General features: G+C 64.9%; 58 protein-coding genes and 2 pseudogenes (1 of these 60 cut by a window edge). 34 read left to right on the forward strand and 26 right to left on the reverse strand.

Features of this window, described 5'->3' with window-relative positions; genetic code table 11:
- Positions 1-221: 221 nt before the first annotated feature.
- The 4 genes from AWC08_RS21125 (at position 222) to AWC08_RS21140 (ending at position 2668) form a co-directional block, all read left to right on the forward strand.
- The gene (locus AWC08_RS21125) at positions 222-1103 is read left to right on the forward strand and encodes a universal stress protein (protein WP_069432690.1); all 882 of its coding nucleotides are present in this window, start codon (positions 222-224) and stop codon (positions 1101-1103) included.
- An 80-nt stretch (positions 1104-1183) separates the two neighbouring features.
- Positions 1184-1528 carry a ferredoxin gene (gene fdxA / locus AWC08_RS21130; RefSeq protein WP_065133552.1) on the forward strand — a complete coding sequence of 115 codons (345 nt, stop codon included), beginning with the start codon at positions 1184-1186 and terminating at the stop codon, positions 1526-1528.
- Positions 1529-1544: 16 nt separating this feature from the next.
- Positions 1545-2441: a universal stress protein gene (locus tag AWC08_RS21135; RefSeq protein WP_069432689.1), complete on the forward strand. Its 897-nt coding sequence runs from the start codon at positions 1545-1547 to the stop codon at positions 2439-2441.
- A gap of 38 nt (positions 2442-2479) precedes the next feature.
- Positions 2480-2668 carry a hypothetical protein gene (locus tag AWC08_RS21140; RefSeq protein ID WP_069432688.1) on the forward strand — a complete coding sequence of 63 codons (189 nt, stop codon included), beginning with the start codon at positions 2480-2482 and terminating at the stop codon, positions 2666-2668.
- 103 nt (positions 2669-2771) lie between these two features.
- Here AWC08_RS21140 and AWC08_RS21145 read toward each other — a convergent pair whose 3' ends face one another.
- A complete protein-coding gene (locus tag AWC08_RS21145; RefSeq protein ID WP_065133549.1) occupies positions 2772-3191 on the reverse strand; it encodes an Hsp20/alpha crystallin family protein in 420 nt (139 codons plus the stop codon).
- A 141-nt stretch (positions 3192-3332) separates the two neighbouring features.
- On the opposite strand from AWC08_RS21145, the gene AWC08_RS21150 reads away from it, so the two are divergent.
- Complete coding sequence (locus AWC08_RS21150; RefSeq protein WP_083270987.1) at positions 3333-3728, forward strand: MerR family transcriptional regulator; 396 nt, start codon at positions 3333-3335, stop codon at positions 3726-3728.
- On the opposite strand, the gene AWC08_RS21155 is transcribed toward AWC08_RS21150, so the two are convergent.
- On the reverse strand, positions 3725-5185 hold the full coding sequence (locus AWC08_RS21155) for an aminotransferase class I/II-fold pyridoxal phosphate-dependent enzyme (RefSeq protein ID WP_069432687.1): 1461 nt from the start codon (positions 5183-5185) through the stop codon (positions 3725-3727). The two genes, AWC08_RS21150 and AWC08_RS21155, sit on opposite strands and share 4 nt — an antisense overlap.
- Positions 5186-5235: 50 nt before the next feature.
- On the opposite strand from AWC08_RS21155, the gene AWC08_RS21160 reads away from it, so the two are divergent.
- From AWC08_RS21160 to AWC08_RS21185, 6 genes are read left to right on the forward strand one after another with little or no spacing between them, the layout of a single operon-like run.
- On the forward strand, positions 5236-5856 hold the full coding sequence (locus AWC08_RS21160) for a flavodoxin family protein (protein WP_069432686.1): 621 nt from the start codon (positions 5236-5238) through the stop codon (positions 5854-5856).
- Positions 5857-5887: 31 nt separating this feature from the next.
- A complete protein-coding gene (locus AWC08_RS21165; protein ID WP_069432685.1) occupies positions 5888-6433 on the forward strand; it encodes a DUF1360 domain-containing protein in 546 nt (181 codons plus the stop codon).
- Between the two features lie 25 nt (positions 6434-6458).
- Complete coding sequence (locus tag AWC08_RS21170) at positions 6459-6872, forward strand: ChaB family protein (RefSeq protein WP_065133545.1); 414 nt, start codon at positions 6459-6461, stop codon at positions 6870-6872.
- Positions 6856-7533, forward strand: coding sequence for a UdgX family uracil-DNA binding protein (locus AWC08_RS21175; protein ID WP_065133544.1), 678 nt, complete (start codon positions 6856-6858; stop codon positions 7531-7533). Before AWC08_RS21170 ends, AWC08_RS21175 begins: the two co-directional genes overlap by 17 nt.
- Before the next feature lie 39 nt (positions 7534-7572).
- A complete protein-coding gene (locus tag AWC08_RS21180) occupies positions 7573-7914 on the forward strand; it encodes a hypothetical protein (protein ID WP_082986284.1) in 342 nt (113 codons plus the stop codon).
- Complete coding sequence (locus tag AWC08_RS21185; RefSeq protein WP_069432716.1) at positions 7911-8603, forward strand: HAD family hydrolase; 693 nt, start codon at positions 7911-7913, stop codon at positions 8601-8603. Before AWC08_RS21180 ends, AWC08_RS21185 begins: the two co-directional genes overlap by 4 nt.
- A 54-nt stretch (positions 8604-8657) precedes the next feature.
- Here the strand turns inward: AWC08_RS21185 and mbp1 are convergent, their stop codons facing one another.
- Positions 8658-8891 (reverse strand): microaggregate-binding protein 1, encoded by a 234-nt coding sequence (mbp1, locus tag AWC08_RS21190; RefSeq protein ID WP_065133557.1) that lies wholly within the window; start codon positions 8889-8891, stop codon positions 8658-8660.
- 255 nt (positions 8892-9146) lie between these two features.
- Between mbp1 and AWC08_RS38445 the strand changes: the two are divergent.
- A pseudogene (locus AWC08_RS38445) lies at positions 9147-9215 on the forward strand (hypothetical protein); the annotation flags it as partial.
- Position 9216: 1 nt separating this feature from the next.
- On the opposite strand, the gene mhpA reads toward AWC08_RS38445, so the two are convergent.
- The 3 genes from mhpA to AWC08_RS21210 are packed head-to-tail and all read right to left on the reverse strand — an operon-like array spanning position 9217 to position 12826.
- Positions 9217-10752, reverse strand: coding sequence for a bifunctional 3-(3-hydroxy-phenyl)propionate/3-hydroxycinnamic acid hydroxylase MhpA (gene mhpA / locus AWC08_RS21200; protein ID WP_069432684.1), 1536 nt, complete (start codon positions 10750-10752; stop codon positions 9217-9219).
- Positions 10749-11696 (reverse strand): fumarylacetoacetate hydrolase family protein, encoded by a 948-nt coding sequence (locus tag AWC08_RS21205; protein WP_065137307.1) that lies wholly within the window; start codon positions 11694-11696, stop codon positions 10749-10751. Before AWC08_RS21205 ends, mhpA begins: the two co-directional genes overlap by 4 nt.
- Positions 11693-12826, reverse strand: a complete 1134-nt coding sequence (locus AWC08_RS21210) for a VOC family protein (RefSeq protein WP_232007727.1) — start codon at positions 12824-12826, stop codon at positions 11693-11695. Before AWC08_RS21210 ends, AWC08_RS21205 begins: the two co-directional genes overlap by 4 nt.
- A gap of 105 nt (positions 12827-12931) precedes the next feature.
- On the opposite strand from AWC08_RS21210, the gene AWC08_RS21215 reads away from it, so the two are divergent.
- On the forward strand, positions 12932-13570 hold the full coding sequence (locus AWC08_RS21215) for a TetR/AcrR family transcriptional regulator (protein WP_069432682.1): 639 nt from the start codon (positions 12932-12934) through the stop codon (positions 13568-13570).
- Here AWC08_RS21215 and AWC08_RS21220 read toward each other — a convergent pair.
- On the reverse strand, positions 13567-14421 hold the full coding sequence (locus AWC08_RS21220; protein ID WP_069432681.1) for a universal stress protein: 855 nt from the start codon (positions 14419-14421) through the stop codon (positions 13567-13569). The two genes, AWC08_RS21215 and AWC08_RS21220, sit on opposite strands and share 4 nt — an antisense overlap.
- Positions 14422-14487: 66 nt before the next feature.
- On the reverse strand, positions 14488-15789 hold the full coding sequence (locus tag AWC08_RS21225) for an acyltransferase family protein (RefSeq protein ID WP_069432680.1): 1302 nt from the start codon (positions 15787-15789) through the stop codon (positions 14488-14490).
- A 36-nt stretch (positions 15790-15825) separates the two neighbouring features.
- On the opposite strand from AWC08_RS21225, the gene AWC08_RS21230 reads away from it, so the two are divergent.
- A complete protein-coding gene (locus AWC08_RS21230) occupies positions 15826-16800 on the forward strand; it encodes an aldo/keto reductase (protein ID WP_069432679.1) in 975 nt (324 codons plus the stop codon).
- Here the strand turns inward: AWC08_RS21230 and AWC08_RS21235 are convergent.
- Positions 16797-17552, reverse strand: coding sequence for an acyl-[acyl-carrier-protein] thioesterase (locus tag AWC08_RS21235; RefSeq protein WP_069432678.1), 756 nt, complete (start codon positions 17550-17552; stop codon positions 16797-16799). The genes AWC08_RS21230 and AWC08_RS21235 overlap by 4 nt on opposite strands.
- A gap of 12 nt (positions 17553-17564) precedes the next feature.
- A complete protein-coding gene (locus AWC08_RS21240) occupies positions 17565-18956 on the reverse strand; it encodes an NAD(P)-binding protein (RefSeq protein WP_069432677.1) in 1392 nt (463 codons plus the stop codon).
- 73 nt (positions 18957-19029) lie between these two features.
- On the opposite strand from AWC08_RS21240, the gene AWC08_RS21245 reads away from it, so the two are divergent.
- From AWC08_RS21245 to AWC08_RS21280, 8 genes are read left to right on the forward strand one after another with little or no spacing between them, the layout of a single operon-like run.
- Positions 19030-19857, forward strand: a complete 828-nt coding sequence (locus AWC08_RS21245; RefSeq protein WP_065137299.1) for an enoyl-CoA hydratase/isomerase family protein — start codon at positions 19030-19032, stop codon at positions 19855-19857.
- 20 nt (positions 19858-19877) lie between these two features.
- Positions 19878-20753, forward strand: a complete 876-nt coding sequence (locus AWC08_RS21250) for an alpha/beta hydrolase fold domain-containing protein (protein WP_232007726.1) — start codon at positions 19878-19880, stop codon at positions 20751-20753.
- 6 nt (positions 20754-20759) lie between these two features.
- Positions 20760-21779, forward strand: a complete 1020-nt coding sequence (locus AWC08_RS21255) for a zinc-dependent alcohol dehydrogenase family protein (protein WP_083270985.1) — start codon at positions 20760-20762, stop codon at positions 21777-21779.
- Positions 21776-23416, forward strand: a complete 1641-nt coding sequence (locus AWC08_RS21260; protein ID WP_069432675.1) for a tetratricopeptide repeat protein — start codon at positions 21776-21778, stop codon at positions 23414-23416. The genes AWC08_RS21255 and AWC08_RS21260 overlap by 4 nt, the downstream gene beginning before the upstream one ends.
- A gap of 3 nt (positions 23417-23419) precedes the next feature.
- Positions 23420-24292 (forward strand): glyoxalase III HchA, encoded by an 873-nt coding sequence (gene hchA / locus AWC08_RS21265; RefSeq protein ID WP_069432674.1) that lies wholly within the window; start codon positions 23420-23422, stop codon positions 24290-24292.
- A gap of 24 nt (positions 24293-24316) precedes the next feature.
- Positions 24317-24835 carry a cupin domain-containing protein gene (locus AWC08_RS21270; RefSeq protein WP_232007725.1) on the forward strand — a complete coding sequence of 173 codons (519 nt, stop codon included), beginning with the start codon at positions 24317-24319 and terminating at the stop codon, positions 24833-24835.
- A gap of 28 nt (positions 24836-24863) precedes the next feature.
- Positions 24864-25253: a DUF1801 domain-containing protein gene (locus tag AWC08_RS21275; RefSeq protein WP_069432673.1), complete on the forward strand. Its 390-nt coding sequence runs from the start codon at positions 24864-24866 to the stop codon at positions 25251-25253.
- On the forward strand, positions 25250-26116 hold the full coding sequence (locus AWC08_RS21280; protein ID WP_069432672.1) for a hypothetical protein: 867 nt from the start codon (positions 25250-25252) through the stop codon (positions 26114-26116). Before AWC08_RS21275 ends, AWC08_RS21280 begins: the two co-directional genes overlap by 4 nt.
- An 82-nt stretch (positions 26117-26198) precedes the next feature.
- Here AWC08_RS21280 and AWC08_RS21285 read toward each other — a convergent pair whose 3' ends face one another.
- The 7 genes from AWC08_RS21285 to AWC08_RS21315 all read right to left on the reverse strand — a co-directional run bounded on the left by AWC08_RS21285 (position 26199) and on the right by AWC08_RS21315 (position 36559).
- Positions 26199-29114, reverse strand: coding sequence for an MMPL/RND family transporter (locus AWC08_RS21285; protein WP_069432671.1), 2916 nt, complete (start codon positions 29112-29114; stop codon positions 26199-26201).
- The gene (locus tag AWC08_RS21290; protein ID WP_065137292.1) at positions 29111-29539 is read right to left on the reverse strand and encodes an MmpS family transport accessory protein; all 429 of its coding nucleotides are present in this window, start codon (positions 29537-29539) and stop codon (positions 29111-29113) included. Before AWC08_RS21290 ends, AWC08_RS21285 begins: the two co-directional genes overlap by 4 nt.
- Positions 29540-29782: 243 nt before the next feature.
- Positions 29783-30391, reverse strand: coding sequence for a TetR family transcriptional regulator (locus AWC08_RS21295; protein WP_069432670.1), 609 nt, complete (start codon positions 30389-30391; stop codon positions 29783-29785).
- A gap of 61 nt (positions 30392-30452) precedes the next feature.
- On the reverse strand, positions 30453-31601 hold the full coding sequence (locus AWC08_RS21300) for an AAA family ATPase (protein ID WP_069432669.1): 1149 nt from the start codon (positions 31599-31601) through the stop codon (positions 30453-30455).
- A 68-nt stretch (positions 31602-31669) separates the two neighbouring features.
- On the reverse strand, positions 31670-33322 hold the full coding sequence (locus AWC08_RS21305) for a PecA family PE domain-processing aspartic protease (RefSeq protein WP_069432668.1): 1653 nt from the start codon (positions 33320-33322) through the stop codon (positions 31670-31672).
- Positions 33323-33573: 251 nt separating this feature from the next.
- Entirely contained in the window at positions 33574-34995 is a 1422-nt protein-coding gene (gene pntB, locus AWC08_RS21310) for a Re/Si-specific NAD(P)(+) transhydrogenase subunit beta (protein WP_065137469.1), read from the reverse strand.
- A gap of 28 nt (positions 34996-35023) precedes the next feature.
- Entirely contained in the window at positions 35024-36559 is a 1536-nt protein-coding gene (locus AWC08_RS21315; protein WP_069432667.1) for a Re/Si-specific NAD(P)(+) transhydrogenase subunit alpha, read from the reverse strand.
- A gap of 173 nt (positions 36560-36732) precedes the next feature.
- Here AWC08_RS21315 and AWC08_RS21320 point away from each other — a divergent pair, with 173 nt between their 5' ends.
- Both AWC08_RS21320 and AWC08_RS21325 read left to right on the forward strand, forming a co-directional pair.
- A complete protein-coding gene (locus AWC08_RS21320) occupies positions 36733-37743 on the forward strand; it encodes a CobW family GTP-binding protein (protein WP_069432714.1) in 1011 nt (336 codons plus the stop codon).
- 36 nt (positions 37744-37779) lie between these two features.
- Entirely contained in the window at positions 37780-38607 is an 828-nt protein-coding gene (locus AWC08_RS21325) for an acyl-CoA thioesterase (RefSeq protein WP_069432666.1), read from the forward strand.
- Here AWC08_RS21325 and AWC08_RS21330 read toward each other — a convergent pair.
- Together AWC08_RS21330 and AWC08_RS21335 are read right to left on the reverse strand one after the other, a co-directional pair.
- Positions 38604-39515, reverse strand: a complete 912-nt coding sequence (locus AWC08_RS21330) for a sensor histidine kinase (RefSeq protein WP_069432665.1) — start codon at positions 39513-39515, stop codon at positions 38604-38606. The genes AWC08_RS21325 and AWC08_RS21330 overlap by 4 nt on opposite strands.
- Complete coding sequence (locus tag AWC08_RS21335) at positions 39516-40421, reverse strand: hypothetical protein (protein WP_065137465.1); 906 nt, start codon at positions 40419-40421, stop codon at positions 39516-39518. It abuts the gene before it with no gap.
- Positions 40422-40492: 71 nt separating this feature from the next.
- Between AWC08_RS21335 and AWC08_RS21340 the strand changes: the two genes are divergently transcribed.
- A complete protein-coding gene (locus AWC08_RS21340) occupies positions 40493-40858 on the forward strand; it encodes a hypothetical protein (RefSeq protein ID WP_142283713.1) in 366 nt (121 codons plus the stop codon).
- Between the two features lie 77 nt (positions 40859-40935).
- Here the strand turns inward: AWC08_RS21340 and AWC08_RS21345 are convergent, their stop codons facing one another.
- The 3 genes from AWC08_RS21345 to AWC08_RS21355 form a co-directional block, all read right to left on the reverse strand.
- A complete protein-coding gene (locus AWC08_RS21345; protein ID WP_142283714.1) occupies positions 40936-43701 on the reverse strand; it encodes a cation-transporting P-type ATPase in 2766 nt (921 codons plus the stop codon).
- A 204-nt stretch (positions 43702-43905) separates the two neighbouring features.
- Positions 43906-45459: a SulP family inorganic anion transporter gene (locus AWC08_RS21350; protein WP_083270983.1), complete on the reverse strand. Its 1554-nt coding sequence runs from the start codon at positions 45457-45459 to the stop codon at positions 43906-43908.
- Positions 45460-45727: 268 nt separating this feature from the next.
- The gene (locus tag AWC08_RS21355; protein WP_372513502.1) at positions 45728-46240 is read right to left on the reverse strand and encodes a nuclear transport factor 2 family protein; all 513 of its coding nucleotides are present in this window, start codon (positions 46238-46240) and stop codon (positions 45728-45730) included.
- Between the two features lie 202 nt (positions 46241-46442).
- On the opposite strand from AWC08_RS21355, the gene AWC08_RS21360 reads away from it, so the two are divergent.
- From AWC08_RS21360 to AWC08_RS21370, 3 genes are all read left to right on the forward strand, one after another.
- Positions 46443-46688, forward strand: a complete 246-nt coding sequence (locus tag AWC08_RS21360; RefSeq protein WP_065137461.1) for a hypothetical protein — start codon at positions 46443-46445, stop codon at positions 46686-46688.
- Positions 46675-47079 carry a type II toxin-antitoxin system VapC family toxin gene (locus AWC08_RS21365; RefSeq protein ID WP_083270982.1) on the forward strand — a complete coding sequence of 135 codons (405 nt, stop codon included), beginning with the start codon at positions 46675-46677 and terminating at the stop codon, positions 47077-47079. The genes AWC08_RS21360 and AWC08_RS21365 overlap by 14 nt, the downstream gene beginning before the upstream one ends.
- A 518-nt stretch (positions 47080-47597) precedes the next feature.
- Positions 47598-48353 (forward strand): hypothetical protein, encoded by a 756-nt coding sequence (locus tag AWC08_RS21370; protein WP_083270981.1) that lies wholly within the window; start codon positions 47598-47600, stop codon positions 48351-48353.
- Between the two features lie 147 nt (positions 48354-48500).
- Here AWC08_RS21370 and AWC08_RS21375 read toward each other — a convergent pair whose 3' ends face one another.
- The gene (locus AWC08_RS21375; protein WP_069432662.1) at positions 48501-49760 is read right to left on the reverse strand and encodes an MFS transporter; all 1260 of its coding nucleotides are present in this window, start codon (positions 49758-49760) and stop codon (positions 48501-48503) included.
- 456 nt (positions 49761-50216) lie between these two features.
- Here AWC08_RS21375 and AWC08_RS21380 point away from each other — a divergent pair, with 456 nt between their 5' ends.
- Entirely contained in the window at positions 50217-51671 is a 1455-nt protein-coding gene (locus AWC08_RS21380; RefSeq protein WP_083270980.1) for an ATP-binding protein, read from the forward strand.
- Here the strand turns inward: AWC08_RS21380 and AWC08_RS21385 are convergent.
- Positions 51665-52336 (reverse strand): response regulator transcription factor, encoded by a 672-nt coding sequence (locus AWC08_RS21385; RefSeq protein WP_069432661.1) that lies wholly within the window; start codon positions 52334-52336, stop codon positions 51665-51667. The two genes, AWC08_RS21380 and AWC08_RS21385, sit on opposite strands and share 7 nt — an antisense overlap.
- Before the next feature lie 104 nt (positions 52337-52440).
- Here AWC08_RS21385 and AWC08_RS21390 point away from each other — a divergent pair, with 104 nt between their 5' ends.
- The 4 genes and pseudogenes from AWC08_RS21390 (at position 52441) to AWC08_RS21405 (ending at position 54506) form a co-directional block, all read left to right on the forward strand.
- On the forward strand, positions 52441-52692 hold the full coding sequence (locus AWC08_RS21390) for a hypothetical protein (protein WP_069432660.1): 252 nt from the start codon (positions 52441-52443) through the stop codon (positions 52690-52692).
- Entirely contained in the window at positions 52689-53342 is a 654-nt protein-coding gene (locus AWC08_RS21395) for a DedA family protein (RefSeq protein ID WP_069432659.1), read from the forward strand. Before AWC08_RS21390 ends, AWC08_RS21395 begins: the two co-directional genes overlap by 4 nt.
- A gap of 476 nt (positions 53343-53818) precedes the next feature.
- Positions 53819-54244, forward strand: a pseudogene (locus AWC08_RS39150) (PE family protein); the annotation flags it as partial.
- Positions 54245-54296: 52 nt separating this feature from the next.
- Positions 54297-54506, forward strand: a complete 210-nt coding sequence (locus AWC08_RS21405; protein ID WP_069432657.1) for a hypothetical protein — start codon at positions 54297-54299, stop codon at positions 54504-54506.
- A gap of 110 nt (positions 54507-54616) precedes the next feature.
- Here the strand turns inward: AWC08_RS21405 and AWC08_RS21410 are convergent, their stop codons facing one another.
- Positions 54617-54862: a hypothetical protein gene (locus AWC08_RS21410; protein ID WP_069432656.1), complete on the reverse strand. Its 246-nt coding sequence runs from the start codon at positions 54860-54862 to the stop codon at positions 54617-54619.
- 213 nt (positions 54863-55075) lie between these two features.
- Here AWC08_RS21410 and AWC08_RS21415 point away from each other — a divergent pair, with 213 nt between their 5' ends.
- Complete coding sequence (locus AWC08_RS21415) at positions 55076-56167, forward strand: DUF2804 family protein (protein WP_232007724.1); 1092 nt, start codon at positions 55076-55078, stop codon at positions 56165-56167.
- Between the two features lie 77 nt (positions 56168-56244).
- On the opposite strand, the gene AWC08_RS21420 is transcribed toward AWC08_RS21415, so the two are convergent.
- A protein-coding gene (locus AWC08_RS21420; RefSeq protein WP_159460010.1) for an NAD(P)H-binding protein crosses the window boundary here: on the reverse strand, positions 56245-56758 show its 3' portion. It continues 350 nt past the right edge of the window; the window shows 514 of its 864 coding nt (coding positions 351-864); its start codon lies beyond the right edge, outside the window; it ends in the stop codon at positions 56245-56247.

The raw sequence follows: 56758 nt of genomic DNA on the forward strand, positions 1-56758 counted from the left end.
CCGCCCGCCCCACCGCCGCTACACCCGCCCGATTCCGGCGAACCTCCACCCTTTTAGCACAACTCTCGAATATGGCTGTGCGGCAACAAGAATCCGTTCGCCCGCGGGCAAAGCCTGTCCTGGTGCACGGCCCGACCATCCCGAAACGTAAGGTCTTTAGACCTCTACACCGACGACACACAGCCTCGTAGGATGAGGGCTGCAACGGCAAGGAGCATGAGATGTCTGCGGAAGCAACGAAATACGGAATCCTGGTGGCGGTTGACGGGTCGGAGGAGTCTGACGCGGCCGTAAAGTGGGCGACCGGCGAGGCCACCCTGCACCGGGCGCCGCTCACCCTGCTGCACGTGGTCGCCCCCATCGTCGTCGGCTGGCCGGTTGGGCAACTCTACAAAGACATGCCCGATTGGCAGCAGGACATCGCGGACAGCGTCGTTGCGCACGCTCGCAAGACAGCGTTGGACAGCTCCGAGGGGTCCGAACGACCTGAGGTGCGAACCGAGATCGCTTATGCCAATGCGGTATCCACCCTCATCGAAGCTTCGAAGCAGGCCCAGCTCGTGGTAGTCGGAAGCCAGGGGATAGGCGCTTTGGGCCGCCTGCTGTTGGGCTCGGTCAGCTCGGCGCTCGTTCAGCACGCCCACTGTCCGGTGGCCGTTATTCGTTCCGGAGAAGACGCCGAGCCCGACGCCGGCAAAGCGGTGGTCGTAGGCATCGACGGGTCACCGGCCTCGGAAGCCGCGACGGCCCTGGCGTTCGACGAGGCTTCTCGCCGCGGCGCTGACCTGATTGCTTTGCACGCCTGGAGTGACGTCGGGGTTTTTCCGTTGCTCGGAATGGATCCGCAGGACCGGGAGAACCTGGGACAAGAGGTGCTCGCTGAACGCCTGGCCGGTTGGCAGGAGCAGTACCCGGATGTCCACGTGGAGCGGTCTCTGGTGTGTGACACGCCGGCAAAATGGCTGCTCGAAGCGTCCGAGCGGGCGCAGCTGGTGGTCGTCGGAAGTCGGGGCCGCGGTGGCTTTCCCGGCATGTTGCTGGGCTCCGTGAGCTCCGCGGTGGTCCATTCTGCCAAGGTGCCGGTGATCGTGGTTCGTTCATAGCCGATAAGGGCCTTTGGTCCCTGCCGACAAGTGGCTTTTGACCGACGCCATTGGCGCCGACCGCTTTATAGCGTGAACGTATGACCTATGTGATCGGCAAGGAATGCCTGGACGTGGCTGAAAAGTCGTGCGTGCAGGAATGCCCCGTTGACTGCATTTATGAAGGCGCGCGGACGATGTACATCAACCCGGAAGAGTGCGTTGACTGTGGCGCGTGCAAGCCGGCGTGTCGCGTTGACGCCATTCACTGGGAAGGCGATCTCCCGGACGACGAGCTGCAATTCCTCGCCGACAACGCCGCCTTCTTCCAGCAGGTTCTCCCGGGACGTGATGCTCCGCTGGGCACGCCCGGCAGCGCAAGCGCCCTGGGCCGCATCGGTGTTGACACGCCGATGATCGCGGCGATGCCGGCCAACTGCTCCTGACCGGAGGTAGAACGAAATGACCGCAGCCGCAACAGGAACCGACAAGAGCCTAGGCGTTCTCGTCGGTGTGGACGGCTCGCCCGCGTCCAACGCTGCCGTAGTCTGGGCGGCCCGGGACGCCGAAATCAAGAATCTCCCGCTGACCGTTGTCCACGTCGTGAACACCGACGTGGCGACGTGGCCGCCGATGCCATACCCGGAGACCTGGGGTGTATGGCAACAGGACGAAGGGCGCAAGGTCCTGGCCGAGGCGGTCAAAATCGCCGAAGAAGCGGTGTTGACCGACCGCAAACTGACGGTCAAAACCGATCTTGTGCACTCCACGCCGGTGTCGGCGATGATTGAGATGTCCACGGACGCAGCCATTGTGGTGCTCGGCTCGGCCGGTCGGGGAGCGGTGGCGCGGTTGCTGCTCGGTTCGGTCAGTGCCAGCCTGGTACGTCATGCACGCTGCCCGGTTGCGATCATCCATGACGAGGATCCGTTGATGCCGCACCCCCAGCGCGCCCCGGTGTTGCTGGGCATCGACGGATCCCCGGCCTCCGAGGCGGCCACGGCAGTGGCTTTCGACGAAGCCTCGCGCCGCGGTGTCGAGTTGATCGCGCTGCACGCATGGAATGACGTCGAAGTGGTGGAGCTACCCGGCCTGGACTGGGACAAGGTAAAGGCGGAAGCCGAAATCACCCTCGCCGAGCGCCTGGCGGGTTGGCAGGAGACCTATCCCGACGTCAAAGTCTGCCGCGTGGTGGTGTGTGATCGACCGGCGCGCCAGCTCGTTGCGCGCTCCGAATCGGCGCAGCTGGTCGTGGTGGGCAGTCATGGTCGGGGTGCCCTGTCCGGCATGCTGCTCGGTTCGGTGAGCAACGCGGTCGTGCACTCGGCCCGGATGCCGGTCATCGTCGCACGCGCCTGACGCGGTTGAAAATCGGCCGCCGGGGAAACCCAGGACACATGGCTGAATACAGAGTTATCGACCCACGGGGTGAAGTCGTTGCCACCAAAGAGATTGAAAGTGCCGATGACGCACACGCATGGTTTGTGGACTCCCGTGCCGACAACTCCGAGCTGGGTTGGCGCATGGAAGTGAACGCCGACGGCGAGTGGGCGTTTTTCGACGACACCGAAGGCGCGTCCAGCTAAGATCCGGTAGCCCAACCGCTGGGGAGGCCCACCGGCGAGGGCTTCTTCGACTGCGGCCGCGACGGCAGTGAACACCGCCGCGGCCGCCGCCGCTCACCGCCGCTCAGGCATTTATCGCCTCGCGGCTTTCGCTACGGCCAACGCTAATCTTGCGCGGCTTCGCCTTCTCGGCCACAGGAACCCGCAATCGCAAGACGCCTTCGTCATACGAGGCGGCGATGCGGTCGGTGTCGAGATTCTCGCCGAGCACCAACTGGCGGCTGAACACACCGCGAGGCCTCTCCGAGGCCAGCATCTCCCGGTTGGGGTCAACCCCCGGTCGTTCCGCGCGAACCGTGACCACGTTGCGCTCGATGTCGATGTCCAGCGAATCGGCTTCGATACCGGGCAGGTCGAATTCGACGACGAATTCTTCACCTTCGCGCCACGCGTCCATTGGCATGACGGCTGGACGTGCGGCTGTCCCGAGCACTTGCTGGGCGAAACGGTCCAGTTCACGGAACGGGTCGGTACGCATCAGCATGGCAGTCACCTTCTTACTCCAATCTAGCGGTCGAAGTCATGGTTTCCTATGTCAAGAGACATAGATTTCTTATAACACGGTCGACAACTGTGCGCAAGTATGGTAGATAGATTTTCTGGTGACAGATGAGGAGATGCCCCGATGGCCGTTCGTTCCGGCGACGTAGACCCACCAGCGTCTGACCAGGGCGTGTACGGGATCTCGGTCGCCGCTGAACTCTCTGGCGTGGCCGTTCAGTCACTTCGGCTCTACGAACGGTACGGCCTCCTCACACCCGCTCGCAGTGACGGCGGGACCCGGCGCTACAGCGCCGACGACCTGGCCCGATTGCGGCGCATCAGCACCCTGGTCGATGCCGGCGTCAACCTCGCCGGCATCGCCCGCATCCTCAGCCTCGAGGATGACAACGCTGAATTGCTGGCCGCCAACAGCGACCTCCGATCGGCCAACCGAACATTACGCGGTGCAGTCAAAGGTGTTGCTGCAGAGGAGAATTCGGCAGATCCGGCGCGAAAGTCACCTTCCCGCAAGGGTTAGGCGACCACCCGGAACTGCTGCGCGGTCGGATCGGCCGGATCGGGCAGCGTCATGCCCGCTTGCGCTCCCGACCGCAGATACTCGATCACGGCCTCGTTGAGGCGTTCACCGGGAACGACCGCCGGAATCCCGGGCGGGTAGGGGGTGATCTGTTCGGCGGCGACGCGACCCGCGGCCCTGTCCGCAGGCACCATTTCGGTCGGCCCGAAGAAGGCGTCCCGCGGTAGCTGCACGGTCTCCAGCTGCAGTTCGTCCGGCGAGGGTAGCCGAATGGGCGGCGGAGGGTCGAAGTCGTCGGCGGCCTTGCGCCACTGGGTCAGAGAACTCACGAGCCGGTCGGCGGTCCCCTTGTCGTCGGCGAACGACATCGTCGCCAGTATCCGGCGGTGATCGCTCATGCCGAGGTCGAGTTGGCAGTTTTCCCGAAGCCAGTCCGCCGCTTGATAACCCGAGGTGCCCGTCGCGGAGATGTCCATCAACACCTGGGTGGTGTCCAGGTCGCACGACGCTTCCTCGCCCAGCAGTTCGTCTTCTAGCACCTGCACGTCCGGGATCTCGGCAAGCCGGCCGCGCAGATAGCTGGCCAGGTCGAGTTCGGCGGCCAACAGGTCGTGGCCCCGCTCGACCATCTGCCGCCGCCAGCCGTCGAGGGCCGCATAGACCATAACGTTGGGACTGGTGGTCATGAGCAGATCGGCGCACGACGACAGACGGTCGGGATCCACGAGATCTCCCTGCAGGTGAAATACCGACCCCTGCTCGAATCCCGCGCCCATCTTGTGCACGCTGACCACGCACACGTCTGCCCCAGCGTCCATGGCCCACGTCGGCAGGTCTTCGTGGAAGGGCAGGTGCGCACCCCACGCCTCGTCGACGATCAGGGGCTTGCCGTGAGCGTGGCAGACATCGGCGATGGCGGCGATGTCGGCACACGTGCCATAGGGGCTTGGACTGACGATCAACGCGCCGGCGGCGTCGGGATACCGCTCCCACGCATCCTGGACTTGTTTCGGTGATGGTGGGTGCGAGAAGTGGCGTTCGTGGTCCCAGCGCGGGGTAATCCAGCGGGGCTGCACCCCGGAGAAGATCAGGCCGGCAACGATCGATTTGTGGCTGTCACGAGAAACGAGCAGTCCGCCCTCCGCACCGCCGGCCACGGCCATCATCGCCGCCTTCACCGACAATGAGCTGCCGCAGGTGGAGAAGAACGCCGCATCCGCGCCTACCGCGTCGGCCATCAGTTCCTCGGCCCGCGCCAGGAACTTCCCACGGGACTGCCGGTCGTCGAGGCCGCTACTGGCCAGGATGTCGTCCAGGAAAGGCTCTCTGCCCAGCACTTCGAGGACGCGAGGGTCCGCACCCCGGCCCTGGCGGTGGCCGGGTGGTGTGAATCCGTAGCGATCGCGCTGGTGGTAGTCGCGCAGCGCGTCCAGCAATGGGGCCTGGGACTGATCCATCAGAGCCGGGTACCCGGTTTACCGGCCCCTATGCCGGGTATGAATTCGCCATGAGCGATCAGCCCCTGCGCGCCGTCGGCTTGGTGTGCAGCCTCAAACCCAGTCCGGCACCGTCGAGCAGTGCGCTGATCGCCGAACAGGTTGTCGGCGAACTCAAAAGCGCCGGCGTCGAGACCGAGCTCGTCCGCTGCGTCGACCACAACATCGCGCCGGGCGTCGAGGACGACATGGGCGCCGGCGACGAGTGGCCGGACATCCGGCGCAAGGTACTCGACGCCGACATCCTGCTCATCAGCACGCCGGTGTGGCTGGGGCACCCGTCGAGCGTGACTCAGCGCGTGCTGGAACGTCTGGACGCCGAGTTGTCCAACACCGATGACGACGGGACGCCCGCGATGGTCGGCAAGGTCGCCATCGTGAGCGTGGTCGGCAACGAAGACGGGGCACACAAAGTGGTCGCGGATGTTTTCCAGGCGCTCAACGACATCGGGTTCAGCGTGCCGGCGCAAGGTTGCACTTACTGGAATGGTCCGGCAATGCAAGGTACCGACTACAACGACCTCGATGAGGTGCCCGACCAAACCGCCTCGGCCACCGCGGCCGCGGCCCGCAACGCGGCCCACCTGGCACGCACGCTGAAGGCACAGACTTACCCGCCGTACGAGACGTAAACGCCTCGTCCCAACGCCCACAAGGAGTTTCATGACTGAGCTGACCACCGAAAAGAACGGCGCCGGCGTGGCGGAGCGTGCTCGCCAGGAAGCCGAGGAGTACCGCGGCGACAATCCCCGCCCGTTGGGCGGCTACCTCGCCGTGATGGCCATTTACATCACGCTGGTGGGGGCGACAACGCTGGTGGCGATACTGACGGGCCGCCGCTTACCCGCGCGGTGGAGCGTGCAGGATCTGATCACCGTAACGCTCGGCACCCACAAGCTGTCCCGCACCCTGACCAAGGACGCCGTGACCAGCCCGTTGCGCGCTCCCTTCACGCGGTATGCCGGTACCGGGGGGCCCGCCGAGGTGCACGAGGAGACGCGAAACGACAGCCAGTTTCGGCACAGCATCGGTGAATTGATGACCTGCCCCTTCTGCTTGGACATGTGGGTCGCCACCGGCTTTGTGATCGGCCTGGTCTTCGCGCCCCGGTTCACCCGCCTGGTCGCCGGAACGTTCACGGCGCTGACGGGGGCTGACTTCCTCCAGCTGGGCTACGCGATAGCCCAGCAGTGGGCCGAGAATTCCTGAAGTTCCTGAATCCCGAGGTGATGTCATGCCGAAGACGACCAAGAGCGGTGCCGCAAAAAAGGACGAATTGCCCAGCACCCTAAGGCGTTCCAGCTCCAAGGCGCAACGAACCTTCGCCAAGGCTCACGACGCGGCCGCCGAGCAGTACGGCAGTGAAGAGCGTGCTCACCGTGTGGCCTATGCCGCGGTCAAGCACAGTTTCGAAAAGGTCGGCGATCACTGGGAAGCCAAGGACGAGAAGGGTCCGTCCGATGCGCGCGCCGAACGCGGCGGCCTGAACAACCCGCTGCCCTCGCAAGAAGGCGTCGACGCCAATGCCAGCAAGAAGCACCTACTCGAGATCGCGCGCCGGCTGGAGGTACGCGGCCGGTCGACGATGACGAAAGCCGAATTGGTAGAAGCGATCAAGAAATCCAATCGCCGTGCCCAGAGGCGTTGACGAGCCCGGCGCGCAGCGCTTCCTGCCGGCCGATCGGCGGCTGAGTTCACTCAAGCGGGCCGCGAGCGACTGCCAGGGGTGCGGATTGTTCGAAGACGCCACTCAGACGGTCTTCGGCAACGGCAAACCCGAAGCGCCGCTCATGCTGGTCGGTGAGCAACCGGGGGATTACGAAGACCAGCAAGGGCTGCCGTTTGTCGGGCCGGCAGGCAGATTGCTGACCCAGGCACTGCACGATGCCGAGATCGACCCGGCCCTGACGTACCAGACCAACGCCGTCAAGCATTTCAAGTTCAAGCGGGTGGGCAAGCGGCGGATACACGACAAGCCTGGCCGTCTCGAAGTCGTCGCGTGCCAGCCGTGGTTGATCGCGGAAATTGAGTCGTTGCAGCCGCAGGTCGTGCTGTGTCTCGGTGCCACCGCGGCACAATCGTTGCTGGGCAGCTCCTTTCGGGTGACGGCCCACCGCGGCGAGTGGCTCCGGTTGCCCGCGCCGCTGGAGGTGGCGTCGGACCCGATGGTGATGGCGACGATTCACCCGTCGGCGCTGCTGCGGGATCGCAGTGAGCGGCGCAAAGAGAATTACGACTCGTTTGTGGCGGATCTTCGTGCCGCAAGCGCCGGGCTGGCGGCCATGTTTCGGGAAAATCAGCCTGGGTAGTCGAAATTGATGAGTGTAGGCAGCGAGGAAAGAACCCAAGTGGACGGGACAACTGCGGTCCCGGAGGCTGACACCGGCCGGGGCCGGCGTGGCGTCGTCAATTGGATATTGGCGGCGCTGACGGTGCCGGTGGCCGCGCTGATCATGATTTTCGCGGTCGGCGCGGCGATGAGCATGGCCGCGTGCAGCACCGCGCAATGCCCGAGCCTCGGGCCGGGCGGCGTGCTCTACGGCGTGCTCTTCTACGGTGCTCCGGTAGTCGCCGGCTTGACGATCATCGCCTCGTTCTTCACGGCGCTGCGGCGCCGGGGCTGGATCGTCCCAGTGGTCGCGCTCGCCCTGCTGGCGGCCGACTTCGCAGCCATCGCGATTCTGTTCTGACATTGGCCGCCAACAGACGTTCGCCCGCGGTGCTGTTCGACATCGACGGCACGCTGGTCGACTCCAACTATCTGCACATCGACGCCTGGCAGCGTGCGTTCGGCGAGGTGGGCATCGACGTCGAAACCTGGCGCATCCATCGGTCGATCGGCATGGATGGCTCGACTTTGGTGAAATCGCTGTCCGGCGACGCGCCCGAGGAGGCGCAGAAGCAGTTGAAAGAGCTGCATTCCCGCTATTACCGGGAAGTCGCGTCGTTGCTGCGCCCGTTGCCGGGGGCTCGCGCGCTACTACGCCGGGTGGCCGATCTGGGACTGCAGGTGGTACTCGCCACCTCGGCGCCGGAGGACGAATTGGAGCTGCTTCGTAAGGTGCTCGACTGCGACGAACTCGTCGCCGCGGTCACCTCGTCAGCCGACGTGGACACCGCAAAGCCGAAGCCCGACATCATCGAGATCGCGCTGGACCGTGCGGAAGTCACCGCAGAGCGTGCCGTATTCCTCGGCGACGCCATTTGGGATGCCGAAGCATGCTCGCGCGCGAAGGTGACCTGCATCGGAGTGCTCAGCGGTGGCGTCTCCGCGTCGGAGCTGCGCGATGCCGGTGCCGCACAGGTTTTCGAGAATGCCGACAAGCTGCTGGCCAACATTGAGCAGACCCGAATCGCGGAGCTGGCCGCGGACGGGTGACAGCAAGCAGAATGGGCCCAGTCCATCCCGGACTGGGCCCATTCTCGCGTCAAGCTACTGGTTGGCTTTCTGCCGCTCCTCGGCTGCCTCGGCGCCGCCGCGGGCGGACTCCGCCTCGGCTTCCTTCTTGGCAGCATCACGCTGAGCGTCGGCCTTGTCCTGCTGGGCCTGACCCTCGCGCTTCACGTCGTCACGACCGGTCACTGCGCCGATGACTTCCTTCGCCTTGCCCTTAACGCCCTCGACGACGCCTTCGACGCCCTCTTGGGGGCCACTCTTGTCCGACATGAGTTCCTCCTGCATTACTTGCTTTCTGTGGCGACCTCGCGCCGAAATTGCGCTCAGCCACAGGGGGTTAGGGTCAACTTTCGCGTTGCTCCCGGCATTCCCCCGCAGCAAGAGGGTTTCCGAACGCGCGCAGCCTCAAACCTGTGGGCTGGGTCACCGGAGTTCTCAACTTCGTTTGGTGTCTTCGTTTTTCGCTCATGTTTGAGCCCGCAGATCGGGGGCATTCAGTGACGCTTAGAGCGCGAGGAGAGACAGATGCTGGCACGCCACGCTATTGCGAGAATCGTGAATTTCGCCCGGGCCGGTTACCCCAAGGGCGTGCCGGCTACCGACACCTTTCCGGTGCTGGCAGTGTTGCCGCGGACGCTGCCACCAGCGCTGCGTCACGACCGGCACGTATAACGGTGCGATCCGGACGTATCAGCGCTACTGTCGCCCGCCCGTGACGCAGCCAGGCGTCCAGCCGGCTCCCGTGCTCTGCTTGGATGATGGGAACATTGCGCCCGTGCAGCAGGGCTTCAACGGCCGTCGCCAACCGAACCCGGGTAATCAGCGCGAATCCGGGGCCCGCAGCGTCGTCCAGGCGGATACCGTTGAGCAACAATGCGTTCGGACATAAGGTGCCGGCGAGTTGACCGGGCCGGCCGGGCTTGTGGACCAGGGCTGAGCGGCGCAGGGCCGGCGTCGTGGAATCGACGATCTTCTTGCGCAGACCCGGAATGAGGTCTGCACGCGGCAACAGGGCACGTCGGGTCAGGTCACCGAGCCGGCCACCGCCGGTCATCGACCAGCCCACCGTGAGCGCCAGGCGAATCAGGGCTCTGCAGTGCGGTTTACGTTCTTGCTCATACGTGTTCAGGATGTCGGGGGACAGCGTCCCGTTGCACACCGCGGCGATCTTCCAGCTGAGGTTGAACGCATCGCGCAAACCGGCGCCCATGCCCTGGCCGATGAACGGGGGAGTGAGGTGCGCGGCATCACCGAGGATGAAGATGTTGCCGCGCCGCCATCGATCGGCGATTTGGGCCCGGAAGGTGTACTCCGCGACGCGTAACAAAGTCAGTTCGTCGTCGGCGAGGTGGCGGGTCCACGGAGCGATCAGCGGACGGAGCGTGCCCACTGTGTCGAAGTCGTCCGCACTTTCGCCGTCCAGCAGGCGAAACTCCCAGCGGTAGCGGGATTCTCCGATGCGCATGTAGGTTCCGGCGCGAGCCGGGTCGCAGATCTGATAGACCCCGTCCCACTGCCGCAGGTCTGCCTCGGTGGCGACGTCGACGACCAGCCATCGCTGCTCGAAGTTCAAATCCCGCATAGTGGCACCGATATGACTTCGCACCACGCTGTTAGCGCCGTCGCAGCCCAACAGGTAGTCGGCATCGACCTGGTGAACCGTGCCGTCGGTCCGGTCGGTGAAAGTGACGCGGGCACCGTCGCCATGGGTGGTGATCGCGGTGACGTCGGAATTGCCGCGCAGTTCGACGTTCGGGTAGCGCTTGAGGTTGGTCCGTAACAGCGCCTCCAGCTCCGGTTGGTCGAACATGTTCGCTTGCGGGTAGCCGTGCGTGCTTCGCGACGGGTCTCGGTGGAATTCGGCCAGCACGTTGAAGCGGTTGTCCAGCAGTCGCAGTCCGAGCGTGGGCCGCGAGATCGCTGCGAACTCCGCAGCTACGCCCAAGCGGGCGAGGATGCGGTAGATCTCGTCATCGAGGTGCACCGCCCGCGGCTGCGGATAAACCCCGGGCCAGCGTTCGAGAACCAGACTGTTGACTCCGTACTGCGCCAGCAGGGTGGCGGCGGTGATGCCGGTCGGACCGGCGCCCACGATGACGACCGGGACGCGTCGATTCGCCTGCACGTTCATGCGTATCGCACGGTATTGCGCTGGACGCCAAGGTCGATCGCGCCGTCGTCGGTGGCCACCGACGCCTCGACGACGTCACCGTGCTGCAAATACTTGGGATTGCCGGATTGACGCTTGAAGAAGGCCTTCCATTTGACGGCCGGCGGCAACAGGTTCCCGATGATCTCCATCGGTTTTGGTGGAGCGCTCAGTGCGGTACCGACGGGTGTCCCGGTGAGTATCAGGTCACCCGGTGCCAGTTCCTGAAATTGGGTGAGCGACTGCAGTGCCTGCAGCGGGCGGTAGAGCATGTCGCCTTCGACCAGCGCGTTCTGGCGCTCTGCACCGTTGACCCGCAGCCGCAGCCGCAGGTCGCCGAAGCGCTTCAGCTCGTCGGCGCTGAGCAGCACCAATCTGGGGCCGACGGGGGTGAACGTCGGATAGGACTTGGCTTCGTAGAATTGCGTCTGCGGCAGCTGGATGTCGCGGGCCGACACGTCATTGGTGACGACCAGACCGGCGATGAAGTCGGCGAGGTTGGCGTCGGAGATGCTGGTGCCGACGGGAATTGGGCGCCCGATCACCAGACCGATTTCGACTTCGTAGTCGAGCAGCTGAACATGCGCGGGCTTGACGATGTCGGCGGACGGACCGCAGATCGAGGCGGATGCCTTGCGGAAGAAGGTCAGCGGAGTCGATGCCGGGTCCATGCCGGCATCCTTGACGTGCGACTCGAAGTTCGTCATCTGCGCGACCACCCGACACGGCCTGGTCACCGGAGAGATGAGATCCAGCGTCTCGACGGGCTCGGTGTCGGTGGCGGCGGCTGCCGCCTCGATCGCGGCGCGATCGGAGAGCAGCTGGGCCGTGCTGGTCGCCGTGGTGGCGATCCTGGTTGCGCCGTCGGCTTTTTCGACCCACCAGGCGGGGTCTTTGAAGCCGGTGTGGAGAATGGAGATGGTCATGCGGTCGCAACTTTCAGTAGGCCGAGCAGGCGGTTGAAATCGAACTCATTGTTTTCACGCAGCGCACCGATCATCGAAACCACTTCGTGTCTCGCCGATTTGGCGTCAGCGCCGAGAAAATCGCGGGTCGCCGGAGGTCCCCACTGGGCCAGACCCGAAGCCGTCAGCGGCGCCCAGCCCGGCTCCAGCGTGTTGTCGAACATATCGCCGTCAGTGAAGTGCTCGACCAGGAAGCCGTCGGGATCGCGCCAGTAGTCGAAGATCTGGCTGCCCTGGATGTGTCTGCCAATTCCCCACGAGCGCACATACCCTCGCTCCCGGAGGTACTCGCCGCCGGCGGCCAGCGCGTCGAGATCGCTGACCTGATAGGCCGAATGAAGGTATCGGTTGGCCGGACCCAGCGCCAGTGCCAGCGTGTGGTGATCGGCCGGCATCGACCCCCGATCGCATCGGATGAAGCTCATGGTCGGTCCGCGCTCACGCTGCCCGGGGAAGTACTGGAAATCACTGACGATCATTCCGAGGTTGTCGAGGTACCAGTTCAGCGATTGCAGGTATTTCGTCGACTGCAAAACCAGATGTCCGAGCCGCTGGACCCGTGCCGGCGCCCGACGTGGCCGCTGAGTGGCGTTGATTCGCACCAGTCGTGAGCCGAAGTTGAATTCCGGCGGCTGCTGACCGGGTAACTCCGGCAGTTCATGCATGCCGGCAACTACCCGCACCGGTGTGCCCGTGGGGTCCCGTAGGTCGACCGAAATGCCGCCGACGGCTTCCGGCAGCGGCCGGGCGGTGGCGCCGGACTTGTCGGCCAGGCGCAACACATCCACCTCGTCGCAGGCGCGGAATGCCACCGCGGCGAAACGCGACCGCTGGCCGCGTCGCACGATCACGCACGGCGCGCCCGCGTCGGTGCCGCGCAGCGCGATCTCGTCGGGTCCGCGCCGCGCGGATTGGAACCCGAACGCACGCGCGAACGCCTCACACCGGGTGAGGTCGGGCTTCTCGAACTCCAGCCACGCCAGGTCGGCGACTTTGATCACCGGATTCCGGGACCGGCCGGGATGGTCGTCGGGTCGGGCACCCTGCTCGCTGTGTAAGCCGTGGTGCGCATCCGTGGGGGATCCGATCACATTCATCACCGTCTCTCATCAGTAGCTGACGAAATCGTCACATACTGCACCTCCACTCGTCAACAGTTTCTGACGAATTCCTCACTTTTGCGGCATACTGCTGTAGTGACCATTTCAACCGACGGCCCTAGCCGCCTCGAGCGGCGCAAGCAGCGCACCCGCTCGGCACTCGTCAAGGCCGCACAGCGATTGATCGCCGAGGGCAAGGTCAACGTGGCCGTGCTGGAGATCACCCAGGCCGCGGGCGTCGGAATGGGGTCGTTCTACAACCATTTCGAGAGCAAGGAGCAGCTGTTCGCGGCCGCGGTGGCCGATGTGCTGGATGCGCACGGAGCGCTGCTCGACCGGCTCACCGAAGCGATCGAAGATCCTGCCGAGACGTTCGCCACCAGCTTCCGGCTCACTGGCCGGCTCTTCCGTCAGCGGCCGCAGGAGAGCGAGATCCTGTTGGCCAACGGCGTCGCATTCTTGTCGTCGGACCGGGGCCTGGCGCCTCGGGCGCTACGGGACATCAAGGCGGCCGCGCAGGCCGGACGGTTTCAGACCGACGACCCCGAACTCGCGTTGGCCATGGCCGGCGGTGCGCTGCTGGGCCTCGGTGCGTTGTTGCGCAACGAACCGGACCGGGACGGGGCGCTGGCGGCCGACAAAGCGACCGAAAACGTGCTGCGGCTATTGGGACTTTCCGCCGAGGAGGCACACGCCATCTGTCAGCGGTCGTTGCCGGACTTCGCCGCGGATTAGCCTGGGTGCGAGGACTGCCCCTGGGGAGGTGTTGAGGAGACACTGTGCGGCCTGCGCGGGCGGCCGGGTCCTCCCGATGTCCTGGCTACGATGATCGGCACCTGGCTCATCGTCACCGTCCCGGCGCTGCCCGGGCTGAATAACGTCGCCGCGAAGCCGCCGCTACCCTGACCGCCCAAGACCACAAGCTGAGCTTTCTTGGCATGATCCACCAGTCGCGGCGCCGGATCGGCAAGCGCGGGCAATCTTTGCACGGTGACTTCCGGATACCGATCGATCCATCCGGCGAAGGCGGCCATGTTCTCGTCGAGACCGTTGGAGGCTTGGCAGGTAGGGACGGCCACCAGCCCCACTCCACGTGTTGAGGCTTCGAAGAACGCGATCTCCATCGCCAACTCTGCGTCTGGCGATTCGTCGATGCCTAACAAAACCGGCGCCGCGAGGCTTTCCGGGCTGAGTCGGACGTCATCGTGGATGACGACGACCGGGCAATGCGCGTGATGGATGAGTGTCGAGCTGACCGAACACGACTGACATTGCGGCATTGCGCCGCTGCCGGGGCAGCCAACCACTACCAGATCGGCGTGCTTTGACAGGTCGGCCAGCGCAAAAACAGGTGTAGCACAGGGCATTTCGCATCGCACCCGAACCGGGTCGGCTACGGTCCGCAGGGCCTCGTCGAGCACCTGTTGTCCGCGCTCGCGCTGGCTGCGCGTCCGGGCAGCATGGGCGAGGGTGAGTGGCGCGTCGCGCAGCGCCGCGTCATGGGCGGCCCACTGAACGGCGATCGCGGAGCTCGACGAACCGTTGACGCCCACGACGATCCCGAGGTCCGCACCGCGGTTCGCCATCCGACGGCTCCTTCCGCTTCGACTCGCAGGTTAGGGAGCCGACGACGTCCGCGAATGAGCCATAAGTCACCGATTTGAAGGTCTTCTGGCCCTAACGGAGACCAGCACCGCTCCCGCGGCGAACAGCAGTGCTCGAAACCAGGGGAACCGCCCGTCGGGTGCGAAGCCGTCCGCGGCGAAACACGCCAGCGCATAGGTCGTCATCGCCGCTCCGGCCAGCAGCAACGGTGTGCTCCAGCGCTGCGGCATCGGCACGGTCAAGGTGGGCAGCGCAGCAGCGAAAAACCTTCGCCCCCAGAACAAAAGCCCGATCTCAACGGCCGTGACAACAACCAGAATGGCAATCCACTCGAGTCGGAAGAGCCACCAGTCCGCGGTCCCTTCGGGCGGCTGCGGAAACAGCCCCGTCGGGTAGCCGACGACGGCCACCAGCACGACAGGCACCATGTGCCACAGATACAGAGCCATCACGTTGTCGTTGACGATCGACACCACACGCTGCAGTCGCTGGGGCCGGAGCGCTCGGTTGAGTGCTGGAACCAGCGCGGTGGCGATGCCTATCTGCGTGCATCCGAACGCCAGCAGCGCCACCGTCGGCGGCGTAGTGTTCTGCACCTGCTGGCCGGGAACGCCGATCATGCTCACCGGGTAATGCCCCCAGCCGACCAACAACGCCAGCACAGTTCCCGCACTCGCCGCCAGCGCGACAGGCTTGGGGCCGGCCAGCTGACCGGACTGCCAGGCGATCCCGAGTTGATAGAACGCACCCCAGCACAGCAGGTAGTTCACGAGACCGACGTGCGGCACGTGATAGACCACCGCGGCGATGTCGACGAGCACTGCCCCGACGGCCAGCGCTGCGGGCGCCCAGAGGCCCCAACGGCGTTGCGCGGCAAGCGCGATGGGCGTCGACGACACCACCACGACGTAGACCGCGAGAAACCACAACTGCATGGCCACCGCCCAGCCCGCGTACTGCACCACGGAACCGGCCATGCCGGTGATGCGCAGGACAGCCACCACCGCCAGAATCGCCGCGACGTACACCGCCGTCGGACCCAGGACTCGGGCCAGCCGGTGCCGCAGCCAGCTTTCGCGCGAGAAGCCGTCGTGGCCGCTTCGATGTCCCCACGACACCGCGGTGGCATACCCGGCCACCATGAAGAACGTCGGGACGGCTTGGAAACCCCACGTCAACCATTGCGTCCAGGGCTGGTCGACAAGCGGGTTCTGGCGGCCGAACCGGCCGTCGTGGTAGGTCACCGATGACGCCAGCCAATGCCCCAGCACGATCAGGATCACCCCTGATGCCCGCAAGAAGTCGACTGCGACATTGCGTGCCGGTCGAGCGGTGTCCCGGTGGTCCATCAGCGCGAGGGTACCCGGCCCTAGCACAATGACCCTATGAGACAAGCCAGACTGGCCAACCTGCCCGTCGGACGACTCGGACTGGGCGCGATGGGGATGTCCGCGGCGTACGCCGGCGCCGGCAGCGACGACGCCGAGTCGATCCGCACTGTTCACCGCGCCCTCGATCTCGGTGTGACCTTGATCGACACCGCCGAGGTGTATGGCCCCTACCTGAACGAGGAGCTGCTGGCCCGCGCGTTACGCGGCCGCCGCGACAGGGTAGTGCTGGCGAGCAAGTTCGGCATGATCTCGCACACCGGCCGTAACGGCCTCGACAGTAGTCCCGCCAATGTCGTTACCGCGCTTGAGGGTTCACTGCAACGGCTGCAAACCGATTACATCGACCTGTATTACCAGCATCGCCTGGACCGCGACACCCCGATCGAAGACACGGTCGGGGCTCTCTCAGAGTTGGTGCAGGCCGGCAAAATCCGGCACATCGGTCTCTCGGAGGTCGGTCCGCAGACCATCCGACGCGCTCACGCCGTGCATCCCGTCACCGCTGTGCAATCCGAATACTCCCTATGGACCCGGGATCCCGAACAGAGTGTGCTGCCGGCACTTCGCGAACTGGGCATCGGGTTCGTGGCCTACTCGCCGCTGGGGCGCGGCTTCCTCACCGGTGCGATACGTTCCACCGACGGGATCCCCGACACCGACTTCCGCAGGACGAACCCTCGATTCGTCGCCGAGAATTTCGAGCACAACCTGCGCAGTGCCGACGAACTGCGCGACATCGCCGCTGACGTGGGCGCCACGCCGGCGCAGGTTGCGTTGGCCTGGCTGTTGGCGAAAGGGCCAGACATCGTTCCCATCCCCGGGACCAAGCGCGTTGCGCGCCTTGAGGAGAACGCCGGAGCCGATACGGTCGAGTTGTCCGCCGAGCAAATGGTCAGGCTCGACGGTCTGACGCCGGCGGCCGGTGACCACCACAGCGCGGCGCAGTTGCAATGGATTGACCGCGACTAAATCTTGCGCACCAGGGCAGCGGCGCGCACGTCCTCGCCGACGGTGAAATCCAGGCGCACCGCGTCGCCGTTGCGTTCGGACCGGATGGTCAGCGGTTCGCCGTATTTGATCGGGCTGCGGTATTCCAGTACAGCCCGATACGGGTTGTGCTCCAATTCAGGGAATTGAGCCAGTATTTCGTGCACGCCATGCCAGTAGATGGTGTTGTTGACGTGCTCGAAGAGATCGATGTCGGTGCGCCGCAGGGGAAAAGGGGTGTCGGTACCGGTCTGGACGTGCTCGGTGACCCATGGTCGCCACTTGAGCCGGTGATTGTCGGTGGTACTGCCGAAGCGTTCGACGCAGTAGTCGGTGAGCCGCGACGGGGTCAAGGTGTCCTTGTTCATGCAGATCCAGAAGCCCTGGGTCTCGATGCGACCGCCCCGGTCACCCCTGAGCTGCACCCGCATGTCGCACCACCTGCTGGACAACCCGGCACACCAGCGGCGGAAGGTGATCTCGCTGGGAATCTCGATCGGTTCCAACACGTCGATCACCGTGCGCAACACGATCCAATGCGGATGTACCTCGGCGAGCCCGGCGTCGGCGAGGTGCTCAGCTCCCACTTCCTGGATATACCGCGCGACGCCGTCCAGACGCAGTCTGCGGTGTTCGTCGATATCGGATGTGGCCAGCCGCCAACCGGTTTGGTAGACATAGCCCTGATCGGGAACATCGACAAGCGGTGCATCGACCTCAGGATTGTGAGGCACGGGTTCTCCTTCTCATGCTTCACTGAGCAGCTTTTCCAGCTGCTCGCTGGCCGCGTCCAGCTTCTTCTGGAACATCGACACGACCCGATCGCGTACCCGCGGCTTGTGCGACAACGGCGGCAGCAGCTCGGCCAGCAGATTCAACCGCGCTGAACTCAGCCAATCTGTCAGGTCTGGGTCATCGAGCCACCGCGCGAAATTGCGGAGGTCCGAGTGGGTCAGGCGCAGCCAGTCGATATCGCGGTCGGGGTGCGGAATCGGTTGACAGAGCTCGTTTTTCAGTGTGTCTCCGTCGTAGGCGAACTCCACGTGGGCGATGAACGCGGCGCTGAACACCTGCTGGCAGCCGCGCACGGCCTGCAGGGTGAGTTGGCCGCCGTCGAAGACCGGCGTAGCGGGGCGTTCGGGTGCACCGTCGGCGGTGCAGTCGATGTAGAGGGCCGACGGCTCGGACGCGACGGACCCTTCGTCCAGCACGATCGTGGTGGGCTCGAGGCGTTGGACGTGACCCAGCCTGACCACATCCTCGATGCGGCGCAGCTGCTCGAACTCGGGCTGTGACACCGTCGCGCAGCGATACATCCGGGGCCGGACCGAAGGGTCCAGGCGAAGCAACGCGCCACCCGCTTCCAAGCGGTCGAACAGGTCGTCGATCGACGTGGCGGCCTCGATCGCTTCGAGGGTCGCGCCATAGTTGTCGCGGAACCGTTTGATGAAACTGGGGCCGGGTTGCAGCGTCACCCGGTCCATCAGCCAGGAGTCCCGCGGTTTGATCCAGGTGAGGCGGCCGGCATCGACGCCTTGTCGCAATAGCCACAAGCACACATCCATGCCGGTCTTGCCTGCGCCGACGATCACGTACCGGTCCCGCGCGCCGAACTTGGGCAGGTCGTTCGGGGGAATGCAGTCGATGCCAGGGGCGACGGCATAGGGTGCCGGCCGCATCGACGGCACGATGGCGCGCAGATAGGTGGCGTCGACGACTCGTCGCCGGACGTTGACGTCGTACTCAGCGCCGGCCAGGGTGCGAAAGCGCCCGTCCCCGAGATACTCCGACATCGGGAAGTACTCGACGCGGCCCGTGGGCAGGAACTGTTGCTGCATCACGGCGTCGAAATAGGCGCACACCTCGCCGACCGGGGCCAGTTCGTTCAAACCCTGATTCCAGCCCACCACATCGATGGTGTTGTTGCCGAGAGCCCTCGAATTCACGCCGTAGTACGCCGAAGGCTGGTGCAGGCGGACGAACGGGTATGCGGTGGTCCAGTGTCCACCCGGTTGGTGCGCCCGGTCGACGATGACGACCCGGGCCTGAGATTCGGTGATGACGGTGTCGGTGAACGCCATGCCCATGGCGCCTGCACCGATGACGAGGTAGTCGGTGTCCAAAGTGTGGACACTCATTGCGGCTGCTCTCTCATGCGCCCACGATAGTGCCTGCGAAATGGTCGCTGATCAACCCGGTAAGTTCGCTGGGATGGGAGCCGATCTCACCGTCGCTATCGCCGATGGTGTCGCACTGCTCACCCTCAACCGGCCGGCGCGGCGCAACGCCTACACCGCGCAGCTCGGCGCGTTACTCAACCAGGCCTACCGCGCCTGCGACGACGATGACGACGTGCGGGCGATCGTGCTCACCGGTGCCGGGGAAGCGTTCTGTGTGGGGGCCGACTTCTCCGCGCCGGCAAGTCCTTTCGACTCACCGTCGGGTGATGCCTTCACCGCCTCGCCGACCGATCCCGCGGCATTCGAACTCCGCACCCCGGTGATCGCGGCCGTTAATGGGCACGCCATCGGAATCGGACTGACCATCGCGCTGCAGACCGACATCCGGATCGTGGCCGAAGACGCCAAATACGCTGTGGCACAAGTGCGGAGGGGTGTTATCGGAGACTGCATGTCGCATTGGACGTTGCCGCATCTGGTGGGCGGAGCCGTTGCGGCGGAGTTGCTGCTGACCGGCCGCACTTTCGACGGGCACGAGGCGGTCGCTCTCGGGGTGGCCTCCCGTGCGTTACCCGGACCGCAGGTGCTGGACCACGCGATGACGATCGCGCGTGACATCGCCCGCAACGTGGCACCCATGTCGGCAGCCCTGAGCAAGCGACTGCTCTGGGATGCCATGGGCAGGGGCTATACCCCGCGCCAGGTCGCCGACTTGGAGACGCAGCTGCATCACCGGGTGATGGGCGGGGCGGATGCCCGCGAGGGCGTCGAGGCTTTTCTGCAACGCCGACCGCCGCACTGGACCGCGTCGGTGGCGCGCGAGTGGGAACCGCTGCCCCAGCTGGGGGTTGACCAATGACCAGCTGGAGAAGCCGGGCCATGCCCGCACTGCTTCGCCTGACCGGACGGCATCGGCCGTACGCCAGCGCGGACGCTGCCCGCGCGCATATGCAACAGCGCGCCGCTCACCCACAGCCATTCGGTCCGCCGCCGCGGTTGCGGCCCAAGGTGACGATCACCTTGCAGCATGGATCGAGTTGGCCGATCTACACCTTGACACCGCCCGCGTCGAGGCCCGAGCTCACCGTGATTTATCTGCATGGCGGTGGCTGGGTGAACGAGATCACCAGTCGGCACTGGCAATTGGCGGCGCAGATCGCTCACCAGGCACGCGCTACGGTGATCGTTCCGATTTACCCGCTGCTGCCGTCCGCCACCGCCGCCGACGTCGTACCGGCTGTGGTCGAGATGGCGACTCAGCATGCCGATGTCTATCTGGCAGGCGACTCGGCCGGCGGGCAGATCGCTCTGTCGGCCACGCTGTTGCTGCGCGACGAGCATGGCGTGGTCCTGCCCGGCACGGTGCTGATCTCACCCGCGCTGGACCTGTCGCTGAGCAATCCGGCCATCGCCTCGGTCGAGCCGACTGACCCGTGGTTAGGGCGCGACGCGGTGCAATTCTTCGCCGACCGCTGGCGCGGTGACCTGCCGGTCGATGATCCGCGGGTCAGCCCGCTTGCGGCCGACCTGACCGGACTGGGCCCGTTGACCGTATTCAGCGGCACCCGAGACATTTTGAACCCCGACGCGCGACTGCTGGCCGAAAAGGCCGCAGCCGCGGGCGTCGCCATCGAGTATTACGAGGAGCCGGGACTGCTGCATGTGTTCCCCCTGACTCCCACGCCGGAGGGCCGTGCCGCGCGGCGGATAATCATCGAGCGGATCGGTGGTGGAACCGAATCCACGAGGAGGTAGTCGGCCATGAGCATTCCTGATCGTCAGCAGGCGATGGTGATGAACGGACCCGGCATCGCGCCGGTGGCCGTGGAACGGCCCGTTCCCGAACCCGGCCCGGGACAAGTGCTGGTCAAGGTGAACGCTTCGAGCCTGAACTTCCACGACAACGTCAACCTGATGGGTCTGCTGCCCGGGCCCTGGCCACGGGTGCCGATGAGCGACGGAGCGGGCGAGGTGGTCGCCCTCGGCGCCGGCGTCGAAGATCTGCGCCTCGGACAGCGGGTGATGGGCGCCTTCAACCCGGACTGGCAGGACGGCCCGCCTACCCCGGAGAACAAGCGCGACTTACCGGGCGACAGCTGCGACGGGTGGTTGCAGCAATACCGCGTCGCCAATGCCACCGGGGTGGTGCCGACGCCCGAGCACCTCAGCGACATCGAAGCCGCAACGATTCCGTGCGCCGCGGTGACGGCATGGGCCGCCCTCAAAGAGGCCAACATCGGTGCGGGTGACGTGGTGGTGACGCAGGGCACCGGTGGCGTGTCGCTGTTCGCGGTGCAACTGGCTCACGCATTGGGTGCCACCACCATCCTGACGTCATCGTCCGACGACAAGCTCAAGATCGGATCTGAGTTGGGCGCAACCCATCTCATCAACTACCGCACCACCCCGGGGTGGGATGCGGAGGTGAAAAAGCTCACCGACGGGCGCGGCGCCCACCTGGTCGTCGAGCTCGGTGGACCCGCCACGTTGGCGCAGTCGCTGCATTCGACGCGGATGGCCGGCACCGTCGCGGTGATCGGGGTGCTCAGCGGATTCGACCTGACGCCCATCGCTGTCGCCGAGGTGATGCTGAACAACCTGCGCATCATCGGGATCACCGTCGGCAATGTGCGCACGCACCGGGAAGTGTGCGACGTGATCGCAGGGAATGGGATCAAACCGCACATCAGTCATGTCTTCGGGTGGGAGAAGTTGGACGACGCGCTGCGGGTGATGCGGGCCGGTGAACACGTCGGCAAGATCGCCCTCACCATTCCGTGACCGCCGAGCCGCCGTACTTCGACCTGGGCAGCTACCACCGCCGGGTGGAGACCGTTGCCCCGCAAGCCCAAATCTGGTTCGACCGCGGCATGGTGTGGGCCTATGCGTTCAACCACGAAGAAGCGGTGCGTTGCTTCGAGCGCGCGTTGGAGCACGATCCCGATCTGGCCATGGCGCGGTGGGGCATCGCCTATTCGGTTGGGCCCAACTACAACAAGGCTTGGGAGGCGTTCGATCCGGTTGAGCTGGAGTCGTCGTTGTCCCGTGCCCGCGAGGAACTGGCGATCGCCACTCAGGGCCGGGCCGGCGCCGTCGAACGCGGGCTGATCACCGCTCTACAGGCCCGCTTCCCGTCCGAGGACCTGGATGCCGGGCGCCTTGCCTACGCTGACGCGATGACGGTGCTGGCCGCCGCCCATCCCGACGACATCGACGTACAGGCACTGGCCGCCGACGCGCTCGTCAACGTCACGGCCTGGGCGCTGTGGGATACCGCCACCGGCGCCCCAGCCGAGGGCTCGCGGGTCCTGGAAGCCCGGCGGATTCTCGAGAATGCACTGGCCAAGACGCAGGGCCGTACGCACCCGGGCATCTTGCATCTCTACCTACACACCATGGAGATGTCGTCGACTCCCGAAGTCGCCCTGCCGGCTGCCGATCTGCTGCGTGGTCTGGTCCCCGACGCGGGACACCTGCAACACATGCCGAGCCACATCGACGTGCTGTGCGGTGACTACCGCAGCTCAGTGGATGCCAATACTGCTGCCGTGCAAGCAGATCGACGTTTCGTCGAGCGTGAAGGCCCGCTGAACTTCTATTCGCTGTATCGCGCGCACGATCTGCACTTCATCGTGAATTCGGCGATGTTTCAGGGTCAGTCGCAGATCGCGTTGCGCGCCGCCGACGAGTTGGCCGGCCAGTTGACACCTGAGTTGCTGAGTATCCAGTCCCCGCCGATGGCCGACTGGCTGGAGGCGTTCGCACCGTTGCGAACCCACGTGCTGGTCCGATTCGGCCGGTGGGAGGACCTGATCGCACAATCACATCCAGGTGATCCCCACTTGTATTGCACCACGGCTACAACCATCCACTACGGACGCGGCGTCGCCTTCGCGGCCACCGGGCAACTCTCCCGAGCCCATGCCGAGCGTGCCGCGTTCGCCGAGGCTTACGCGCGGATCCCCGAATCCCGGTATTTGTTCAACAACACCAGCCGCGACATCCTCAGGGTTGCCGAAGCCATGCTCGACGGCGAAATCGCTTATCGTGAAGGTCGTTTCGACGAAGCCTTCGAGCACCTGCGGAGTGCGGTGCGGCTGGACGACGGGTTGCCGTATGACGAGCCGTGGGGCTGGATGCAACCGACCCGGCACGCGTACGGTGCGCTGCTGCTCGAGCAGGGCCACGTCGAGGAGGCCGCCGCGGTGTACGCGGCCGATCTGGGGCTGGATCCCACGTTGGCGCGGTGTTGCCAGCATCCGGGCAACGTGTGGAGTTTGCACGGCTATCACGAGTGTCTGCAACGGCTCGGCCGTACCGCTGAGGCGATGATCGTCGGCCAGCAACTGGGTTTGGCGGCCGCGCGGGCTGACGTGCCGATCCGGGCGTCCTGTGCGTGCCGGCTCGAGGTGTCCTGATCTATGCCCACCGACGCGGAACACCTCAGTAAAGACCCCACGCCCGACGAAGCCGAGGACAACGCGTTCTTCCCCTCGCCGTATTCGCTGAGTCAGTACACCCAGTCCAAGACCGACTTCAACGGTGTAGCGCACCCGGGCGCGTACACCGAGGGCAGGTGGAAGGTGCTGATGATCGCGGCCGAAGAGCGTTATCTCCTGCTGGAGAACCACAAGATGTTCTCCACCGGCAACCACCCCGTCGAGACATTGCTTCCGCTGCACCACCTGATGGAGACGGGTTTCGAGGTCGACGTGGCAACGGTCACCGGTTATCCGGTGAAGTTGGAGTGGTGGGCGATGCCGCGCGAGGACGAGGCCGTGCTGGCCACTTACGAGGCGCTCAAGCCAAAGCTCAAGCAGCCCAGAAAGCTTGCCGACGTCGTTGACAACGACCTCGGGTCCGACTCGGACTATCTCGCCGTGTTCATCCCGGGTGGCCACGGCGCGATGGTCGGCCTGCCCGACAGCCCAGCCGTGGGGGAGGCGCTGGAGTGGGCGCTGAGCAACGACAGGTTCATCGTCACGTTGTGTCACGGCCCGGCGGCGCTGCTGGCGGCTGCGCGGGACAAGCAGGAATCGCCCTTCAAGGGTTACTCGGTGTGCGTCTTCCCTGATGCCCTGGATTCCGGTGCGAACATCGAAATGGGTTACCTGCCAGGCCGATTGACGTGGCTCGTCGCTGAAGAGTTGAGCAGGCAGGGGCTGACCATCCGCAACGACGACATGACCGGCAAGACCCACCAGGACCGCAGGCTGATCACTGGCGACAGCCCGCTGGCCGCGAACGAACTCGGCCGCATCGCCGCTGATGCTCTGCTGCAAGCGGCCCGCTGACAGCGCTGCTCTAATGTTCTGCGCATGACAGAGGAGTCAGCGCGCAACTTCGTATCGCTGCCGGACGGGTCACACGGTCCGTTGTCCGCACCCGCTGGGCGGCTGCTGATCACCGGAGTCGACGCCGTCGGTCGGTCGTGCGCGGCGCAGGACGGTCCGGTGACGCTGAACGGGTTCCCGGGTTTCGAGGGGATCCTGTTCTCGGTGCTCTATGCGACCGAGTCGGCTCCCGCGCTATCCGCTGGGGGCCGCAGCGCCGACATCCTGGACCTGGGGGTCCCGCCGGGCACCGTCAACTGGAAGATCATCGATTACGGTCCCGGAGTAGCCTTTTCGATGCACCACACCGACACCGTCGACCTCGATCTCGTGCTGTCGGGCTCAGTCGACCTGATCCTTGATGACGGGCCGCATCCGTTGCAAGCCGGCGACACCGCTGTCGTGACCGGGGTCGATCACGCGTGGCGCACCGGGCCGGAGGGGTGCCGGCTGTCGGTCATGTCGGTCGGCGTCTCAGCGGAGACCCGCTCAACCGCCATATAGCTGGAACTCGTCGCGGGCGTTTGGCGCTATCGCCGTTACAATCTGGCCTGAAACTGTATCGCATGCTGAGGGGGATGGCGTGGCCGATGACTGGCGTGGCGAGACGCTGGCCCATATCCGGACGCTGATCAAGCAGGCCGACCCGGACGTCGTCGAAGACTGGAAATGGCGCGGTGTACCGGTCTGGTACCACGACGGAATGATCTGCACCGGTGGGACCTACAAGAACGCGGTCAAGGTGACCTTCGCCAAAGGCGCGGCGCTGCACGACCCGACGGGTATGTTCAACGCCAGCCTGGACGGAAACGCGCGTCCCGCCATCGATTTTCACGAAGACGACACCATCGACGATGACGCGTTCCTGGCGCTGGTCCGAGATGCCGTGGCGCACAACCAGTCGAAGAAGGTCGGCAAGTGAGTGGTCAACCGCGAGACATCCGGGAGCTGACCGGCGACGCCGACGCCTACCGCGACGAGTTGTACCGGCGCTGGACGGGCCTGCTCAGTTACCGCTACATCGGACGCAACCATTCGGCAATGAACCTCGGCGAGGTCGACAACACGGTGACCATCCGCCGCGACATGCGCAACGAGGCCGGCGGCATCATGGTTGCCCCGCTCGCCATCGCATCGCCGGAGGGCTGTCAGACCGACATGGTGGCGGTGCCCAACCCGGTGATCGCCTCGGTGCAGATCGTCGACCCCGGCAACGACGTCGCCCGGATCGAGATCGTGGATTCGGGCATTGTCCACCAGGGTCGGACCATGGGTTACGGGCGCTGCAAGATCGTCGATGCCGACAACCCGGAACGGGTGATCGCCTTCAACGAGGGGCAGGGCGCGATCATCGGCATCCCGCCGGAAGGCCTTGACCGGATGGATGTTTCGGGTACCGAGCTGGTCATCGAGGATTCGGCCGACCTACCACCGTTGTGGGCGGCATTCGGGGCTGCCAAGCGAAACGACGGGCACTGGGTGTTGCCCGCGTTGAGTGCCGAGTACGCCTCACCGGATGCCGCGCTGCACATCGGCCCGCAACACGTCGTCCTGGAAACCGCCGCAACCGACCTGGTGGCGGACCTAGTCGGCACCCGCAGGGTGCAGGTGGTCAGCTGGCATGTGATGTTCATGTCACGCGGCAAGGTTGGCCCGTTCCGCGTCGAGGGCACCGCGCACCTTGGCGGCTCCGGACGGGTCGGGGTGCGGATGCTGCTGCACGACGAGGGCAATGCGGATAAGGCGGTGACTTCCGCAGCGGCGGTATTCGACGTGGTCGACTGACCTGTCGACGCGACGCGATCCCGTCGAGTGTGAATCTCACGACGCGACACGCCGGTGAAGTGTCGCCACATCCCACTCGGCGTCAGACCGTGGTCAACGCGTCGTTCTTGGCCTGATCCGCGCTCGGTTTCGGCCAGGGAGACGGTTTCGGGCGCTGCCGGACGCGCTGCGGCCACCAGAACCACTTACCCAGCAGCGCGGCAATCGACGGCGTCATCAGTGATCGGACGATCAGGGTGTCGAACAGCAGACCCAAACCGATGGTCGTGCCGACCTGCCCGATCACGATGAGTTCGCTGACCGCCATCGTCATCATCGTGAAGGCGAAGACCAAGCCCGCCGAGGTGACGACCGACCCGGTGCCGCCCATGGCCCGGATGATGCCGGTGTTCAGGCCGGCATGGATCTCCTCCTTGAACCGGGACACCAGCAGCAGGTTGTAGTCCGCGCCCACCGCGAGCAGGATGATCACCGACATCGCCAGCACCATCCAGTGCAGTTCAATGCCGATCAGGTGTTGCCAGATCAGCACGGAAAGCCCGAAAGATGCCCCCAGCGAGAGCAATACGGTGCCCACGATCACCGCTGAGGCCACCACGCTCCGCGTGAGGATCAGCATGATGATGAAAATCAAACACATGGAGGCGATTCCGGCGATCAGCAGGTCGTAGTTGCTGCCTTCCTGCATGTCCTTGAAGGTGGCGGCGGTCCCACCGAGGAGGATCTTGGAGCCTTCCATCGGCGTGCCTTTGAGCGCCTCGTAGGTGGCCTTCTTGATCGCGTCGATGTGCGAAATGCCTTCTGCGGACATCGGGTCGCCGTCATGGCTGATGATGAACCGCACGGCGTGACCGTCGGGGGAGATGAAGTTCTTCATACCCTTCTTGAACTCTGGGTTGTCGAACGTCTCCGGCGGCAGGTAGAACGAGTCGTCGTTGCGGGATGCGTCGAAAGCCCGGCCCATGGCCGAGGAGTCGCGCTGTGCCCGCTGTTGCTGCTCCAGCAGACCCTTCTGGGTCGAATACATGGTCAGCATCATGGTTTTCATGTTCTTCATGTTCTGGATCATCTCGGGCATCAACGCCACCATCTTGGGCATCAGCGTGTCGAGGTGATCCATCACGGGCATCAGGCTCTGGATGTCGTCGGTCATGGTGTCGACGCCGTCGAGGGCGTCGAACACCGACCGCAACGAGAAGCACACCGGAATGTCGTAGCAGTGCTTCTCCCAGTAGAAGTAGCTACGGATAGGCCGGAAGAAGTCCTCGAAATCGGCCATGTGGTCCCGTAATTCGGCGACGTCGATCGTCATGGCATGCATCTTGCCGACCATCACGTGCATGTCGGCGGCCATCTGCGAGGTGATGCTCTGCATCTGCTCCATGCTGTTGATGGTCGTCTGCATCTCGTCGGACTGCTTGAGCATGTCGGCGATCTGGTCTTCCTGATACTTCTGCGTCATCTGCTGCGAGACGCCCTGCATGCTGATCTGGAATGGGATCGACGTGTGCTCGATCGGCTTGCCCTCGGGCCGGGTGATGGCTTGCACCCGACTGATTCCCGGTACCCGGAAGATCGCCTTGGCGATCTTGTCGATGACCAGGAAGTCGGCCGAGTTGCGCAGATCATGGTCACTTTCGATCATCAGCAACTCGGGATTCATCCGAGCCTTCGAGAAGTGCCGGTCGGCGGCCGCGTAGCCGGCGTTGGCCGGGAGGTCGGCGGGTAGGTAGTTGCGGTCGTTGTAGTTGGTCCGGTAACCCGGCAGTGTGAGCAGGCCGACCAGCGCGATGCCGATTGTCATGACCAGGATCGGTCCGGGCCACCGCACCACGGCGGCACCGATCTTGCGCCAGCCGCGAATTCGCTGCGCGCGCTTGGGTTCCAGCGTCTGGCGGAAGCGGGAGGCCACCGCGATGACCGCGGGTCCGAGCGTCAGGGCCGCGAGGACAACCACGACCATACCGATGGCCAGCGGCACGCCGAGGGTCTGGAAATACGGCAGGTTGGTGAAGTGCAGGCAGAACGTGGCGCCGGCGATGGTCATTCCCGAACCGAGCACGACGTGTGCCGTGCCGTGGAACATGGTGTAGTACGCGTCTTCTCGTGATTCGCCGACCGCCCGGGCTTCCTGATATCGGCCGATGAGGAAGATGGCGTAGTCGGTCGCGGCCGCAATGGCCAACGTGACCAACAGGTTTGTGGCGAATGTGGAGAGGCCGATGATCTCGTGGTAGCCGAGGAAGGCGACCACGCCCCGGGCGGCGGCCAGCTCGAACACCACCATGCCCAGCGTGAGCAGCACCGTGACGATGGACCGGTAAACCAACAGCAGCATCGCGATGATCACGACGAACGTCGCCATGGTGATCAGCTGCAGGCTGCGGTCACCGGCCAGGTGCTGGTCGGCTTCCAGGGCTGAGGGTCCGGTGACGTAGGCCTTCACCCCGTTGGGCGGCTTTGCGCTGTCGACGATGTGCTGAACAGCCTCAACCGAGTCGTTGGCCTTCGTCTCACCCATGTTGCCGACGAGATAGACCTGGACGTAGGCGGCTTTGCCGTCGTTACTTTGCGCGCCGGCCCCGGTGAGCGGGTCGCTCCAGAAGTCCTGGACGTGCTCGACATGCTGTTTGTCGGCCTCGAGCTTGCGGACGATCTGGTCGTAGTACGCGTGCGCGTCAGCACCCAGCGCGTTCTGGCCCTCCAGCACGATCATCACCGAGCTGTTGGACTTGTATTCCTTGAACACCTCACCGACACGCTTGGTGGCGATCACCGACTGTGCGTCGTCGGGGCTCATCGAGACCGAGCGCATCTTGCCGACCTCGTCGAGTTGCGGCACCACCGTGTTGAGGATCGCGATCAGCGCGATCCACCCGATGATGACGGGAACGGCGAATTTCCGCAGGAAACGCGGAATCGCAGGACGCGCAGCGTGTCTCGGGATGGGCGCAGTGTCGGCGTTGTCTGGCCGGCTGTCTTCGAGGGTCGTGCTCATGCTGATTTCACCAGGCAGGAGGTCAGGGCGTGCACGCCGTTGGAAATTTTCTCGTCCTTGACTTCGTCGTCGACGGTGATGCGGCAGCCGAGGTAATCGCCGTCGCTCTGCGCCGAGATGTTGGGAAACACTGACGGGGCGGTGGTGCTCAGGACCAGGGTCCAGGGCAGCGGCGCGTCATCGAGGCGCCGCGGCTCCGCGCTGAGGTCCAGGTAGTTCACGTTGGCGCTGGCCGCGGACCCGAAGATCTCGTACTTGACGACCTTGGGCTTGAACGGCTTGGAGTCGTCGACTTTGGGGCTGGTCAACGTGTCCGCGTTCTCCGCGGTGAAAAACGACTTGACCCGGTGCACGGTGAACCCGCCGATCGCCACCACGGCCACGATCAACAGCGGCAACCAGGCGTTACGCACCAACTTCGCCATCTGCACCTACGCGATCCCTTCCCGGCTAGGCGATCCGATCTGCTGATTCGAGTTTGGTTGCGCTGCAGAACGTTCGAGCACCAGCCGGTTCGACGGCGTCCCTTGCAGCCCGAAACGGCCCGACGTGACGTGGGCGGATGTCTCGATACACCGAGGCATCGCCGAGTTCCGCCGCCGGACCATGGATACATAATCTGCACTTTTTGCAGATCATGCAAGTTTATGTGTTTCTGGTCACGCCGTTCACTTGGTGAAAATGCTGTTGACCAGCGCGGCGGCCCGCTCGACGTAGGGCATCGGCGTGTCGTCGGCGTCCCCGGGTTCGCCACTGGACCAGCGCTCGATGCCCGAACGCACGGCCGTCAAAGCCAACGCGGAGATCAGCGCAGGAATTTCGTCGTCGGACGGCAGGCACTGGCGTTTGGCGACGATGTCGGTCAGCTGGCTTTGGAAGCGCTCCAGCTCGGCGAGGAATGACGCCAGTACCGCGGGGGTGGTCTTGGCCAGGTCAAGCATGCACACGGCCTGCTCGCGCTGTGGTGGCATGTCGCGCAGGTGGTGTGCGGCCAGCGTGATCAGATCCGCCAGGACCACTGATAACGGCGCGGGACCTGCGGCGACGAACTCCTCGGCCAACTCGGCCGGCAGGTCGGAGGGGCCGTAGGCGATGGCCGCCTCTTTGTTGGGGAAGTAGTTGAAGAACGTGCGGGTCGAGATGCCCGCCTGCACGCAGATTTCTTCGATGGTGACCTTGTCCCATCCGCCTGCTTGCGCCAGGCGCACGGCGGCTCCGCGGATGTCCGCGCTGGTCTGGCGGCGGCGACGCTCGCGCAGGCCCATGTGATTCGCCATATGCACATATTTGCACAAACTGCACACATTGCACGCAAATCGAGCTGGTCGCGACCATGGGTCAGCGTTTGCCCCAGTCCCACGGTGGCGTCGTCAGCAAACTCTGTCCGGTGATCCGAGTCTCGCCGAAATCCTTATACAGCTCGATCTCCGTCGCGTCGTCAAGGAGCTCTCGCAGCGGATTCGAATGGGTCACCACGACAACCTGGGTGTGCTCGGCCGCAACCCGGATCAGTGCGGCCAACGGCCCGACGAGGCTGGGGTGCAGCGAGGTCTCCGGCTCGTTGAGCACCATCAGCGAAGGTCGTTGCGGACTGAGCAGAGCGGCCGCCCACAACAGGAATCGCAGTGTGCCGTCCGATAATTCGGCGGCGCGCAGCGGGCGGAGCATGCCGCGCTGCTGCAGTTGCAGATCGAACAGGCCGTTGCTGACGTCCACGGTCAGGGTGGCGCCATCGAACGCGTCCGCAACAATCCGGCTCAAGTCGTCGAATCCCGCTTCGATGATCGTCTGGATCGCCGCGGCCAGGTCGCTGCCGTCGTCGGAGAGCACCGGAGTGCGGGTGCCCACCTGCGGTTGCCGGGCCGGCGCGGCGGCATCGACACGGAAGCCGTCGTAGAACCGCCATCCGCGGAGTCGTTCGCGCACCGCCGCGAGCTCTGGAAGAGCTTGCGGGTGAGCGTATTCGGTGAGCACACTGCGGTAGGGCGGCAGTGTCCGGCACAGCTCGTCGAACCCGGAGTCGCTGCTGACTTCGGCGAAGTCGCGGGTTCGGCGCACCAGAGTGGTGGCGCGCCGCAGCACCGGGCCGGCGAAGATGGCCTCGCGCTTGATTTCCGGGTCGCGGGAGAATGCCGAGCGGAAGCCTGCCATCTGCGGTATCCCGAGATCGACGAGATAGCCGAAATCCTCTGCGGCAAAACCGAGTTCGAGTGAGAGCGGCCGGGTGCGGGCGGTGCCCTGGGCTTTGCCTTCGCGGCGGGCGCCGCCGAGTTGCTCGGGACCGGCCCACAGCACAGATTCGAGCCCACCTTCGCGGGCCAGCGATCCGATGACTTCACCCCGCCCGCAATCGGCCAAGAGCCGGAGCGCGCGGTACACCGACGACTTGCCGGTGCCGTTGGCTCCGGTGACGACGGACAGCCGGCCCAGTGGCAGCACGATGTCGCGCAGCGAGCGGTACCCGCGCACGGCGATCGTCTGCAGCATGGAGGCGACTTTAGCGGCGGGCGATGACAGCCATCGCAGTGCCGCAGAGCAATTGAGTGGGACGCGACTTAAGGAATAAAGACCGTACTTCCGCCGGGCACGGTGTAGTCAATGTAGATAGGTCGCTGCGAGAAGGGCAGGTACCCGGTGTTCATGAGGCCTGAGGAAATGACCGTCGGATGGTAATCGGTAGAGTCGAACTGGTACAGCTTCTGGCCACCGGACTCGGCGGTGTAGAACTCGTAAGTACCCGCTGGCAGGCTCGATGCGCCGCCAATTACCGCTGAAGGCATTGTTCCGAACACGCCGCCGGAGTCGATTATCGACGGCACTGGAATGCGAGTTACACCGCCATTGGTCGACATGTACAGGGTGGTGATGGGGGATCCGCCGGGAACAGTGATATTGGTCGGGTCCGCCAACGAATTGGGGCCGAATTGCAATTGCTGTGCAGGCATATTGACGAGCACGCCCTGGTTTAGGGATCCCGGCAGTGCCGCGTTCGGAATGCTCGGCCCCGGACCAACCGCGTTCGGGCCTATGCCAAGCACCCCGTCCACACCGGCCGTCGCGAAGTACGCGTCGAACGGCGTGACAAACGGGTTCTTCAGGAATTCGGTGAAGTACGCCGAGATGGCAAACGGCGAAGTAGGAAGCGAGAACAGGACGACGTTGACTGCGGTGGGCGCCGTAACAAGGCCGTTGCCGAAGTCGACCGAGGTGGGGTACGTGGCGTAGAGGTAGGTCAGGCCGCCACTGTAGGCGCTGAGGTTGATGCCGTGCGGGATGCCCAGCTTGAGCAGTCCGGGCAGGCCGCCGATGTCCTTGATCTGCATGACCAGGCCGGCGGATCCGGTGTCGACGAGAATCGGGCCGCTCGTGGCCCCGTTGACCGAGAGGTTTATTACCGGTTCGGTGGTCATGATTGTCGGCATGGAGATCGTCCTGCCGTCCCAGCCAGCGCCGCTGAAGCCCTGACCGCCCCAGATCATGCCGCCGTGGCCGCCGGTGCCGCCATAACCCAGCCAGCCGGTATTTCCGAGGCCGCCGGCGCCGCCATAGCCGCCATTGCCCAGCAGATAGGCGACGCCTCCGGCGCCACCGTTACCGCCGGTACCCGCGGGGTTCGCACCGCCTGAGCCGCCCCAGCCAGCGTTGCCGAACAACCAGCCGCCGTTGCCGCCTGCCCCGCCGACTCCACCGTTGGCACCCGCGCCGCCGGCACCGCCGTTGCCGATAAAGCCGGCCGAACCGCCCGCTCCGCCGGCCCCAGAAACGGTCTGCGAATACCCGTTGCCCCCGTTACCCCACAACAACCCACCCGCCCCGCCGTTGGGCGACGCAGCGGTACCGGCCGCCCCGTCACCAATCAGCGGTCGGCCCAGGAGTAGTTGCGTAGGGGTATTGATGATTCCGAGTACCGGGTCCAGCACGGATGCCGCCGTCGCCTCAGCCGAGGCATACGACCCGGCCGAACTACCCAGCAACAACACGAACTGCTGCTGGAACGCGCTTAGCTGGCTGTTCAGCGCCTGGTATTCCTCACCGAACCCGGCGAACAACGTCGCGATCGCGGTCGAGACCTCGTCGGCCGCGGCGGCCGCAACCCCGGTAGTCGGCAGGGCTGCGGCCGCATTGGCCGCGCTCAGCGCCGAACCGATGTTCTCCAGGTCCGCTGCCGCCGACGTGACCCAGTCAGGAGCCACGGCTAGAAACGACACGTCGCCCCCTAAGCGTCAGTCACCGGTATGTGCGCCAAGCGTATCGAGTTCTCGGCCCCGCATCGGGGCTTTTGACGCACCGGTTCGTCATCACATCGAATACTCACACGGATGGGCCGACGCCGCAGCGCCAACGCAGTCTTTCCTGCGCGATGGCTGTGGTGGTTGTGCTTTGTCGGCAAACCGCGCCGCAGGGCCAATCTCGGCGCCGAAAGCCCGAAAGCCCGAAACGCCGAAACGCCGCCGCGGTGCTACAGGGCGGCGAGGATCGCCTCCACGCGGTCGCGCGCATCGCCGAACAGCATCGCGGTGTTCTCCCGGAAGAACAGCGGATTCTGCACGCCGGCGTAGCCGGAGGCCATCGATCGTTTGAAGACAATCACGTTGTCGGCGTCCCAGACGGTGAGAACCGGCATGCCGGCGATGGGGCTGCCGGGGTCTTCGGCGGCCGCCGGGTTGACGGTGTCGTTGGCGCCGATGACCAGGACCACGGCGGTGTCGGAGAAGTCGTCGTTGATCTCGTCCATCTCCAGCACGATGTCGTAGGGCACCTTCGCCTCGGCCAGCAGCACGTTCATGTGGCCGGGCAGACGGCCCGCCACCGGGTGAATGCCGAACCGGACGTTGACGCCACGAGCGCGCAGCTTGCGGGTCAGATCCGCGACGGCGTTCTGGGCCTGAGCGACAGCCATGCCGTACCCCGGGGTGATGATCACCGAATCGGCCGAACCGAGCATCTCGGCAGCGCCCTCGGCTGTGATCTCCCGGTGCTCGCCATAGTCCTTGTCATCGGCCGGGCCCGCCTCGATGCCGAAGCCGCCGGCGATCACCGAGATGAACGAGCGGTTCATCGCCTTGCACATGATGTAGGACAGGTACGCACCGGAGGACCCAACCAAAGCACCGGTGATGATCAGCAGGTCGTTGCTGAGCAGGAAGCCGGATGCGGCCGCGGCCCACCCCGAGTAGCTGTTCAGCATCGAGACCACGACGGGCATGTCGCCGCCGCCGATGGAGGCGACCAGATGCCAGCCGAGCAGCAGGGCGAGCGCGGTCACCGCGGCGAGCAGCCAGATCGTCGGGTTGATCACGAACCACACCGTCAGTGCGGCGAAGAGCACCAGCGCCCCGACGTTGAGGAAGTTCTTGCCCGGCAGCATCATCGGTGCGGACTTGATCCGTGCCGAGAGCTTGAGGTTGGCCACGATCGAACCGGTGAAGGTCACGGCGCCGATGAAGACGCCGATGACGACCTCGGCCGAGTGGATTCCACCCAGGCCCTCCGCGCGCAGGGTGGCAGCCTCGGCGCCGCCGGGATTGTGCTCGACGAACAGGTAACCGTTCCAGCCGACCAGCACGGCGGCCAGACCGACGAACGAGTGCAGCAGCGCGATCAGCTCGGGCATGCCGGTCATTTCGACCACCCGGGCGCGCCACAAGCCGATTGCGGCGCCGACCGCCACGGCGCCGACCAGCAGCGCCACTCCCAGCGACTCGATGTGTCCGTTGATGGCCAGCGCGATGGTCGCGACCAGCGCGACGGCCATCCCGAAGATGCCGAATGTGTTTCCGGCCCGCGATGTTTCGTGCTTGGACAGCCCGGCCAGCGCCAGGATGAACAGCAGGGCCGCGACGACGTATGCCGCTTTGGCGGCGGTTTCTATCGTGAACAAGGGACGATCCTTTGATTGGGGCGCAGGCTCAGCTGCGGGAGAACATGGCCAGCATGCGTCGCGTCACCGCGAAGCCGCCGAAGATGTTGATGCTGGCCAGCAGGATCGCCGCACAGGACACCACGGTGATCGGGAGGTTCTCTTTTCCGATCTGCAGCAGGGCGCCCAGCACGATGATTCCGGAGATCGCATTGGTCACCGACATCAGCGGGGTGTGCAGGGCGTGATGGACATGACCGATCACGTAGTAGCCGATCACGATGGCCAGCGCGAACACCGTGAGATGCACCTGGAGAGCAGCCGGTGAGAGCGCGATGAGACCGAACAGCACCGCGGCGGCGACCAGTGTGGTCGTCAGCCGTCGTTTGTTGGACATCGGCTGCTTGGCGTGGGACTCCTTGACCGGCGTGGCGGCGGCCGCGACAGCCGGCGCCGCCGAGACCTGTACGGGCGGCGGGGGCCACGTCGACTCGCCGTCCCGGACGACGGTCATGGACCGCTGCACCACGTCGTCGAAGTCGAGGACGAGTTGACCGTCCTTCTCCGGAGTCATCAGCTTCAGCAGATTGACCAGGTTGGTGCCGTACAGCTGGGAGGACTGGGCGGGTAGGCGTCCGGCCAGGTCGGTGTAGCCGATGATGGTCACGTCGTTGTCGGTGACGACGAGCTGGTCTTTGACCGTGCCCTCGACGTTGCCGCCGTTCGCGGCGGCCATGTCGACGATGACACTGCCGGGGGTCATCGCGGCGACCATGTCCGCGGTGATGATCCGCGGCGCCGGCTTGCCGGGGATCAGAGCGGTGGTGATGATGATGTCGACGTCCTGGCACTGCTCGGCGTACAGCTGCGCTTCCCGTGCCTTGTAGTCGTCGCTCATCTCCTTGGCGTATCCGGTGGCGGAAACCTCGGTTTCGCTGTCGTCAACCGAAATGTATTCGCCGCCAAGTGATTTGACTTGATCCGCAACCTCTGGGCGCGGGTCGGTGGCACGCACGATGGCGCCCAGGCTGCCCGCCGCCCCGATCGCGGAAAGGCCGGCCACACCCGCGCCCACGACGAGGACCTTGGCGGGCGGCACCTTGCCGGCTGCGGTCACCTGGCCGGTGAAGAACCGGCCGAAGGCGTGCGCCGCCTCGATCACCGCGCGGTATCCGGCGATGTTGGCCATGGACGACAGGACGTCCAGCGACTGGGCCCGCGAGATGCGGGGCACCGCGTCCATGGCCAGCGCGGTGATCTTGCGGGCGGCCAGTTTCTCGACAAGTTCGGGGTGCAGGCCGGGGGAGATGAGGCTGACCAGGGTCGCACCGTCGCGCAGGGCGGCGATCTCGTCGTCGTTCGGGGCGTTCACCTTCAAAACGATGTCGGCGGTCCACGCCTGCTCGGCGGACCCGATGTCGGCACCTGACTCGACGTATGCGCCATCCAGGAAGCTCGCGGCGGTCCCGGCCTCGGATTCGACGACCACCGAGTAGCCGAGCTTGATGAGTTGCCCGACGGTCTGCGGCGTGGCGGCAACACGCGTCTCACCGGGGAGAGACTCGCGTGGTATTCCGATGATCACTTGCTTAAAGTCCGTTCGGTTGGTTGAGCGCCTTCGGGGAGCGCGTCTGCGTTCACAAATCGCAGCAAAGCCTACGGCACTAGTAGTCAAACCTAAGAAAACGGCTAGGACGAACGGGGCCCCTGCGCTCCGGCTAGCCTGGCATGACCTGGTGCCGACGTCGGGAGAGGATGTTGTCTGCGATACCTGTGATCGCGCTCACTGGGCATCTCGGCGCTGGCAAAACGACTTTGCTCAATCACCTCCTGCGGAGCCCGGGTACCCGAATTGGAGTCGTGGTCAACGACTTCGGTGAACTCAACGTCGACGCTGGGCTGGTGGCCGGCCAGATCGACGAGCCGGCCTCGATCGCTGGAGGCTGCATCTGCTGCCTGCCCGACGAGGGTGGGTTGGACGACGCGATTGCCAAGCTGGCGGATCCCGCTCGTCGCCTCGACGCCATCATCGTCGAGGCCAGTGGGCTGGCCGATCCGGTCTCGATCGCGCGGATCATCGGCTTCAGCAAGTTGTCCGGGGTCCGAAGCGGCGGTCTGGTCGATGTCGTGGACGCTGTCAACCACTTTGACACCGTCGACCGCAGCGAACTGCCCCCGGTGCGCTACGGCGTGGCATCGCTGGTGGTGGTGAACAAGCTCGACCAGATTCCAGAGGATGAGCGTCCGGTTGTGCTGCAACGCGTCAAAGAGCGGGTGGCGCAACGGAACTCGCGGGTCGAGGTGGTGGGCACCACGGGTGGCCGGATCGATCCCGCCTTGCTGTTCGACCCGTTGGACTCACCCGAGGAAGTCGGACAGCTCTCGTTTCGGGAGTTGTTGTTCGACGCGCAAACCCACGACCACGTTCACGCCGATGCCGTCACCGTCACAAGTACCGGTGGTGTCGACCCGGACGCCCTATTTGACCTGCTCGAGGAGCCTCCACCTGGCGTTTTTCGGCTGAAAGGCATGGTGGCGGTCCGGCAGGCGCGGTCCACCCGAACCTATGTCGTCAATCTGGTCGGCAGTGCCATCCATATTGCGAAGGCACCGCCGCGGGCCGTCGGGAATGCTCTGGTGGCGATCGGCATGCATCTTGAGGTCGCCGCCGTTCGCGCCGAACTGGTCCGGGCATTGCAGCCCGTCACCGCCCCGGCTTCGGCGGCGGCCCTGCGGCGGCTGCAGCGATACGGTCGGCTCAGCTGCTGAGCCCGGCCGAGAAGTGATCGGGCAAGATACGGTGCGATGTCATCCTCTCTCGTCGACGTGCTTGCCACCATGGAGCTCGACCGCGTCGAACCGTGGCTCTTCGCCGGGCGGCAACTGCCCGCCCCGCACAACCACATCCTCGGTGGGCACATCTCGGCTCAGGCGTTGTTGGCGGCGTCGTACACCGCGCCCGGCCGCGCCCCGCACAGCGTGCACACGTATTTTCTGCGCTCCGGTGACGCCCGCCGCCCAGTGGACTTCGAGGTCGTGAATCTACAAGAGGGAAGGACATTTTCAGCGCGTCGGGTGACCGCGCGCCAGGGCGGCAAGATTTTGATGGAGGCGATGTCGTCGTTCAAGATTGCCGATCCGGTTGCCGCTGCGGTCGTTTACCAGCCGCCGGTCCCGACAGCGCCCGCGCCGGAGACCTTGCCCTGGGTGGCACCGCACCTCGCCGAGTCCGACGAGAGTACGCAGGGGCGGTGGGCGAGCCTGCGCTGGTTCGAGCGCCGCGTCATCGACAGCGAGAGTGAGCCTCCGGCAAGGTCGGCGATGTGGTGGCGGCCGGACGGTGAGGTGCCCGACGATCCGGTGCTCACGGCGAGCCTGATCGCCTACCTGTCAGCGGTGACGTTGACAGAGCCGGCCTTTGCCGCACACGGGGGAGTTGGTGAATCCTCGCAGCGCGACCACTCGGTATGGTTTCACTCACCCGCTGTCCTGTCGGATTGGCTTCTGTTCCAACGGTCTTCGCCCAGCAGCGCCGATTCCCTCGCGCTGGCGAGCGGCACGATGTTCAACCGCAACGGGGACTTGGTATGCACGGTATGCCAGGAGATGTACTTTCCGCCGCCGCGCGCTTAGGAAGTCAGAATTGTCACCTGCGCGGGAACATTCTGCACGCTGGTGGTGAACCGATCGAACTCGTCTGTGTTGAGTGCGTCGCCGGAGAGGACAAGGTCGATCTTCGGCATGTTCCCGGCCGCACCGACCCGCACATCGACGACGGGGCGGAAAGTTTCGGCCAGCGTCACAACCTCGTTGGTGATCTGGGTGACGTTGACTGAGCCTTGCCGAAGCGCCCTGACCGATTGCCTTTCGATATGCGCCCGGGTGAGCAACGGCGGCCAGTTCAAGATTTCGGCCCCTGCCGCCAAGAACTCTTCGCACCACAACGTTCCAACTCGACCTGACCAACCAGGCAGTGCCATGGGGTTATCGGTGCGCGAATTGCGCAGTGCGGCTTCGATTAAGGGGCCAAGGACATCGCCGAACACTGCGGCGTATTGCGACTCGACGTCCGCTGCGGGTAACAGCCAGGGCTCCACCGCACGCGTCAGGTCGCCCTCGCCGCCACGTTCGCAGGCCGCAAGGTACTGTCCGACAGCCAGCGGCGCCACGGGGCGGCTGACAACCCCGGCACGTTGGAGGGCGGTGGCGCCCTCCTGCGTATTCCGCCGTGCTTCCACCTCGCGGAGGTCAGTGGAGCACGACGCCACCCGACGATAGTCGGACGCCATCTGGGCCAAGAAAAGCTGAGACGTCATCGCCGGGTTCGCGCGCTCTTGCATCAGCGTTCGCGAGGGCAGCAGGGGCTGGGAGAAACGATCAACGCGGTCCAGCTGACCTTCCCAGGCAAGGGCTGCGGCCGAAACGATGCGAACCATCTCCGATTCCCGTGGGTCGCGCGTCGATGGCGGGTCTTTGACCATTCCGGCGCGCAATCTGCGTACCTCGTCCTGAAGCGTTCGCTGGCTGTGCTCCGGCGTCATTCAGATTCCCAGGATAGTGGCTACCGCGGCGGCGAGATCGGCCAAACCCGTTCTGAGGAAACCGAGTTGGTCTTGCTCGGATTGATACGCTTTGTTAGTCAACGCATCTGACGCGACGCGCAAGACTAGGACGCGTTCACACAGGCCCAACGAGCGCATCGCGGAGGCGATGCCGAATGACTCCATGTCGACGAGGATCGGCTTCGTCGCCATCTGAGAGTGGAGGGCAAGTGCCAGTGAATACGTCCAGTTCTCTTTGGCGAAGACGGGAGCGCCCGATGGCGAGTTCAGCGGCGCGGGTGCGACACCCGGCGAAATCTTGATCACCTTGTCAGTGGCGAGAACATGGGCGTCGCGAACGTCGAGCCCCCACACCGAACCGGGGGCGCCTGCTGACCCGGCTCGCAACTCGATTGCCTCAAGCGGAGCCTGTTCGCTGGGTTGGGTGGGGACGATCCATTTGTTCTGCAGCTGAACGACTTCACCATCTGCGGAGGGAGCCACCACCCCCAAGGACAGGTAGGACACCCGCTCGGCCCGGAATACCTGGCCGACCAGATCAGGATCGACTGTCCCGCAGCACCCGTAGAAGACGTAGTAGTCGGCCCGGTTCTCCCGGGTGGAGCGGCTGAGCGCCGCCGCAGCAACAACATTCCCTTGGGCGCTGAGCGCATGGTGCTCCAGCCTCGCCGTCCGGCCATCAGACAGGCAGCCCTCCAGAGCCTGGTCGCCCGGTTTCGCCGGTGCCCAGACGGTCGGCCCGAAAGCCGGTAGGTCGACGCACAAGCGTGCCAGCAACTCCGTCACGGCCGTCGCTTCGTTCTTGGTGAAGGTGAAAATAGCCACCGTCACATCCGCCACGGCGTCATCGTAAACCCGCGCGAAGGGGTATTTGCCGGTGAACATCTGGGTCTAATCTGGATTCGACAAGCTTCAATAATCCGATCGGCAGCGGAAAGGAAAAGGGGGCGGTCGAATTGGCCATTCGCTCGATAGCTGCGTCGACGCTGGTGCTCGCGGCCTGCGCGGTGCCCTTCGCTCCGACGGCTCAAGCCGACATCCGCATTCTTCCCGTTCCCGAGCTGCCATGCGATCTGCCCGTCTCGAGTGGCTTGATCATCTGGCAGCACGCACCGGGAGTGCCGGACCGTTCACGGTTTGCCAATCCGGCGGACCTCTACAACTGCCGGCCCACACTCGACACCTGGCGCGCCGGGGAGCCGACCGGCCCAGGTTACTGCTCCAAGATCGCCTGGTCGGCAGACAATCCTGGTTACGTCCCGAGCGTCACGCCGGCGGCTCCGTTGAAGAAAGTCATCGACCAGGTGGGTGACTGCTCGTAGCTGCGCCCGTCGGCAGCCATTACCGGCGTCGCCGTTAAGCCGCCGACACCGCGGATCGGGCGCACAGTACCTGGGGGTTACCGGGGCTCGAGCTGGCGCCCGCGTCGAGGTTGCGAACCGATCCACCTCGCCCCCGAGCCGTTCGGCCAGCGCAACCACTTGTTGATGCCGACGATGGTGCTGACGGCGATCGCGACGGCAAAGATGCGCAACCAGGCTGCCGGGCCGATCGGGGCCGTGCCGAAGACCGCATTCATCGGCGGCAGGTAGGTGAAGGCGAGCTGTGCGATGGCCTGCGCGGTGACACCGAAGATGATCCAGCGGTTGGAAAACAGGCCAATCCGCCAAGCGGACCGGGTCAACGACCGGCAGCTGAACAGATAGAAGGCCTCGACCACGACGAACAAATTGACGGCCGCGGTGCGCGCCGCGTGCAAGCCGGCGCCGTTGCCGAGCTCCCATTCGAACAACCACCACGTGCTGGCGACCAGCGGTATCGAGACCAGGAAGATCCGTCCGACAAGCGCGCGCGTCAACAGCGGTTGGCGGGGTTCGCGCGGCGGGCGGTTCATGACCCCGACCTCCTTGGGTTCGAAGGCGAGCATTAACCCCAGCGCGATGGCGGTGGTCATGTTGATCCAGAGAATCTGGGTGGGCAAAATTGGCAGGGCTGTGCCGAACGCGATGGCCGCGACTATGACTAGCCCTTCGCCCAGGTTCGTGGGCAGGGTCCACGCGATGAACTTCGTGAGGTTGTCGAACACCCCGCGGCCCTCTTCCACGGCAGCCTCGATCGTGGCGAAGTCGTCGTCGGTCAGCACCATGTCAGCGGCATCCTTGGCCACCTCGGTGCCGCCCTTGCCCATGGCCACCCCGATGTCGGCTTGCCGTAGTGCCGGCGCGTCGTTGACGCCGTCACCGGTCATCGCCACGATGTGCCCCCTGGCCTGCAGGGCCTCGACCAACCACAGCTTCTGCTCGGGTGTGACCCGCGCAAACACGCTGGCCCGCTCCACCGCCTCGGGATAGTCTTCCGGCTCCAGCGCATCGAGATCGGAACCGGTGAGCACTGCGCCGGGTGCGAGATCACCCTCTGGAATCAACCCCACCTTGGCTGCGATTGAGGCTGCGGTGCTTGCATGATCGCCGGTGATCATCTTGACCGAGATGCCCGCCGCGTGACAGGCCGTTACCGCCGATGCCGCGGCCACTCGCGGCGGATCGAGCATCGCCTGCAAACCGGTCAACGTCAGCGAGTTCACGACTCCGTCGTCGAAGTGTTGGAGCTCGCTTGCAATTGCTGCTGCCGTGGCCAGCACTCGCAGCCCTCGGCAGGACAGCCGCTCGGCCACCCGTCTGACCTCGGCGTGGTCCAGCGGTCGCAGCTGACCGTCGGAAACCATTTGAGTGCTGCAGAGCTCGAGCGTCCGTTCCACCGAGCCCTTGACCAGCACAACGTGGTTGTCGCTGCCGTCGCGGTGCAGCGTTGCCATGTACTGGCGTTCGGAGCTGAACGGAATCGCGGCAATCCTGGGCAGACTCGCGGCGAGCCGGTCATGCTCGAGGCCGGCCTTGCCCGCGGCGACCAGCATCGCGCCCTCGGTCGGATCACCGATGATGCCCCACCGCGGGCCGTCTTGGGTGAGCGCGGCGTCGCTACAGCAGATGCCCGCCAGCAGCGACCAGCGCAGCGCCGCGTCGGCGTCTACGTCGGCCGGTGTCCCGTCGCGGTCGAGCAGGACTCCTTGTGGGTTGTAACCGGCTCCGGTCACTTCTACCATGCCGTCCGGCGTCCAGATCACCTGCACGGTCATCTGGTTCTCGGTCAGTGTCCCAGTCTTGTCAGCGCAGATCACGGTGGTACTACCCAGCGTCTCCACTGCAGGAAGACGTCGAATGACGGCGCGGCGCTTCGCCATTCGGGCCACGCCGATCGCCAGCGTGATGGTGACGGCGGCGGGCAGGCCTTCAGGAATCGCCCCGACCGCGAGTGCGATCGCGGCGGTGAAGGTCTCGACGGCGTCCTGCTGGCGTAGCAGGCCAACGGCGAAGGTGACCGCGGCCAACCCCAGTATGGCAATGGTCAGAATGTGGCTGAAGCGCGCCAGCTTCGCGGTCAGCGGTGTATCAAGGACTTCTGCCGCGCCGACGAGGCGATGGATTTCCCCCACCTCGGTTTCGGCGCCCGTCGCGACGACAACGCCAACGCCGCTGCCCGCAGTCACCAAACTGCCCGAATATGCCATGTTGCGGCGATCAACAACCGGCGTCGCTTCGGGCAGGACGATTTCGTCCTTGAGCACGGGTGCCGATTCCCCGGTAAGTGCCGACTCGTTGATGCTGAGCTCGGTTTCGCGCACCAGTCGCAAGTCGGCCGGCACCTTGTCGCCGGCTTCGAGCACCACCAGATCTCCTGGGACCAGCTCGCTTGACGGCACGGGGCGTTCGCGGCCGTCGCGCAGCACCTTCGCCTGCGTCTGCACCATGGAACGGAGGCTTTCCAGCGCCGCCTCGGCCTTGGACTCCTGAATGAATCCGACTATGGCATTGATCAGCACCACGCCGAAGATGACAGCGGAGTCGATGAACTCATGCAGGGCGGCAGTAATCACGCCCGCGACCACCAGAACATAGATGAGCGGGTGGTGCACCTGACGCACGATGCGCATCAGCAGGCTCGCCCCGGCGACGGCCGGCAAGGTGTTGGGTCCGAACCGGGCGAGTCGTTCGGACGCCTCGACGTTGGACAGGCCGCCGTGTAGGTCGGTTTCCAGCAGCAGGACCACCTCGTGCGCTGGCAGACCATGGTGTTGAGCCGTCGTAGTCGACACTGAATCCGGCAAGGATCACCCCCCGTTTCTGCGGATCCCGATTGCCGCTCTCCACGTTGCCTGACTCGCGGCCGCGTTGTTAGGGGCCTAGGTCACCCTCCGATGGGCCTCGTTGGGTGTGAACGGAATTCTTGTCTTTCGGGCGATGGTGGTCGGAAGAGGCGGGGGAGCCGCGGGCTCCGAGTGTGAACCGATCAGATCGGCTGCCTCGGTTCCCTAGGCGGTCGCTTCGGGCGTTTCGTCTTCGGTGAGGTCATCCATCGCTTGGCGCGCGCGGCGGCCCGTGTGCACGCCACCGTGGATATGGACGGTTCCTCCAGTCGCCTGATGTCGTCGTTGCCAGTCGGCAATCGCCTGATGAGCGGCGTGGTCGAGGTAAATGACCGACATGGTGACCGTGACGGTCGCGCCCTCGGGGATGGAGGCCAGCACCTCGGTCAGCCGGGGTAGGGACAGGAATGTGCATGCGCCCTCGACGTCTACGTGCCACTCGTCGCCATCGGGTTCGGCATGGATCCTGAACCACATCACCCGCCATGCCGTCAATGCGATGGCCAAAGCGAGTCCGATCAGCACGCCCTGCATGAGGTTGAGGAAGACCACACCGACGACGGTGACCACGTAGACCGCCAGGTCGCCATTGCGCATGGCGTTTTCGATATGGGCCGGCTGCAGCAGTCTGATACCTACGAATACGAGCAGTCCGGCAAGGGCAGCGGACGGGATCTGCTGAATCAGACCGGAGAAGAACAGCGTGAAGACCAGGATCCACACGCTGTGCATCACTGTGGCGGCGCGGGTCCGGGCACCCGCTTGGACATTGGCGGAGCTACGCACGATCGCCGCGGCGACCGGAAGTCCGCCGATCATGCCGGACGTCATGTTTGCGACGCCCTGTCCGGCCAGTTCGCGATTGAAGTTGGTGGGCTTACCGTGGTGCATCCTGTCGATCGCGACGGCGCCCAGCAGGCTCTCGACGCTGGCGATGAAGGCCACCGTGACGATGCTGATCGCCACAGTGCCCCAGTTCCCCTCGGGCAGGGCCGGCAACGCGACTGCATCCAGCGGCGAGCCGGTGAGCTTAATGCGGTCCAAGTCGAACGGGAAAATCACGGAAACGACGGTTGCCACCACGATGGCCACGAGCGGGCCGGGGATTGCGGCCACTTTGCGCGGCGCCCAGCGCCAGGCGACCATGATCGCGATGACCAGGACGCCTAGAAACACTCCTGGCCGTTCTGCATTGGCAATCTGCCCCGGCAGTTCGACGATGTTGTCCCATGCCTTGCTGTGCGATTCACCGCCCAGCAGTACGTGCGTTTGTTGTAGTGCGATCGTGATGCCGATGCCGGCCAGCATCGCGTGCACGACGACGGGTGAGATCACCAGTACTGCCCGCGCAATCCGGCTGAGTCCGAGGATGAGTTGCAGGACGCCCGCGGCCACGGTGAACAAGCAGGTCACGCGCCAACCGAATTGCGAGACGAGACCGGCGGTGACGACCATCATGCCGTTGGCCGGACCACTGACCGCCAGCGGCGCGCCACCGATGAGTCCGACGACCAGCCCTCCCACGACGGCCGAGATCAGGCCGGAGAGCACCGGCGCACCCGAAGCGATCGCGATGCCGACCGAGAGGGGGAGTGCGATCAGAAACACCACCAGCGAGGCGGGCAGATCATGCTTCAGAACGGATCGCACGCGGTCGCTCCGTGATATCTGTGATCCCTGGCTGCTGGTCTTATCGCTGGGCCGTTCGATGTGCTGAATTGGTCGCTCCTTTGCTCCGTCGTCGCTCCGTCACAATGCTCGGCTGAGGAGCGTCCCGGTATCGCAACCACCGTGTGCCGATTGCGCCTGCGCAGCTCGTTCGCGCACAAACACAAACCAAGCGGACGTCACTGGCCGCTTGGCTACTAGGCGAGGGGAACGCTTGGCTAATAGCCAGAGTTATATGAGCGGCGCAGGTGGTCAAGCGGTCGAGCCAGGCGCATGAGATACGCAAATTTTTCCGAGCGGGGTGGCTGCTGTCAGCCACTCACGATTGGGTTCCTATCAACGTGAAGTAGCTGTGGGAGGGATCATCCGGACCAGGGCTGCCGGTGGGCGTTTCGCGGGTCATCGGATGGCTGAAGTCGATGACGGAGGGATTGTTCACCCGAGCCCAGTCGGTGACGATTCGGCGCTCGGCGATTTTCCAGACACCGAGCCGCTTTTCGTATTTGTCGAGATAGCGTCCACCGATCACCAGGTCGGAATTGCCCTCGCCGGTAGTGAATGTGTGCGTGGCGATGCTGTAGATCTCGCCCTCCGCATAGCTGCCACTGACCGCAAAGTTCGTCGTCGTGACGTGATGCTGCATCGACCTGATGAATCTGCGGGACTCGGCAAGTGTCTGCATGAAGGCGGCAACCGAGCCCGCTGAGAACGCGCCGTGTTCATCGTGAGCATCGTCGTGATAGAGACTTCGCAGCGTCTCGAGGTCGCCGCGGTCCACCGCGCGGCAGTACGCGTGAACAAGCTTGTGCAGTGCGTGCTCGTCGAGGATCACGGCGAGAACATCTTTGGGTGACGGCGTCGACATGCATCGACGGTAGCTGCCAAGAAGGTGTCACCGAATGCTGTAGCGGTGCAGAACAATTGCGTCACCGTGACGAATGACCTTGCTGCTGGCAAATCCGGGCGGGCTGCCTACTCCCTGTTCGCTGCAATCATGCATCACTTCATGCATATATGCATGATAACATGCAGGTATGCCTAAGACCGTCCAGATCCGGGACATCGACGACGAGGTGTACGCCGGCCTTGTGCGCCGCGCTGCTGACGAAGGCATCACCGTGCCGGAATTATTGAGGCGCGAAGCGGTTCGCCTGGCGGCCCGACCCTCGGTGTCGCAGTGGTTGTCCCGCATCAATCGACGACCGTCGACGGTGTCGACTGCTGAGGTCCTTGCGACATTGGACGAGTGGCGTGGCGAGTGGCCCGATGCTGGTCGTTGATGCTTCGTGTTTATTCGAGGTCGTGGCGGATACGCCGAGGGCGGCGGACATCGCGGCTCGCCTAGCCGCCGATACCGATCAAATTGCGCCGCACATCGTCGATGTTGAAGTGATGGGCGTTATTCGCGCTCAATATTTGCAGGGCAGGCTCGACGGCACTGCAGCGGCACAAGCGGTAGCCGACTTGCGCGATTGGCCGGGTGAGCGTTTCGGGCATCGGTGGCTGCTCGAACGGGCCTGGGGGCTGAGGAATTCGGTGCGGGGATGGGATGCGTTCTATGTCGCGTTGGCGGAGGCTTTCGATGCGACGCTCTTAACTACGGACGCGCGCCTAGCTTGTGCGCATGGTCCAGCCTGCAGCATCGAAGTCATCGGTCCACACGACGGTTAGCGACCATGAAGACCCGGCTGAAAGCCGCGTGGGCGTGGGCGACTGTTAGTCGGCAACCAGTCATTCACGAACCACTCTGCACAACAGGCGAATTCGTCACTGTGACGTTTTCGGGTCGCGGAAGCGGGGGTGGTGGAGACGAGAGGATTTGGGGCAAGCGCCGCGCGCCTGGCCGGTTACGTGCGCAAGCCTCGCAACCAGAGGGCGCGTAGTTCGTCGGCTGGTCGGGCCCTGGGCGGCACTCAGGGGCTTTCACTGGGCAAGGAGGGGTCGAAGCCGCTCAAACTAACTGCTCGTACGGGGCGCGCACCGCATGCTTCGAATAACCCCAGCACCCCAATTTGCCGATAAGCGACATTATGTCAAGTTAATGCTGCCCTCTACATCGCCTGGTAGGCGGACAAACCGGCCCGGATATCTGAGTCAACCCCTGTCTCGCGGATCTGGGTGCGCAACCATCACGATTTCGTGCAGAAACGGTCCCGTCCTACCTTGATCGCCTCGCGCAAGCCAACCATTTGGACCCCAGACAGCTTCGGCGCTACCTGGCCGACAGTCCAGCGATCTGCCGTCCCCGACCGGATTGGCTGGCCATCGCCAGCAACAACCCGCTGATCACCCTCCAGGACCGACTGATTGGACTGACCGATCGCGACCGTGACACCACCCGACAACGCCGCCACGCCCGGCCCGCTTGCCGGCTGTGCATGGCACAACGCGGTGTCTATGAGCCCGTCTACTGCTGGTTTCCCGACCAGCTCACCGTCTGCCGCCGGCACCGCCGATGGGTCGGTCCCGGAACCCAGACTCTCGATGATCAACGCGATCTACGCTGTGCTCCCGCCGTGATCGCCGCCGCGCAGCGCCATGCACGACTGCACCACCGTCACAACGACACCGCACGCTTCGCGGTCAAGGACGCCGCACGGATCCACCGCTGCTGGTCGCGCAGCGCGAGTCCGTCCACGCTGCCGCCGCCCGCCAACGCCGACGTCGATACGCACATCGCCAACGACCCCGACCTGATCGGATTGGCCGTCATCCTGGCTGATGCTCGCCACCGGATCTGGAACACCGCCGCGGCAACACCCGCCCGAGCCCGCGCCGTCGATGCGGTCTACGCCAGCATCGGCTGCCGGTTTCCCGAATACCGTGACCAAACCCGCTCCGTCGAACAGTGGGTCTACGATCAGCAACTCAGCGCCGCACGCCGCGCCTCTAGCCCGACCCCGGTTCGGAGCACCGCATCGTCTGCATCGCCGAGGACGGGGTGAACTCGGGTACCAGGTCGAGGCAGGACTAGGTAGAGCAGTAACAGCCGCACGGAGATGCCGTGGGGCTTTTCAGGGACGCTGGCGAGTCGAGGCAGCAGGGGTCATCGTGGCGGTGAAGCGCGACGCGTGCGCTCCAGGCTAGTGCCATCAGCGATCCGGGTGGTCGCGCAGTGCGGTGCGGCGGCGCAGTCCGTTCGTGGCGACGAGTCCGAGGGCGGTGATCTGTATGCCGGCGATGGTGGCGATGAGCGCAGGGATTGAGGTGTCGTAGAGCCAGCCGGTGAGGGCGCCGCCGGCGGCGGTGGCGGCACCAAGTCCGGCGGCGAATACGCCGTAGGCGGTGGCGCGGCGGGATGGAGGCACGAGGTCGGCGACGACGGCGCGCAGGGTTGATTCCTGGATCCCGACGGCAGCGCCCCACAGCAGGGCGCCGGCGATGACAGACTCGGGGTGGTTGGTGAACGCGACCAGGGCCACCGCAACGGACAGGACAGGCAGCGCGGCAAGTGTTTTCGCGCCGATTCGGTCGTAGGCCCAGCCGGATGCCAGCGCGGCGGCGGCGTCGGCGGCCATGGCTGCGGCGTAGATGAGCGGCACGGCCGCTGCGGGGATGATGCCGCGGGTGACCATGTGGAAGGACAGCACGCCGAACGTGGCGAATCCGATCATGGTGGTTGAGGTAAACGCGCAATACATCCAGAAGGAGGTGGGCAAGGAAGCCCGGCGTGGGAGCCGATTGCTGGTCGTGATGCTGGGCGGCGGTTGCGGCGTGTCGGTGGCCTCGGTTTCATAGCGGGCAGGATTAGGGACCCGGATGCTCAACCAGACCAGCAGGGCCAGCGCGGCCCCTCCGGGAAGGGCAAGCACACCCAAGGCAGGGCCGTAGTCGTTATCAGTGGTGGCGAGGACCGCGGCCACGGTCAACGGGCCAATGACCGCGCCAATCTGGTCGAGCGCCTGGTGGACAGCAAAGCCTCGGCCGCGGCCGGTGGCGTGGGTCGCATAAGAGAGCAGGGTGTCTTTCGCGGGGCTGCGGACCGCTTTGCCGACACGTTCGGCGATCACCAGCGCACAAGCGACCCACAAGGTTGCGGTGATGCCGAGCACCGGGACCGTGATGACGGTGAGCATGTAGCCAGCGATAGTCCACGCCCAGAACCGTTTGGTGCGATCGGTCAGTGGCCCAGACATCAGTCGCAAGGAGAGCGCGGCGGCCTCGCCGATACCGGTAACGACACCGACGACCAGTCCAGTCGCGCCGAGGGAGGCCAGCAGTGGCCCGGTGATCGAGCGGGCGCCCTCGTAGACGAAGTCGGCAAGCAGGCTAACGGCGCCGAATACGGTGATGAATCGCCATGCACTGAGTAGCGGGGCTGGTCGGCCGGGACAAGTATCGGTGTTGTTCATGCTTTGACGGCGGCTTTGGTGCGGGCCGGCCGGTAGGAGACGGTGCCGGTTTCCATGGTGTGTCCGTCCGTGTGTGAGAACGAGCAGGGGTTTCTCGGCGGCGAAACGCTCACCGATGGTGTACGGTCGCCCACCCACCGTGCCGTCGTTGCCTTCCCCACGTCGATCGCTTCGTTGAGCTCGTCGAGGCAGTCGACCTCGGGCAGTTTGGCTGCCTACACTATCGACGTTCCTGGCGTATTAGTTGGCGGGGAGGGTGTTCGGCCGAGCTGGTAAAGCGGCTCCAGGTGTGCCGCTTCGAAATGTCATGGCATGACTACCGACAGATCGCATCGTCACAGCATCACAGCAGCCTGGCCGGGTGCCACGCGAGAACGCTGATCATTTCGGCTCCACCGAGGACCGTTAAGCGGTTTCACAGCACCGGTCGGCCACCATGATGGGCACGGTGCTTCGATGTCGCCGCGGCCAGGCAAGGGAGGGTGCGGTGAAGACGTGCGCTGGAACGTGATCCTCAACCGCGTCAACCCCATGCGCGCAAGCGTGCGCACCCGCTCGGCATTTGCGGCCGCCCTGGTGATGGCGGTGTGTCTCGCCATCGCCGGCGGGGTTCTGTTGCTCGTCTTATACCGATCATTGGAGTTCAGCGCCCAGCACGCGGGCGCTGCACGCGCACAACAGATCAGCGCACAATTGCGCAACGCGACGCCGCGGGAGCTGGATCCCTCGCTGTTGGCGACCGACAGCCAGATCGGTGCCGTCCAGATCGTCGACAACACCGGCCGGGTGCTGGCCGCGTCAGCCGGGGCGCCCCAATCGCCGCTGGCTACCCCGTCCTTGGACGCCGGGCAGGCACGCAACCTGGGCCGCGTCAAAGGACCCCAGGAAAGCTACAAGTATTGGCTCTGGGCCCAAACGACCACCGTCGCCGACGGGACCATCACCATCCTGGTCGGTGCTGACCGAAAACCCGTTGAATCCGTGGTGAAGAAGGTAGCCGCCCTGCTGGCGGTGGGATCTCCGGTCATCGTGGCATTGGTGGTGGTGGGCACCTACCGACTGGTGGGCGCGGCGTTAGGGCCCGTGGAATCGATTCGTGCCCAGGTGGCGTCGATCTCGAGTACCGACCTCGCCAAACGCGTGCCGGTAGCGCGCACCCGCGACGAAATCGCCCAGCTCGCCATCACGATGAACGCCATGCTCGCCCGGCTGGAACACGGCCGGGCAGCACAACAACGACTCGCCAGCGACGCCTCCCACGAACTGCGCAGCCCTCTGACCACCATCACGACCGCCCTCGAAATGGCGGCGGGCCGGCCTGAACTGATGGACGACGAGCTGATCAACGAGTCCCTCCTGCCCGAGGCCCGCCGCATGCACCAACTGATCGAGAATCTGCTGCTGCTGGCACGCTCTGACGAAGATGCGCTGGACCTGCATCGCGACGACGTCGACATCGACGATCTGCTGCTGGCCGAAGCGAACCGGCTACGTGCCCTCGGATCGGTGCGCATTGTCACCCACATCAAGGCGTGCCGCACCGTCGGCGACCGCGCCGCCTTGGCCCAGGTGATCCGCAATCTTGTCGACAACGCCGCACGCCACGCGGCGAGCTCAGTTTTTTTGGACTGCTACCACGACGCAGCGCTCGCCGTTATCACGATCGCCGATGACGGGCCCGGCATCCCGACAGAGCAGCGGGCACGCATCTTCGAACGATTCGTCCGCCTCGACCCGACCCGAAGCCGGGCCTCCGGTGGACCGGGTCTGGGCCTGTCCATCGTGGCAGAGGTCGTTCGCTCCCATCACGGCGCCGTCACAGTCGCCGACACGGCCCAAGGTGGCGCGAGGTTCACCCTGACATTGCCGCTACCTCAGCATGATTCGGACGCAACTATCAAGGCTCAGTGAGCAGCCAGCCGGTAACCCGCGCCGCGCACCGTTTCAATGCTGGCCAGCCCGAACGGGATGTCGATCTTGCGCCGCAAATAGCCGATGTAGACCTCCACGACGTTGTCGTCGCCCTCATAGTTCGAATCCCACACCGAGCGCAGGATCTGTGACTTACTGACCACATCTCCCTTGTGGCGCAACAGGAATTCCAGCACCCCGTATTCACGGGGAGTCAACTCGAGTACCGTCTGCCCACGGGTCACCCTCCGCCGAGCCGGATCCAACGCCAGGGTGCCCGCAGTCAGCACAGTGGGACGCGCAGGGGCGCCACGCCGCACCAAAGCCCGCAAACGCGCCACCAACACCACAAACGAGAACGGTTTGATCAGGTAGTCATCGGCACCGATGTCGAACGCGTCGGCCAGATCATATTCACCGTCCTTAGCAGACAGCATCAACACCGGTGTCCACACCTGACGCGTCCGCATCTCCCGCAATATCTGATAACCACTCAGCCCGGGCAGCATGATGTCGAGCATCACCACGTCAAATTCTCCGGTCGAGGCGGCCGCCAACCCGTCCAAGCCATCGTGCTCCACATCAACGACGAACCCTTCAGCGGCCAGCCCCCGCCGCACCGTCTCGGCGAGCCGGGCTTCGTCTTCGACGAGCAGAACACGCACGACGCCTCCACCTCCAAACGGTTGCTTGGTGTCCAGTAGAGCAGAGTCCCTGCGCGCGAGGGCTTCTCAGCTTCCCCACAGCGATCGCCGGCCAGGCTAATTCCATGACCGAAAGTGGAACCGCCCTCCATGAGGGAGAAGCGATCGCCGGCACCGCCGCTACGGCGATATCGCTAACCGTATTCATCGCCGTCACTGCTCGCTTCCCCGAAAAGCTGCTATCGCCGCCTCGCCATGCCCCCGCCGTGGTCCGCCCCACCCGGCTGCGCACTGCGGTAACGGTGTTCGCGTCGGGTCCGCGCGGCACGCAGCCGGCGAACGTCGGTGACCGGCTAGTCCGCCAGGCGCACAGATGACGGGTTTGGGCGCGGTGGTGTCCAACCCGCAAACCCTGATTAACGTCTTCGGGCTGCTCGGTCTGCTCGCTGTGGTTTTCGTCGAAACCGGGTTGTTGGTCGGCTTCTTCCTTCCCGGCGATTCCCTGCTATTCACCGCCGGCGTCCTGGCCGCACAAACCCATCCCGTTGTTCCACTGTGGGCGCTGCTGTTCACCGTCCCAGTCGCAGCCGTGGTCGGTGACCAATGCGGTTTCCTCATCGGCGCCAAGGCGGGTCCCGCGGTGTTCGACCGGCCCGCCGCCAAACGCTTGGGACGCAAACAGCTGGCTCGAGCACAAGCGTTCTTCACCACCAACGGCACATCAGCTGTGGTATGGGCCCGATTCGTTCCCCTCGCGCGCACCCTGGTCCCCGCCATCGCCGGCGCCTCCCAGATGCCCTACCGCACCTTCTTTGGCTGCAACGTGCTCGGAGCACTGGCGTGGGGTACAGGGGTTCCGACGCTGGGATACCTGCTCGGCGAGATCAAGTTCGTCGCAGCCCACATCGAGGTGATGCTCATCGCGGTAGCCGTCGTCTCGGCACTGCCGCTGCTGCTCGGCTACACACGCCGGCTGCGCGGCCGACCCGCGGACCGGGCCATGCGCACTTCGGTATCCCTCCCATAGCGTGATTGCAGAACGCCGGCGAGTCTACGAAACAAGACCGGTCAAGTCCCCGACAGCGGCGTGATACTCAGCGGCTCGTGCAAGCGGTTCGGCGCCCATCGAGGGCGATGACCTGGCAAATGAAACGGTCAATGGAAGCCTTAAGATCTCTGCCGGTCCCGCCAACAGCACCGACCCGTATGACGCATCCCTTGGGTGTCGCCGTCGTCTGAAACTGACCCCACCTGTCCACGACCTGACAATCACTATCAGCGACGCTGAACACCACAAGCGGCGGCCACAACTCCTAGCGCGCAGTTACCCTAAATCAACTGACAAACTTCAACCACCAGCATTGCCACATGAACTGGGGCACCGCAGGTCAAGGCACTTGAAGTGCCTCAGATCAAATGACAACGGACAGTGGTGCCTGAGATCATGACGGCGGCAGCAGCGGATTTGGGAAAGATCGCGTCCGTACTCGACGAGGCCATCGATCGGCGGCCAGAGCGACTCTTTCGCTGAGCCCCGCTGCGGCGGACGAGGTGTCGGTGGGCATCGCGCAGCTCTTCGCGCAATACGCGCAGGACTACCAGGTGGTGACCCGGCAGGCTGCGGCATTTCACGAGGAATTCGTCAGTAAGCTAACGGCAAGCTCCTCGGCGTATGCCAGCGCCGAAGAATTGATCGCTTCGTTGTTGCGGGACTCCGTTCCTAGAGCGGCTGACTCAACAAGCGCCTGGCAGAGCTTGAACTACTTTGTCACTTACTTTCCCGTCGCGGTACTTTTTATGGCCGTCTTCCCTCCTCTTTGGCTGTTGTTTCCCTTCCTTCCCTTCTTTTTCTTGTGGCAAGTAGTGACCTTCCTCTTCGAAGGTATTACCGGCCTGCCCCTTTCCCTGTTCGTCGTCGGGCCGCCTTAGGCAGAAGGGTTCCGAGTGCGCCCCTCACCCCGTCCAGTCGTAGGCTCGCGGCGTGCACAACGTGACCCTTGCCAGCGCCGCGTCAACGGCAGCGCTCACGGTTGGGCTGGCGGCCTATGCGGCGTTGATCTTGGCCGGCATCGCGCTGGCGATCTACGACGTACGGCGGCACCGACGCGGCCGGGCGATCGCCGCCGCGGTGATGGTCGGCGTGCTGACCCTGATGAGTCTGGTTATCGCGATCGTCAGCAGTGTCGCGTGAACCGCTATAACGGCTGACGACCAACGAATGACTGGCGGCGTGCGGCGACTCATGTTAGCAGATCCCCGCCGGGGCCGAGTACCGGCGGTTGGCTGGCACATCAGGCGCTGCTAACCCATCGTCAAGATCGCGCCCGCGGAGAGGGCCATCAGCACCGTGAGGAACACCAAAATCATGGTGGTCGCCGCGCGCACGATCTCTTGTTCGGTAAGTCGCCATCGCGGCTTCGATTCGACGGAATCTGTGTCCCCTCTACCGCCAATTGCGTTGATGCTTGCAACCGCCGAGATGAAATCGTCATGCTCGTGGGCCACGTATTTCTCGATCGGGTTGTACGTGCCGATTGCGGTCGTCATAATTTCAGCCCCCCAGGCTTGCGGATGCCGATAGGCGTGATGGTGGGTCGAGCGCTCAGGTTGCGGTCTCGTATGTCCAAAGATAAGAGCGCGAAGTCGCGATTGCGGTAACGATCCCTAACGGTCACGGCACAGAGTCGTGCCTCCTGACCACCGATAATCGGCTGGCAGATACCCGCATCCTGCGGGCTCACCCTCCGGTACGCTCCGGCGGTGGACAACGAGACTTCGCCGACCGACCCGCCCGGCCTGGTGCGCACACTCGAGCCGCCGCCTGACCATTTGGTGCTCGACGGTCGCTACCGGTTCGGCACCTACAACGGCCCGATCGCACGGATCAACCCACTCGACGTCGTCACCGCCACCGGAACTCTTGGGCGCCTGCAGCGCGCCGCACGCAACGCCCGGCTCAAGGAGTGGGAGGCGTTTCAGCTCGGTGACGACGCGGTGTTCGTACTTGGCGCCGTCTACGACACGAAGTCGATTTCGCTGTTGCAAGTGCTGGTCGTCGACAAGCAAGCGGCCACGATCCGTCGCTGGGAGCAGAAGGTGCCGACCTCGATGGTGCACGTCGCTCGCGGCCTAGACCACACCCGGTCCCACGGTCACGTCGGACGTTTCTCGCTGCAGGTGACCAACGAGATGGACTCGGGTTTGGTCGCGGTGGACGCCAGCCACCCGGGGCGCGGTGCGCTACCGCCGCTGGAGTTGCACGGCGCCGGGCGCTGCGGCCCCGGAGAGGCGGGACACCTGGTGATCTGCCACCCCTTCGCCGACGATCGTGCCCTGTACTCGCACAAGACGATGATGCCGTTCGCCGGCACCCTCCGCGCCGGCGCAGAACTCACAGTTCTTGACCCCAACCGTTCGTTCATGATCCTCGACGACCACCACGGGGACTACCCCTCGCCTATGCGGTACGACTGGGTGACCGCAGTGCGCCGCAGCGATGGTGGCCGGATCGAGGGCTTCAACCTGACCGACAACCAGGTGCGCGACCCCCAGCGCTATAACGAGAACGCCGTCTGGCTCGGCGACCGGGTCCACCGCCTGCCTGCCGTCCGCATGGAACGACCCGATGGGCCGTGGGGCTCCTGGGTCGTGCGGGATGTCGACGGGTCGGGCCAGGTCGACGTGCGGTTCACGCCTACTGTCCGTTCCGAGCTGCACGTCGGCCCGCGCCGATCACTCGCCGAGTATTACGCCCCCTTCGGTTGGTACGAAGGCCGGATCCACACCGACGACGTCGACCTTTCGGTCGATGGCATGTTCGGCATGGGCGAACAGAAGTTCATCCGCGTTTAAGACACGGATGCGTTAAGTCCGATGTGGTAGCAAGTCCGTCGGCTTTGCCCAGCATTCCTCGCTTCTCATCAATATGGCTAGGTCCACGCCTGTTCGCGCCAGCGCCAGGCAGAATCGATCAGGAATTCGTGCAGTGTCCGCGGCGGGCGGCCCAGTAGCCGCCGCACGTCATCGGTGACCGGCTGATTGCGTCCGAGCTTGGTCAGCGTGTAGACCGCTGCCATGAATCCGATGGCATCCCAACCCAGTCCGCGGCTGCGTAATCGCACCGCGAACCGCAGCAGGCTCGGATTCGCGTAGCGGATCGGGCGTCCCAGTGTGGCGGTCAACTCGGCGGCGACCTCGCCCATTGTCAATGGTGTCGGCCCAGTCAGGTGGTACACCACGTCACGATGGGCCGTCGGGTGTGCGAGCACCGTGGCGGCCACCGCCGCGGCGTCTCGCGCGTCGAGAAAAGTCGTCTTGCCCCGCCCTGCCGGAATGAACAGCTCGCCGGCCTCGACGATGTCCACGCCGTGGGTGGAGATCGCTCGATGCAGGTTCTGCATGAAAAAGCTGCACCGCAGCACCGTGACCGACATCGCCGACGCA

Origin of the sequence: Mycobacterium gordonae (genome assembly GCF_002101675.1) — a bacterium.
GTDB classification, from domain to species: Bacteria; Actinomycetota; Actinomycetes; order Mycobacteriales; family Mycobacteriaceae; genus Mycobacterium; species Mycobacterium gordonae.

Coding starts and splice junctions, on each gene's coding strand:
- AWC08_RS21125 (WP_069432690.1), top strand. CDS start 222: ATGTCTGCGGAAGCAACGAAATACGGAATCCTGGTGGCGGTTGACGGG.
- fdxA (WP_065133552.1), top strand. CDS start 1,184: ATGACCTATGTGATCGGCAAGGAATGCCTGGACGTGGCTGAAAAGTCG.
- AWC08_RS21135 (WP_069432689.1), top strand. CDS start 1,545: ATGACCGCAGCCGCAACAGGAACCGACAAGAGCCTAGGCGTTCTCGTC.
- AWC08_RS21140 (WP_069432688.1), top strand. CDS start 2,480: ATGGCTGAATACAGAGTTATCGACCCACGGGGTGAAGTCGTTGCCACC.
- AWC08_RS21145 (WP_065133549.1), bottom strand. CDS start 3,191: ATGCTGATGCGTACCGACCCGTTCCGTGAACTGGACCGTTTCGCCCAG.
- AWC08_RS21150 (WP_083270987.1), top strand. CDS start 3,333: ATGGCCGTTCGTTCCGGCGACGTAGACCCACCAGCGTCTGACCAGGGC.
- AWC08_RS21155 (WP_069432687.1), bottom strand. CDS start 5,185: ATGGATCAGTCCCAGGCCCCATTGCTGGACGCGCTGCGCGACTACCAC.
- AWC08_RS21160 (WP_069432686.1), top strand. CDS start 5,236: ATGAGCGATCAGCCCCTGCGCGCCGTCGGCTTGGTGTGCAGCCTCAAA.
- AWC08_RS21165 (WP_069432685.1), top strand. CDS start 5,888: ATGACTGAGCTGACCACCGAAAAGAACGGCGCCGGCGTGGCGGAGCGT.
- AWC08_RS21170 (WP_065133545.1), top strand. CDS start 6,459: ATGCCGAAGACGACCAAGAGCGGTGCCGCAAAAAAGGACGAATTGCCC.
- mbp1 (WP_065133557.1), bottom strand. CDS start 8,891: ATGTCGGACAAGAGTGGCCCCCAAGAGGGCGTCGAAGGCGTCGTCGAG.
- mhpA (WP_069432684.1), bottom strand. CDS start 10,752: ATGAACGTGCAGGCGAATCGACGCGTCCCGGTCGTCATCGTGGGCGCC.
- AWC08_RS21205 (WP_065137307.1), bottom strand. CDS start 11,696: ATGACCATCTCCATTCTCCACACCGGCTTCAAAGACCCCGCCTGGTGG.
- AWC08_RS21220 (WP_069432681.1), bottom strand. CDS start 14,421: ATGGCGAACCGCGGTGCGGACCTCGGGATCGTCGTGGGCGTCAACGGT.
- AWC08_RS21225 (WP_069432680.1), bottom strand. CDS start 15,789: ATGGACCACCGGGACACCGCTCGACCGGCACGCAATGTCGCAGTCGAC.
- AWC08_RS21230 (WP_069432679.1), top strand. CDS start 15,826: ATGAGACAAGCCAGACTGGCCAACCTGCCCGTCGGACGACTCGGACTG.
- AWC08_RS21240 (WP_069432677.1), bottom strand. CDS start 18,956: ATGAGTGTCCACACTTTGGACACCGACTACCTCGTCATCGGTGCAGGC.
- AWC08_RS21245 (WP_065137299.1), top strand. CDS start 19,030: ATGGGAGCCGATCTCACCGTCGCTATCGCCGATGGTGTCGCACTGCTC.
- AWC08_RS21250 (WP_232007726.1), top strand. CDS start 19,878: ATGCCCGCACTGCTTCGCCTGACCGGACGGCATCGGCCGTACGCCAGC.
- AWC08_RS21255 (WP_083270985.1), top strand. CDS start 20,760: ATGAGCATTCCTGATCGTCAGCAGGCGATGGTGATGAACGGACCCGGC.
- hchA (WP_069432674.1), top strand. CDS start 23,420: ATGCCCACCGACGCGGAACACCTCAGTAAAGACCCCACGCCCGACGAA.
- AWC08_RS21270 (WP_232007725.1), top strand. CDS start 24,317: ATGACAGAGGAGTCAGCGCGCAACTTCGTATCGCTGCCGGACGGGTCA.
- AWC08_RS21285 (WP_069432671.1), bottom strand. CDS start 29,114: ATGAGCACGACCCTCGAAGACAGCCGGCCAGACAACGCCGACACTGCG.
- AWC08_RS21290 (WP_065137292.1), bottom strand. CDS start 29,539: ATGGCGAAGTTGGTGCGTAACGCCTGGTTGCCGCTGTTGATCGTGGCC.
- AWC08_RS21295 (WP_069432670.1), bottom strand. CDS start 30,391: ATGGCGAATCACATGGGCCTGCGCGAGCGTCGCCGCCGCCAGACCAGC.
- AWC08_RS21300 (WP_069432669.1), bottom strand. CDS start 31,601: ATGCTGCAGACGATCGCCGTGCGCGGGTACCGCTCGCTGCGCGACATC.
- AWC08_RS21325 (WP_069432666.1), top strand. CDS start 37,780: ATGTCATCCTCTCTCGTCGACGTGCTTGCCACCATGGAGCTCGACCGC.
- AWC08_RS21330 (WP_069432665.1), bottom strand. CDS start 39,515: ATGACGCCGGAGCACAGCCAGCGAACGCTTCAGGACGAGGTACGCAGA.
- AWC08_RS21335 (WP_065137465.1), bottom strand. CDS start 40,421: ATGTTCACCGGCAAATACCCCTTCGCGCGGGTTTACGATGACGCCGTG.
- AWC08_RS21360 (WP_065137461.1), top strand. CDS start 46,443: ATGCCTAAGACCGTCCAGATCCGGGACATCGACGACGAGGTGTACGCC.
- AWC08_RS21365 (WP_083270982.1), top strand. CDS start 46,675: ATGCTGGTCGTTGATGCTTCGTGTTTATTCGAGGTCGTGGCGGATACG.
- AWC08_RS21375 (WP_069432662.1), bottom strand. CDS start 49,760: ATGAACAACACCGATACTTGTCCCGGCCGACCAGCCCCGCTACTCAGT.
- AWC08_RS21380 (WP_083270980.1), top strand. CDS start 50,217: ATGTCGCCGCGGCCAGGCAAGGGAGGGTGCGGTGAAGACGTGCGCTGG.
- AWC08_RS21390 (WP_069432660.1), top strand. CDS start 52,441: ATGACCGAAAGTGGAACCGCCCTCCATGAGGGAGAAGCGATCGCCGGC.
- AWC08_RS21395 (WP_069432659.1), top strand. CDS start 52,689: ATGACGGGTTTGGGCGCGGTGGTGTCCAACCCGCAAACCCTGATTAAC.
- AWC08_RS21410 (WP_069432656.1), bottom strand. CDS start 54,862: ATGACGACCGCAATCGGCACGTACAACCCGATCGAGAAATACGTGGCC.